The sequence below is a fragment of the Streptomyces sp. bgisy130 genome (assembly GCF_057708345.1).
This window is the reverse complement of record NZ_JBYISA010000003.1, coordinates 396,613-452,757: the sequence shown is the minus strand read 5'-3', so window position 1 is coordinate 452,757 and position 56,145 is coordinate 396,613. Positions and strand designations below refer to the sequence as shown.

53 protein-coding genes (2 of these 53 cut by a window edge) are annotated in these 56,145 nt (G+C 72.4%); 28 read left to right on the top strand and 25 right to left on the bottom strand.

All coding sequences use genetic code 11. From position 1 onward, the window contains the following. On the top strand, positions 1–846 hold the 3' portion of the coding sequence (locus AC3EUV_RS07230) for a sensor histidine kinase (protein ID WP_435602436.1). The gene continues 501 nt to the left of window position 1, outside the view; only the last 846 of its 1,347 coding nucleotides appear in the window; its start codon lies beyond the left edge, outside the window; it ends in the stop codon at positions 844–846. After that, positions 833–1,474 carry a response regulator gene (locus AC3EUV_RS07225; RefSeq protein WP_435602435.1) on the top strand — a complete coding sequence of 214 codons (642 nt, stop codon included), beginning with the start codon at positions 833–835 and terminating at the stop codon, positions 1,472–1,474. The genes AC3EUV_RS07230 and AC3EUV_RS07225 overlap by 14 nt, the downstream gene beginning before the upstream one ends. Positions 1,475–1,528: 54 nt before the next feature. Here AC3EUV_RS07225 and AC3EUV_RS07220 read toward each other — a convergent pair whose 3' ends face one another. Then, on the bottom strand, positions 1,529–2,101 hold the full coding sequence (locus AC3EUV_RS07220) for a class I SAM-dependent methyltransferase (protein ID WP_435602434.1): 573 nt from the start codon (positions 2,099–2,101) through the stop codon (positions 1,529–1,531). A 25-nt stretch (positions 2,102–2,126) separates the two neighbouring features. On the opposite strand from AC3EUV_RS07220, the gene AC3EUV_RS07215 reads away from it, so the two are divergent. Beyond that, positions 2,127–2,996, top strand: coding sequence for an AraC family transcriptional regulator (locus AC3EUV_RS07215; RefSeq protein WP_435602433.1), 870 nt, complete (start codon positions 2,127–2,129; stop codon positions 2,994–2,996). Between the two features lie 99 nt (positions 2,997–3,095). Here AC3EUV_RS07215 and AC3EUV_RS07210 read toward each other — a convergent pair whose 3' ends face one another. The 4 genes from AC3EUV_RS07210 to AC3EUV_RS07195 form a co-directional block, all read right to left on the bottom strand. Beyond that, positions 3,096–4,301 carry a DUF2786 domain-containing protein gene (locus AC3EUV_RS07210; protein ID WP_435602460.1) on the bottom strand — a complete coding sequence of 402 codons (1,206 nt, stop codon included), beginning with the start codon at positions 4,299–4,301 and terminating at the stop codon, positions 3,096–3,098. 158 nt (positions 4,302–4,459) lie between these two features. Next, positions 4,460–5,428, bottom strand: a complete 969-nt coding sequence (locus AC3EUV_RS07205; protein WP_435602432.1) for a GNAT family N-acetyltransferase — start codon at positions 5,426–5,428, stop codon at positions 4,460–4,462. A 132-nt stretch (positions 5,429–5,560) separates the two neighbouring features. Then, positions 5,561–6,826, bottom strand: a complete 1,266-nt coding sequence (locus AC3EUV_RS07200) for a L,D-transpeptidase (protein WP_435602431.1) — start codon at positions 6,824–6,826, stop codon at positions 5,561–5,563. A gap of 267 nt (positions 6,827–7,093) precedes the next feature. After that, on the bottom strand, positions 7,094–7,381 hold the full coding sequence (locus tag AC3EUV_RS07195) for a hypothetical protein (RefSeq protein WP_435602430.1): 288 nt from the start codon (positions 7,379–7,381) through the stop codon (positions 7,094–7,096). 160 nt (positions 7,382–7,541) lie between these two features. On the opposite strand from AC3EUV_RS07195, the gene AC3EUV_RS07190 reads away from it, so the two are divergent. Further along, the gene (locus tag AC3EUV_RS07190; RefSeq protein WP_435602429.1) at positions 7,542–7,931 is read left to right on the top strand and encodes a hypothetical protein; all 390 of its coding nucleotides are present in this window, start codon (positions 7,542–7,544) and stop codon (positions 7,929–7,931) included. Positions 7,932–7,972: 41 nt separating this feature from the next. On the opposite strand, the gene hutH is transcribed toward AC3EUV_RS07190, so the two are convergent. From hutH to AC3EUV_RS07165, 5 genes are all read right to left on the bottom strand, one after another. After that, positions 7,973–9,517, bottom strand: a complete 1,545-nt coding sequence (gene hutH, locus AC3EUV_RS07185) for a histidine ammonia-lyase (RefSeq protein WP_435602428.1) — start codon at positions 9,515–9,517, stop codon at positions 7,973–7,975. 106 nt (positions 9,518–9,623) lie between these two features. Then, positions 9,624–10,748, bottom strand: a complete 1,125-nt coding sequence (locus AC3EUV_RS07180) for a GGDEF domain-containing protein (protein WP_435602459.1) — start codon at positions 10,746–10,748, stop codon at positions 9,624–9,626. Between the two features lie 434 nt (positions 10,749–11,182). After that, entirely contained in the window at positions 11,183–11,989 is an 807-nt protein-coding gene (locus AC3EUV_RS07175; RefSeq protein WP_435602427.1) for an enoyl-CoA hydratase/isomerase family protein, read from the bottom strand. A 206-nt stretch (positions 11,990–12,195) separates the two neighbouring features. Beyond that, entirely contained in the window at positions 12,196–13,350 is a 1,155-nt protein-coding gene (locus tag AC3EUV_RS07170; RefSeq protein ID WP_435602426.1) for an adenylate/guanylate cyclase domain-containing protein, read from the bottom strand. Between the two features lie 204 nt (positions 13,351–13,554). Beyond that, on the bottom strand, positions 13,555–14,499 hold the full coding sequence (locus AC3EUV_RS07165; RefSeq protein WP_435602425.1) for a biotin--[acetyl-CoA-carboxylase] ligase: 945 nt from the start codon (positions 14,497–14,499) through the stop codon (positions 13,555–13,557). A 131-nt stretch (positions 14,500–14,630) separates the two neighbouring features. On the opposite strand from AC3EUV_RS07165, the gene AC3EUV_RS07160 reads away from it, so the two are divergent. From AC3EUV_RS07160 to AC3EUV_RS07130, 7 genes are all read left to right on the top strand, one after another. Continuing rightward, positions 14,631–16,220: an acyl-CoA carboxylase subunit beta gene (locus AC3EUV_RS07160; RefSeq protein ID WP_435602424.1), complete on the top strand. Its 1,590-nt coding sequence runs from the start codon at positions 14,631–14,633 to the stop codon at positions 16,218–16,220. 39 nt (positions 16,221–16,259) lie between these two features. After that, positions 16,260–16,472: an acyl-CoA carboxylase epsilon subunit gene (locus AC3EUV_RS07155; protein WP_387233127.1), complete on the top strand. Its 213-nt coding sequence runs from the start codon at positions 16,260–16,262 to the stop codon at positions 16,470–16,472. A gap of 127 nt (positions 16,473–16,599) precedes the next feature. Further along, complete coding sequence (gene mmpB / locus AC3EUV_RS07150; protein ID WP_435602422.1) at positions 16,600–16,728, top strand: morphogenic membrane protein MmpB; 129 nt, start codon at positions 16,600–16,602, stop codon at positions 16,726–16,728. Positions 16,729–16,908: 180 nt separating this feature from the next. Beyond that, complete coding sequence (locus AC3EUV_RS07145) at positions 16,909–18,393, top strand: peptidoglycan D,D-transpeptidase FtsI family protein (RefSeq protein WP_432141589.1); 1,485 nt, start codon at positions 16,909–16,911, stop codon at positions 18,391–18,393. A 44-nt stretch (positions 18,394–18,437) separates the two neighbouring features. Continuing rightward, positions 18,438–19,049 (top strand): Maf family protein, encoded by a 612-nt coding sequence (locus AC3EUV_RS07140; RefSeq protein WP_432141588.1) that lies wholly within the window; start codon positions 18,438–18,440, stop codon positions 19,047–19,049. A 90-nt stretch (positions 19,050–19,139) separates the two neighbouring features. Continuing rightward, positions 19,140–19,970: an MOSC domain-containing protein gene (locus AC3EUV_RS07135; protein ID WP_432141587.1), complete on the top strand. Its 831-nt coding sequence runs from the start codon at positions 19,140–19,142 to the stop codon at positions 19,968–19,970. 51 nt (positions 19,971–20,021) lie between these two features. After that, a complete protein-coding gene (locus AC3EUV_RS07130) occupies positions 20,022–20,585 on the top strand; it encodes a DJ-1/PfpI family protein (RefSeq protein ID WP_432141586.1) in 564 nt (187 codons plus the stop codon). Positions 20,586–20,618: 33 nt separating this feature from the next. On the opposite strand, the gene AC3EUV_RS07125 is transcribed toward AC3EUV_RS07130, so the two are convergent. The 4 genes from AC3EUV_RS07125 to AC3EUV_RS07110 form a co-directional block, all read right to left on the bottom strand. Continuing rightward, positions 20,619–22,736 carry a protein kinase domain-containing protein gene (locus AC3EUV_RS07125; RefSeq protein ID WP_435602421.1) on the bottom strand — a complete coding sequence of 706 codons (2,118 nt, stop codon included), beginning with the start codon at positions 22,734–22,736 and terminating at the stop codon, positions 20,619–20,621. 64 nt (positions 22,737–22,800) lie between these two features. Then, positions 22,801–25,050, bottom strand: a complete 2,250-nt coding sequence (locus AC3EUV_RS07120) for a protein kinase domain-containing protein (RefSeq protein WP_435602420.1) — start codon at positions 25,048–25,050, stop codon at positions 22,801–22,803. 6 nt (positions 25,051–25,056) lie between these two features. Beyond that, positions 25,057–26,121 carry a protein kinase family protein gene (locus tag AC3EUV_RS07115; RefSeq protein WP_435602419.1) on the bottom strand — a complete coding sequence of 355 codons (1,065 nt, stop codon included), beginning with the start codon at positions 26,119–26,121 and terminating at the stop codon, positions 25,057–25,059. 150 nt (positions 26,122–26,271) lie between these two features. Then, positions 26,272–26,736: a hypothetical protein gene (locus tag AC3EUV_RS07110; protein ID WP_432141582.1), complete on the bottom strand. Its 465-nt coding sequence runs from the start codon at positions 26,734–26,736 to the stop codon at positions 26,272–26,274. 511 nt (positions 26,737–27,247) lie between these two features. On the opposite strand from AC3EUV_RS07110, the gene AC3EUV_RS07105 reads away from it, so the two are divergent. Further along, entirely contained in the window at positions 27,248–29,017 is a 1,770-nt protein-coding gene (locus AC3EUV_RS07105; RefSeq protein WP_432141581.1) for an acetyl/propionyl/methylcrotonyl-CoA carboxylase subunit alpha, read from the top strand. A gap of 99 nt (positions 29,018–29,116) precedes the next feature. On the opposite strand, the gene AC3EUV_RS07100 is transcribed toward AC3EUV_RS07105, so the two are convergent. Continuing rightward, positions 29,117–30,301 carry an alpha/beta hydrolase gene (locus AC3EUV_RS07100; protein WP_435602418.1) on the bottom strand — a complete coding sequence of 395 codons (1,185 nt, stop codon included), beginning with the start codon at positions 30,299–30,301 and terminating at the stop codon, positions 29,117–29,119. A 350-nt stretch (positions 30,302–30,651) separates the two neighbouring features. Between AC3EUV_RS07100 and AC3EUV_RS07095 the strand changes: the two genes are divergently transcribed. Beyond that, positions 30,652–31,287, top strand: a complete 636-nt coding sequence (locus AC3EUV_RS07095) for a TetR/AcrR family transcriptional regulator (protein ID WP_432141579.1) — start codon at positions 30,652–30,654, stop codon at positions 31,285–31,287. A gap of 58 nt (positions 31,288–31,345) precedes the next feature. Here AC3EUV_RS07095 and AC3EUV_RS07090 read toward each other — a convergent pair whose 3' ends face one another. Further along, the gene (locus AC3EUV_RS07090; protein ID WP_432141578.1) at positions 31,346–32,332 is read right to left on the bottom strand and encodes a DeoR/GlpR family DNA-binding transcription regulator; all 987 of its coding nucleotides are present in this window, start codon (positions 32,330–32,332) and stop codon (positions 31,346–31,348) included. A gap of 288 nt (positions 32,333–32,620) precedes the next feature. Continuing rightward, on the bottom strand, positions 32,621–34,066 hold the full coding sequence (locus AC3EUV_RS07085; protein WP_432141577.1) for an NAD(P)H-quinone dehydrogenase: 1,446 nt from the start codon (positions 34,064–34,066) through the stop codon (positions 32,621–32,623). A gap of 139 nt (positions 34,067–34,205) precedes the next feature. Between AC3EUV_RS07085 and AC3EUV_RS07080 the strand changes: the two genes are divergently transcribed. From AC3EUV_RS07080 to AC3EUV_RS07070, 3 genes are all read left to right on the top strand, one after another. Further along, a complete protein-coding gene (locus AC3EUV_RS07080; protein WP_042147793.1) occupies positions 34,206–34,643 on the top strand; it encodes a gamma-glutamylcyclotransferase family protein in 438 nt (145 codons plus the stop codon). 156 nt (positions 34,644–34,799) lie between these two features. After that, a complete protein-coding gene (locus AC3EUV_RS07075) occupies positions 34,800–35,621 on the top strand; it encodes a purine-nucleoside phosphorylase (protein ID WP_042147790.1) in 822 nt (273 codons plus the stop codon). 284 nt (positions 35,622–35,905) lie between these two features. Next, positions 35,906–37,582, top strand: coding sequence for a phospho-sugar mutase (locus AC3EUV_RS07070; protein WP_432141576.1), 1,677 nt, complete (start codon positions 35,906–35,908; stop codon positions 37,580–37,582). 235 nt (positions 37,583–37,817) lie between these two features. On the opposite strand, the gene AC3EUV_RS07065 is transcribed toward AC3EUV_RS07070, so the two are convergent. Beyond that, complete coding sequence (locus AC3EUV_RS07065) at positions 37,818–38,441, bottom strand: PH domain-containing protein (RefSeq protein ID WP_432141575.1); 624 nt, start codon at positions 38,439–38,441, stop codon at positions 37,818–37,820. A 214-nt stretch (positions 38,442–38,655) separates the two neighbouring features. Between AC3EUV_RS07065 and deoC the strand changes: the two genes are divergently transcribed. The 4 genes from deoC to AC3EUV_RS07045 all read left to right on the top strand — a co-directional run bounded on the left by deoC (position 38,656) and on the right by AC3EUV_RS07045 (position 42,768). Then, the gene (gene deoC / locus AC3EUV_RS07060) at positions 38,656–39,651 is read left to right on the top strand and encodes a deoxyribose-phosphate aldolase (protein WP_340487612.1); all 996 of its coding nucleotides are present in this window, start codon (positions 38,656–38,658) and stop codon (positions 39,649–39,651) included. A 7-nt stretch (positions 39,652–39,658) separates the two neighbouring features. Further along, a complete protein-coding gene (locus AC3EUV_RS07055) occupies positions 39,659–41,089 on the top strand; it encodes an aldehyde dehydrogenase family protein (RefSeq protein ID WP_432141574.1) in 1,431 nt (476 codons plus the stop codon). Continuing rightward, positions 41,082–41,951, top strand: coding sequence for an aldehyde dehydrogenase family protein (locus tag AC3EUV_RS07050; RefSeq protein ID WP_435602417.1), 870 nt, complete (start codon positions 41,082–41,084; stop codon positions 41,949–41,951). Before AC3EUV_RS07055 ends, AC3EUV_RS07050 begins: the two co-directional genes overlap by 8 nt. Positions 41,952–42,078: 127 nt before the next feature. Then, positions 42,079–42,768, top strand: a complete 690-nt coding sequence (locus AC3EUV_RS07045) for a hypothetical protein (protein ID WP_435602416.1) — start codon at positions 42,079–42,081, stop codon at positions 42,766–42,768. A 119-nt stretch (positions 42,769–42,887) separates the two neighbouring features. Here the strand turns inward: AC3EUV_RS07045 and AC3EUV_RS07040 are convergent, their stop codons facing one another. Continuing rightward, entirely contained in the window at positions 42,888–43,289 is a 402-nt protein-coding gene (locus tag AC3EUV_RS07040; RefSeq protein ID WP_432141571.1) for a hypothetical protein, read from the bottom strand. 157 nt (positions 43,290–43,446) lie between these two features. Between AC3EUV_RS07040 and AC3EUV_RS07035 the strand changes: the two genes are divergently transcribed. After that, positions 43,447–44,106, top strand: coding sequence for an ATP-binding protein (locus AC3EUV_RS07035; RefSeq protein WP_432141570.1), 660 nt, complete (start codon positions 43,447–43,449; stop codon positions 44,104–44,106). Positions 44,107–44,345: 239 nt separating this feature from the next. On the opposite strand, the gene AC3EUV_RS07030 is transcribed toward AC3EUV_RS07035, so the two are convergent. Further along, the gene (locus tag AC3EUV_RS07030) at positions 44,346–45,143 is read right to left on the bottom strand and encodes a SigE family RNA polymerase sigma factor (RefSeq protein WP_432141569.1); all 798 of its coding nucleotides are present in this window, start codon (positions 45,141–45,143) and stop codon (positions 44,346–44,348) included. 226 nt (positions 45,144–45,369) lie between these two features. On the opposite strand from AC3EUV_RS07030, the gene afsQ1 reads away from it, so the two are divergent. The 5 genes from afsQ1 (at position 45,370) to AC3EUV_RS07005 (ending at position 49,348) form a co-directional block, all read left to right on the top strand. Further along, positions 45,370–46,047, top strand: a complete 678-nt coding sequence (gene afsQ1, locus AC3EUV_RS07025; protein WP_026169550.1) for a two-component system response regulator AfsQ1 — start codon at positions 45,370–45,372, stop codon at positions 46,045–46,047. 20 nt (positions 46,048–46,067) lie between these two features. After that, the gene (locus AC3EUV_RS07020; RefSeq protein ID WP_432141568.1) at positions 46,068–47,846 is read left to right on the top strand and encodes an ATP-binding protein; all 1,779 of its coding nucleotides are present in this window, start codon (positions 46,068–46,070) and stop codon (positions 47,844–47,846) included. After that, positions 47,843–48,469, top strand: coding sequence for a hypothetical protein (locus tag AC3EUV_RS07015; RefSeq protein ID WP_432141567.1), 627 nt, complete (start codon positions 47,843–47,845; stop codon positions 48,467–48,469). The genes AC3EUV_RS07020 and AC3EUV_RS07015 overlap by 4 nt, the downstream gene beginning before the upstream one ends. A 105-nt stretch (positions 48,470–48,574) precedes the next feature. Further along, on the top strand, positions 48,575–49,090 hold the full coding sequence (locus tag AC3EUV_RS07010) for a VanZ family protein (protein WP_432141600.1): 516 nt from the start codon (positions 48,575–48,577) through the stop codon (positions 49,088–49,090). Positions 49,091–49,135: 45 nt separating this feature from the next. Continuing rightward, positions 49,136–49,348 carry a PspC domain-containing protein gene (locus tag AC3EUV_RS07005; protein WP_432141566.1) on the top strand — a complete coding sequence of 71 codons (213 nt, stop codon included), beginning with the start codon at positions 49,136–49,138 and terminating at the stop codon, positions 49,346–49,348. 192 nt (positions 49,349–49,540) lie between these two features. On the opposite strand, the gene AC3EUV_RS07000 is transcribed toward AC3EUV_RS07005, so the two are convergent. Further along, positions 49,541–49,816, bottom strand: a complete 276-nt coding sequence (locus AC3EUV_RS07000) for a hypothetical protein (RefSeq protein WP_432141565.1) — start codon at positions 49,814–49,816, stop codon at positions 49,541–49,543. Positions 49,817–49,958: 142 nt separating this feature from the next. After that, positions 49,959–51,119: an adenosine deaminase gene (locus AC3EUV_RS06995; RefSeq protein WP_435602415.1), complete on the bottom strand. Its 1,161-nt coding sequence runs from the start codon at positions 51,117–51,119 to the stop codon at positions 49,959–49,961. A gap of 103 nt (positions 51,120–51,222) precedes the next feature. Between AC3EUV_RS06995 and AC3EUV_RS06990 the strand changes: the two genes are divergently transcribed. Then, on the top strand, positions 51,223–52,038 hold the full coding sequence (locus AC3EUV_RS06990) for an alpha/beta hydrolase (RefSeq protein WP_435602413.1): 816 nt from the start codon (positions 51,223–51,225) through the stop codon (positions 52,036–52,038). Between the two features lie 145 nt (positions 52,039–52,183). Here AC3EUV_RS06990 and AC3EUV_RS06985 read toward each other — a convergent pair whose 3' ends face one another. After that, positions 52,184–53,227, bottom strand: a complete 1,044-nt coding sequence (locus AC3EUV_RS06985; protein ID WP_435602412.1) for a LysR family transcriptional regulator — start codon at positions 53,225–53,227, stop codon at positions 52,184–52,186. A gap of 35 nt (positions 53,228–53,262) precedes the next feature. On the opposite strand from AC3EUV_RS06985, the gene AC3EUV_RS06980 reads away from it, so the two are divergent. Next, positions 53,263–54,579, top strand: coding sequence for an MFS transporter (locus AC3EUV_RS06980; protein WP_432141561.1), 1,317 nt, complete (start codon positions 53,263–53,265; stop codon positions 54,577–54,579). A gap of 71 nt (positions 54,580–54,650) precedes the next feature. Here AC3EUV_RS06980 and AC3EUV_RS06975 read toward each other — a convergent pair whose 3' ends face one another. Both AC3EUV_RS06975 and AC3EUV_RS06970 read right to left on the bottom strand, forming a co-directional pair. After that, entirely contained in the window at positions 54,651–55,241 is a 591-nt protein-coding gene (locus tag AC3EUV_RS06975; RefSeq protein WP_432141560.1) for a Uma2 family endonuclease, read from the bottom strand. 123 nt (positions 55,242–55,364) lie between these two features. After that, a protein-coding gene (locus AC3EUV_RS06970; RefSeq protein ID WP_435602411.1) for a thymidine phosphorylase crosses the window boundary here: on the bottom strand, positions 55,365–56,145 show its 3' portion. It continues 497 nt past the right edge of the window; the window shows 781 of its 1,278 coding nt (coding positions 498–1,278); its start codon lies off the right edge, out of view; it ends in the stop codon at positions 55,365–55,367.

Below are 56,145 nucleotides of genomic sequence, written 5' to 3'. Positions count from 1 at the left end.
AGGGTGGTACGGCAGAACCGCGAGCACGCCGAACTCATCGAGGAACTGCGGCGAAACCGCGAGCAGGTGGCCCGGCTGTCGCACCAGGCCGGGATCTCCGCCGAGCGCGAGCGGCTCGCCCGGGAGATCCACGACACCCTGGCGCAGAGCCTGACCAGCATCATCAGCCTCGTGCAGGCCGCCGACGCCGAGGTCGAAGGCGCCCCCGCCGTCGCCCGGAAACATCTCGCGCTGGTCGGGCGGATGGCCAAGGAGAGCCTGGCGGAGGCCCGTTCCTTCGTCGCCGACCGGACGCCCGCTTCGCTGCGGGAGAGTTCCCTGGCGCAGGCGCTGCGGCGGCAGGCGGACGGGCTGGCCGCGCAGACCGGGCTGCTGGCGCGGTTCGCCGTCGAGGGGGACGAGCGGCCGCTGCCGATGGCGGTCAATGTCGTCCTGCTGCGGGCCGCGCAGGAGGCCGGCACCAATGTGCGCAAGCACGCCGAGGCCCGTGCGGTGGACCTGGTGCTGCGGTACGGCGAGGGGCATGTCGGGCTCCACGTCACCGATGACGGCAAGGGGTTCGACGCGGCCAAGGCGGAGCGCGGTGCGGCGCAGGGCGGTCCGGACGGGCCCGGCGGCGGGGACGAGGTCGGTGGGGGCGAGGACGGCGGATTCGGGCTGCGGGGCATGGCGGCCCGGCTGGCGGAGATCGGTGGGGCGATGAGCGTGGTGAGCGAGCCGGGAGCGGGCACCGTCGTCGAGGTGAAGGTGCCGTTGGACGGGGCGGCGGGGCGGCCGGAGGGGCCGTCGGCACCGCGCCCCGAAGCGGCGGAACGGCGGACGGAGGCAGCACATGAAGGGCGTTGAGGACCCGGCCGTGGTGCGGGTGCTGCTCGCGGACGATCATCCCGTCGTCCGCGAGGGGCTGTGCGCCATGCTCGAATCCGACCCGGGCATCGAGGTCGTGGGGCAGGCGGGCTCCGGTGAGGAGGCCGTGACGCTGGCGGAGCGGCTGACCCCGGACCTGGTGCTGCTGGATCTGCGGATGGGCGCGATGGACGGGGTCGCCGCCACCGGCCACATCCTGCGGCGGTCACCGCGCACCAAGGTGGTCATCGTCACGACCTACGAGGACGACGGCGACATCCTGCGCGCCGTGGAGGCGGGCGCGGCCGGCTATCTCCTCAAGGGCAGTTCCCGGGCCGAGCTGATCGACGCGGTGCACGGTGCGGCGCGCGGGGCGACCGTGCTGACGCCGTCGCTGGCCCCCAAGCTGTTCCGGGCGCGGGCGGTGGAGGCGCCGCTGCTGTCCGGCCGGGAGTGCGAGGTGCTGCGGCTGGTCAGTCAGGGGCTGACCAATGCCGAGATCGGCCGGCAGCTGTTCATCGGTGAGGCGACGGTCAAGACGCATCTCCTGCGGGCGTTCAAGAAGCTGGAGGTGTCGGACCGGACCGCGGCCGTGATCACGGCGCTGGAGCGCGGGTTGCTGGCGTAGGGGGTGTCTCCCCCTGGGTCCGGCCCGGCTCGCCGCGCGCCGCCCGCCGTCCCCTCACGGACGGACCGCGCGGAAGCGGAAGTTGTCGGGCCGGAGGCTGACGTCGGGGGTGCGGAAGCCGGCCGCGCGCAGCCGGTCCGGGAGGGTCTGGGGCGGCACCGGGACGTAGGTGTCCCACAGGTGGATGAGGCGGAAGGCGCGGCCGGGCCGGCCGTCGCAGCCCGCGAAGACACCGCCCGGCCGCAGCACCCGGAACGCCTCCGCGAAGAGCTGGTCCTGCTGCCGAGGGGACGGCACATGATGCAGCATCGTGAAGCAGACGACGGCGTCGAAGCGGCCGTCCGGCAGCGGCATCGCGCAGCCGTCGCCGTGCACGACGTCGACCCGGTCGCCGTACTCCGCACGCAGTCGCTCCGCCGATCCCGCGTCGACTTCGAGGACGCTCAGCCGGCCACCGGCCCGCCGCGCCAGCACCCGCGTCGTGGCTCCGTAACCGGGCCCGATCTCCAGGGTGTCGGCGCCCAGTTGGACGTCTTCGAGCGCCCAGGGCAGCAGGTCCTTCTCCACCGCGCGGGCCCACATCCGGGAGTTGCACAACCACTGGTGATAGCGATTCATGGAGGTCATGCGGCGAGCGTAGGGAGCGGCCGCGGTGACCACCACGCGACAGGGGGACATGTTGTATCGCAGGACGGACAGCGCTGAACAGCCGGACGGGCACGAGGGGTTGGGCGGGGTGGCGCAGCCGGCCGGGCGCGAGGCGGCGGACGGCCAGGTGGCGCCGCCGGGGCCGCCCGCGGGGGCGGCGGTCGTCGTCGGGAGCTTCGCGATGGACCGGGGGCAGTGGTTCGCCCGCCATCGCCATGAGCACCATCAACTGGCCTGGTCACGGCGGGGAGTTCTGGCCGTACGGGCCACCGGCAACACCTGGGTGCTGCCGCCGTCCATGGCGCTGTGGATTCCGGCCGGAACCCCGCACGCCACCGGCGCCGCCGGACCGGCCCTCTTCCGGAGCCTGTACTTCCTGCCGGACCGCTGCCCGGTCGGCTGGTCCGCGCCCACCGTCGTCGGCGTCTCAGCGTTGTTGCGCGAGCTGATCTCGTACCTCTCGGACGGCACCCTGGCCCCGGAGCCGCGCGAACGGGCCGAGGCCGTGGTCCTCGATCAGCTGCGGCCGGTGTCGGTGGCCACGGTGCAGGCGCCGATGCCGCGCGACCCCCGCGCGCGCCGGGTCGCGGAGGCGCTGCGCGCCGATCCCTCGGACGGGCGGACGCTGGCGGAGTGGGGCCCCCGGGTGGGCGCGAGCGGCCGGACGCTGGCACGGGCGTTCGTGGCGGACACCGGTATGCCGTACGGGCAGTGGCGCACCCGGATCCGGCTCCAGGCGGCGATGCCGCTGCTGGCCGGCGGCGCGACGGTGGCGGCGGTGGCGGCGCGGGTGGGCTACGCCTCCCCGAGTGCCTTCGTCGCGGCCTTCCGACGGGCGGTCGGGGTGCCGCCGGGCGCGTACTTCACCCCGTGACGGCAGGCGGCTGACGGCTGACGGCTGACGGCTGACGGCGCTAAGCGTGCCCGCTGCCGTGCCCGTCGTCGTCGCCGCCGTCGTCGTGCGCCCGCGAGGTCACTCCCCCAGCCGGGCCCGGTCGGCCGCCGCTCTGCCCTGGTGCCAGCCGTCGGCGTCGCGGACGCCGCGGAGGCGGACCGGGGCGGTGTCGGGGAAGAGGGTGCCGGTGGTCTGCTCGACGGCGAGGGCGCGGGCGGCGAGGACCGGGAGGAGGTCGGGGGCCGTGGCGGCGGACTCGGCGGTGGCGGCGGCCGTGGCGTCGGCGGTGGCCCCCGCGAGCCGGTCCCGGATGCGGTCGGCGTAGGCCACCAGGAAGGTCTGGCGGAAGTCCCGGGTGCGGCGGGCGCGGCCGCGGGCGTGGACGGCGTCGCCCGCGCGGTTCATCGCGGCGGTGGCCTGGAGCAGCAGCGAGGTGTAGAGCAGCTCGGCCGCCTCCAGGTCGGGCGCGAAGCCGACGAGGGTGGAGAAGCCGACGTCGGCGGCCCAGACGGCCTGGCAGCGGTTGGCGGCCGCGACCGCGTCGAGCAGCAGCGCCTTGGCCTGTTCGTAGGGGCCCTCGATGCCGATACGGACCGCTGACGGGCCGTCGGCCCGGCCGCCCGGGGCGCCGTCCGCGCGGTCGAGGAGCGCCTCGTCGATGCTGTGCCGGGCCATCAGCTCCTGCGCCTTGGCGGACAGCGCCTCGGCCTCCTCGGCGTAGTCGGTCGCCTCGGCCTTGGCGAGCAGACCACGGATCCGCCCCAGGGCACGTGCCGCGGCGGCACCGGCGGGTCCGCTCCGGTCGCCGGGCTGCGGCGGTGCGGGCAGCGGGGTGACCCGGGGCAGCCGGGCCAGTATGCGCAGGGCCGCCAGAACGTCGTACGCGGTCTCGAAGCGGGAGGCGCGGCGGCGGGTGGCCAGGGCGTCGAGGTAGCCGCTGTCGGCGGGCCACCAGATCTCGGCGCCGAGGTCCCGTAGTTGCCCGGCCCAGCGCGGGTCCGGAAGCGGGCGCGCGGCCGGAGGGCGGGCCGCCTCGGCCGCGACGGCGTCAACGACCAGCGCCACGAGGGCGGCGTCGGACGCCTCGCGCCGTACGATCCGCACCAGGTCAGCGGGCTGCCAGCCGCCTGCCCAGCACTGCCGTACGCCCGCCACGGCGGCCTCGACCACCGCGGCGCTCACCACCGCCCAGCCCGCCTCGGCCGCGGCCAGCATCGAGGCACCCGCCTCCATGGCGTCCTCGGCCCGTTCACCGTCCGGCGCGTAACGGACGCTGCCGAGCACCTGGCCGACCAGTTCACCGGCCGAGGGCGAGGACGGCCCGCCGCGCCCATTGCCGCCGGGCCCGGCTTCTCCGCGCCCTGTTTTTCCGCGCTCGCTCACCCGTTCACTGTACGGAGAGGGTGCGGGCCGGGCCCCGGGCACCCGGTCCGGGCCCCGTTTCAGAGGCGCACCTGATAGAAACCGAGGGCCTGTTCCGCCCGGTAGCCGAGCGCCGCGTTGACCGCCCGCATCGGGGCGTTCTCGTCCGCGACCGTCGTCATGATCTCCCGCACGTCCGGCCACTGCGCGCGCAGGAACTCCAGCATCCGCAGCTTGACGGCCCGGCCGAGGCCACGGCCGCGGTGCGCGGGGACGACGACGGTGTCGTACTGGAGGGCCCGTACGGAGGCCGGGGTGGGCAGGACGAGTTCGGTGTAGCCGGCCACGGCGCCGTCGGGCTCCGCGAGGGCCGCCACGGTCAGCAGCACCCCGCCACGGTCCAGGACGACGCGGGCCGCGGCCCGTATCCGCTCGGGGTCCCAGGGGTCGTGCTGTTCGTCCAGGTCGCCGGCCGGGGCGTCCTGCATGGCGTCGTGGGCGCGGGCGTGCGCGGCGGCATGGGCGTCGGGGACGACACCGCTCCAGGCGGCGAAGCGATAACCGTCGGGCGGTGCGGGGACGGCCGGGGCGGAGGCGGCGGGGGCCGAGGCGGCCGCCACCTCCTGTACGTACTCCACCATCGGCAGCGCACACTCCGCGCCCCGCCCGACGGCGAACCTCTCGCCCGCGCCGCCCCGCTCCACCAGCGTGCTCACCGAGCTACGGCCCTCGGCGGCGAGCCTCGCGCGCGCGGCGTCCCACAGGGCCCGGCCCACCCCGCGCCCGCGATGGGCCGGGTGCACCGTCAGGGTGTCGAGGAAGGCGTTGGCAGCGTTCTCCTCGGTGTCGTGGAGGCGGAGCAGGGCGACGCCCGCGTAGCCGGTGGCGCCGCCGGGTGCCGGCAGCGTGACGGGGACGGCGCGGCTGTGCAGGGCGGGGATCCGCAGCCGGCCGGCCTCGGCGGCGCGTTCGAGGGGCGGGCCGCCCGGCCGGTCGTGGGCCCGGGCGGCGGCGAGCACGGCGAACCAGGCGTCGGTGTCGATGTCCATAGGGCGGACGGTACGCAGCGACGATGCCCGGCGCGCCGTATTTTCGGCGCCGCCGGGCATCGGTCACTTCGAGCGGTGACGGTCAGTCACCCGCGCGCCCAGGGCGCCGGGCTCGGCCGTCTCATCGGGCCGTCACTGCACCGCGCTGCCCGCCACCCACTGCGACCAGTCCATGTTCCAGCCGTTCAGGCCGTTGTCCGGCTTGACGCTCTGGTCGGGGGAGTTGACCACATCGACCACGTCACCGGTCTGCGAGTGGTCGAAGAACCAGGCGCCGTCCGTCTTGGAGTCCTTGGCGCCCTTGGCGTCCTCCAGGCCGATGCAGCCATGGCTGGTGTTGGTCTTGCCGAAGATGCCCTTGCCCCAGTAGTTGCCGTGGATGAAGGTGCCGGAGCTGGTCAGGCGCATGGCGTGCGGCACATCGGGGATGTCGTACTCGCCCTTCCCGTTGTGCTTCTTGAAGCCGACCGTCGAGCCGTTCATCCGGGTCTGCTTGAACCGCTCGGAGATGACCATCTTGCCGTTGTAGGTGGCGTTCTCGTCGCTGCCGGCCGAGATCGGAATGGTCTTGAGGGTCCGGCCGTCCCGCACCACGGTCATCTTGTGCGCCTTGGTGTCGACGGTGCTGATCTGCGAGTGGCCGACGTGGAAGCTGACGGTCTTGTTCTGGATGCCCTTGACGCCCGGCGACGCCTCGACGCCGTCCAGGCCGAGCTCCATGGTGACCTCGGAGTTCGCCTGCCAGTAGTTCTGGGGGCGGAAGTCCAGCCGCTTGTCGTTGAACCAGTGGCCGACGACCCGCTGGTTGCTGCTCGACGCGACCTTGATCGCGGACTGCACGTCCGCCTTGTTCTTGACCGGCTTGTCGAAGTTGATCGACACCGGCATGCCGACGCCGACGGTCGAGCCGTCCTCCGGCGTGAAGTTTCCGATGAAGCTGTTCGCCGGGGCGACGGTGGTGAAGCTGGAATTCTCCACCGCCTTGCGACCCTGGTAGTCCACCGCATGGGCGGTGACCTTGTACTTCGTCGAGCGGCTCAGCGGCTGATCCGGTCTCCAGGAGCTGCCGTCGGCGGACAGCGTCCCCTCGACCGGCTGCTTGGTCTCGACCGAGGTCATGGTGACATCGGTGAGTTTTCCGTCGCTGACCGTGACACTCGCGTCACTGTTGACACCCGTGCCGGTGGCGCCGTCCTCCGGGAGGATCGTGATCTGGGCGTCGGAGGCGTCCTTCGCCGCCGCCTCGTCCACCTGGCGGCTGTTCTCGTGCCAGGTGGCGTCAGCGCCGTCATGACCTCGGTCGGCCGCACTGCTGCCACCACACGCCGCAAGCGTGAGTACGCCCCCGAGCAGCGCGGCGCTGGCTATAAGGCCCTTCCGGCGCTTGCTGTCCGTCATCACACGTATCTCCATTGCTACCGATTTCGCACGTTCCCCGAGCGAGCAGCCAACTGAACGCCGGCTCATGTGGACGCCAGCATTCCGGCCGACGCCATTTGAACGCCTTTTCCTTTTCGCCCGTTCCATGCCTCCACAAAGTGTGGGGAAGGCCACTTATGGCCTGGACCGGTCAAATGGTGATCATCCGGCGCGGGCGCACCGCCACGTAGTCGGCCCCCGTACGGCGGGGAGCCGTACGGGGGCCGTGGCCATCGGGGGTGCCGGTCAGCCCTCCCCTTCCGCGTCGTCCGCCAGATCCCACTCCGCCGCGTCCCACTCGGCGTCCGGGTCGTAGTCGGTCAGCTCCTCGCTGCTCCAGGAGGCCTGTGCGAGTTCGGCGCCCGGCACCTTGGTGACGAGGTCGAACGGGTCGATCAGATGAGCCAGCGCCTCCGCCGGGTCCTCCCGGACCGTCTCCAGCGACTGTCTGCGCTCCTCGCCGGGCAGCGAGGGGTCCCCCTCGATGTGATCGACAGCGGCACCGGTCAGCCGGCCCGCGTCGGTGACCTCCATGATCAATTCCACATGAAGGCGCACAAACCGTGATGTCTCACCATTGCTCATAGCACGGAGGTTAGGCATGGACGGCTCCCGACTTCCCCGCGACCCGCGGCGGTCATTAACATCTGAGGTCAACGGCCAATTCGCCGCACCCACAAGGGGGATCGCTTCCGTGACCGCACGACGCCCACTGCTGACCGCCGCGGCCGCGGGATCGGTGCTGTTCGCCCTGGGGTTCGTGCCATCCGCCAATGCCACCGCGGGGCATGACGAGGCGTCGCATTCCGCGCTGCGGGTGGCGTCCGAACTGGACGGTCCCGGCCCGGCCGACCGCGCGGTCAGCGGGGCCCGGGAGGCCGACGGCGGGTCCACGGCAGCCACCTCGGACGTCAGCGGCGCGGGCAGTGGCGCCGGAGCACGCCCGGCCGTCCGCCCGCACTTCCTCGCCGACACCGGCAGCCCGGACACCACGCCGTATGTGATCGGCGGCGCCGCCTGTCTCGCACTCGGCGCCGGCCTGGTCAGCTACTCCGTCCGCCGCACCCGCGACGAGACCTGCTGAGAGACGGCGCCGGCCGGGACCCGCCCGGCGCCCGGCCGTCGTCAGGCCAGCGTGCCCGTGACCGGCTCCACGGCCGCCACCAGCTTCCCGTCCCGGACGAACGCATACGCGCTCTCCAGGTCCGGCGCCAGGAAGCGGTCCTCGCCCGGTCCCTGGATGCCCGCGCCGCGCACTGCGTCCAGTACGGCACGGGTGGCGGGGGCCGGCGTCAGCCCCTCCCGCATCTCGATGGCACGGGTCGCCGCATAGAGCTCGACGGCGACGATCCGGGTCAGGTTGTCGACCGCGGTGCGCAGCTTGCGCGCCGCCGACCAGCCCATCGAGACATGGTCCTCCTGCATCGCGGAGGACGGGATGGAGTCCACCGACGCGGGCGCGGCCAGCCGCTTCAGCTCGCTGACCAGCGCGGCCTGGGTGTACTGGGCGATCATCAGCCCGGAGTCGACACCCGGGTCACCGGCCAGGAAGGCGGGCAGCCCGTGCGAACGGTTCTTGTCCAGCAGCCGGTCCGTACGGCGCTCCGCGATCGACCCGAGGTCGGCCGCGGCGATGGCCAGGAAGTCCAGCACGTAGGCGACCGGCGCGCCGTGGAAGTTGCCGTTGGACTCCACCCGGCCGTCCGGCAGCACCACCGGGTTGTCGACCGCGGCGGCCAGCTCCCGGTCCGCGACCAGCCGGGCGTGGTCGAGGGTGTCCCGGCCGGCGCCGGCGACCTGCGGGGCGCAGCGGATGGAGTAGGCGTCCTGGACGCGCGGGGCGTCGTCCTGGTGGTGCCCGGTGAAGCCCGAACCGGCCAGCACCTTGGCCATGTTGGCGGCCGCGGCGGCCTGCCCGGGGTGCGGGCGGATGGCGTGCAGCTCGGGCGCGAGGACCTTGTCCGTGCCGAGCAGCGCCTCCAGGGAGAGGGCCGCGGTGATGTCCGCCGAGGTGAACAGCCGGGCGAGATCGGCGCAGGCCATCACGAGCATGCCGAGCATGCCGTCGGTGCCGTTCAGGAGGGCCAGGCCCTCCTTCTCGCGCAGCTCGACGGGCTCGATGCCGTGCGCGGCCAGCAACTCGGCGGCCGGCCGTACGACACCGTCGGGGCTTTCCGCGTCGCCCTCGCCCATCAGCGCCAGCGCACAGTGCGAGAGCGGCGCCAGGTCGCCGGAGCAGCCGAGCGAGCCGTATTCGTGGACGACAGGGGTGATGCCGGCGTTGAGGAGGGCGGCCATCGTCTCGACGACGAGCGGGCGGACGCCGGTGCGCCCGGAGGCGAGCGTCTTGAGCCGCAGGAACATCAGCGCGCGGACAACCTCCCGCTCGACCCGCGGGCCCATCCCGGCCGCGTGCGAGCGCACGATGTTGCGCTGGAGCTGGACCCGCAGCTCGGGGCTGATGTGGCGGACGGCGAGGGCGCCGAAGCCGGTGGAGACGCCGTAGACGGGGTCGGGCTTGGCGGCGAGTTCATCGATGAAGGCGCGGGAGGTGGCGACGGCCGCGAGGGCTTCCCCGGACAGCTCGATCCGGGCCGCGCCCCGAGCCACCGCGATGACGTCCTGTGCGGTCGTGCCGGACGTCCCCAGCACCACAGTGTGCATATCCATATTCAGGCACCCTAGAGACTGAATCGCCGGATGTCACCACCGGATTTCAGGATCACCCCTTACCGATCTCCGCAGCGGACCCGCGTCCCCGCACGGGCGGACCTCCTCATCTCCGGAAGCGCCGGCGCTCGGGCCCCGTCCGCCGGTCCGGGGCGTCCGCGAGCCGGACGACCGGGTCGTCCTTGCCGCCGTGCCGCCCGGCGATCACCGGCTCGCCGGACCGCGCCGCCTTGGCCTTGTACTGCGCGGCGTCCGCGAGCCGGAAGAGCCGGCGGGCGCTGCGCACCGGGCCGATCGGGTCCCCGGTCGAGGCGACCCCGACCGCGACCCCCTCGCCGAGGTCCAACTCCCCCGCCCGGTCGCACAGTTCACCGGCCACCTTGACCACCTCGTCGGCCGGCGGCCCCACCGCGAGCAGACAGAACTCGTCGCCGCCGAGCCGGGCGACGAGGGTGCCCGGCAGCATCGCGCCGCACAGCGACAGCACCGAGCCGAAGCGCTCCAGCAGACGGTCGCCGACCGCGTGGCCGCGGGAGTCGTTCACCCGCTTCAGCCCGTTGAGGTCGCACACCACCAGGCTGACCACCACCTCGTCCCGGCGGTGCAGCTCCAGCGCCTCGTCCAGCCGCATATCGACGGCGCGGCGGTTGGCGAGGCCGGTCAGCGCGTCGGTGAAGGCCAGCCGGCGGGCCTCCGCCAGCCGCTCGGTCTGCGCGATCCCGGCGGCCGTCACCGCGGCGAGCACACTCGCGAAGTCGGCGTCCGCCCGGCCGAAGACCGGCTCCCCCGTTCGCCGCGCGACATACAGCTCACCCCAGGCCCGGCCGTGCAGCACGATCGGCGCGACCACACAGCAGCCCCGGCCGCGGCGGCGCAGTGCGGCCACCCGCTGGCGGTTTCCGCCGCCGGCCCCGGCCGGCCCCTCCTCCGGCACCCGGGACGCCGGGCCGGGCGCCCCCTCGGCGGTCTCCACCCAGGCACTGGGCTCACCGCCGCCCGCCCACTGCTCGTGCAGAAAGCCGACGATCTCCGGGAATTCATGGACGGGGTAGCTCTCGTCGTCCGGGAACTCCTCCTCGCCCTCGGCGAGTTCGCCGGTATTGACCAGCACCCGGAGTTTCCCCAGCTCGCGCTCCCATTTCGAGATCGCCGCGAAGGAGCCGCCCAGGGCCTGGCGCACCCCCAGCGCCGCGGCGTGCGCCGATTCGCGCGGCGTGTGCGCGGCCGCCATCGCCTGCGCCAGCTCCACCACTGCCCGCAGCCTCGCATCGCCCTCGCCCGTCACCGGATCCTCGCATTCCGTCACCGTGAGCACGCTCTGTACTACAGCGTAGGAATGTTTAACCCCTTTCGCCCCTTTCTGCGTGCGATCGACACCCGGGCGTTATACGCGTCATTCCTGGTCGGGGGTCAGGGAAGGGGTTGAGGGGGTTTGGGAGGGGGTGCGGGCGGGATACGAGAGGGTTCTTACGGTGAGTAATCGCACGGGGACCGGAGGTACGCGGGGAGGGGCGGGCGGCGGGCGCTACGGCGACGGCGCGGGCGCTACGGCCTCGGCGCGGCCGCCACGGGTCACACCCCGGCCCGCGGGCAGCGGTTTCCCTCTCTCCCCCCCCCCGGGCCCCGGGCCCAACCCACCCACCGCCACCGCCTCCCCGCCCACCGTCACTCCCCGGGCCACTCCGGATCCCGCTTCTCGTTGAAGGCCGCCACGCCCTCCGCCCGGTCCCCGGAGAAGGCCACACTGCGCCAGGCGCCGTCCTCCAGGTCCAGGCCGGCCCGCAGGTCCAGCCCGTGCCCCAGCCGCATGGCGCGCTTGGCGGCCCGCAGGCCGACCGGCGAATTGCGGGCGATCCGGGCCGCCAGCTCCAGCGCCTCGGCCCGGTCCTGCCCGTCCGCCGCCAGCTGGTCGACCAGGCCCAGCGAAACGGCCTCCGGCGCCGGCACCCGCCGCGCGGTGAACACCAGCTCGGCCGCCCGCGCCGCGCCCACCCGGCGCGGCAGCAGCTGGGTCCCCCCGCCGCCCGGGATGACCCCCACCGACACCTCGGGCAGCCCGACCACGGCCGTACCGTCGGCGACGATCAGATCGCAGGCCAGCGCCAGCTCGAAGCCGCCGCCGAGCGCGAAGCCGTGCACCGCGGCGATGGTCGGCACGGGCAGTTCCAGTACGCCCGTATAGGCGGCGCGGGTGTGCGGGCGCTGGCGCATCAGGTCGGCGTCCGTGAAGGAGTTGCGCTCCTTGAGGTCGGCGCCCACGCAGAACGCCCGCTCATGGGTGGAGCTGAGGACCACCGCCCGTACGGAGCGGTCCGCGGCCAGCTCGGCGCACGCCTGCGCCAGGGCGTCGGCCATCGCCGTCGAGACCGCGTTCATGGCCTTGGGGCGGTCCATGACCAGCTCCGCCACGAAGCCGTGCCGCTCGACGGCGACCCAGCCGTCCGCACCGAACAGCTGCCGTTCCCGTTGCATACAGCCCTCCCTGTTAACGGTCGTTGACCTGACAGGGGGATCATGTCAGCCGGCGGCCCGGAGCAACAGGACGGGCTTCGGGCTGTGGACAACCGGCTGTGGACAAGCGGGCGCGGCACCGTACCGGCCAGGGACCGGCCGCGTCCGCCGGTGCCCACAGCCGTCCGTCGCGGCGCCTCAGCCGCGCCGCCGCAAGCCCCGGCGCCTCAGTCCCGCCGGTTCAGCAGCCAGGGCTCGACGACGCCCAGGCCGCGCACCGGGCGCTGCCACATCGGCTGGAGGGCGAAGCGGTAGGTCGGGGGCGGGGCGCCGGTGCCCTCCTCGGCCGCTTTCTCCGCCGCCGCGGCATCGGCCTCGGAGACCGGGGCGTCACCGATCCGGCCCAGCTCCTCGGCGAACGCCTGGTCCACCAGCACGGTGTCCTTCGGCGCTATCGACGTCAGACGGCTGGCGAGGTTGACGGTCGTCCCGAACACATCGCCCATCCGGGTGGTGACCGTGCCGAACGCGATGCCGACCCGCAGCTCCGGCATCGTCTCGTCATGAGCCATCGTCTCGATCAGCCGCAGCCCGATCTCGGCGGCGATACCCGCGTCATCGGCGGCGAAGAGGACCTCGTCGCCGAGGGTCTTGATGAGCCGGCCGCCGTGCGCGGCCACCAGGTCGGAGCAGGTGGTCTCGAACGCCTCCACCAGCTCGCCCAGTTCCTCGTCCTCCAGGCGGCGGGTCAGCCGGGTGAAACCCACCAGGTCGGCGAAGCCGACGGCCAGCCGGCGGTCGACCATCTCGACGTCGTCCTGGGCGCGCACGACCCGGCCGGTGGCGGCGGCGAGCTGGCGCCGCCAGACGTAGACGAGGAACTCCTCCAGCTCGGGGAGGAGCAGCTCGACCAGCGGATAGGTGATCTCCGTACGGGTCAGGCCGGAGTCCTGGGGCTCGGTGAGGCCCTCCAGGAAGGAGTCGATCTGCCAGTCGGCCAGTCGGGCGGTGGTCTGGCCCGTGGAGCGGGCGACCTGGATGGCCATGGCCTCGCTGAGCAGCCCGGCCTCGACGAGACCGGCGAGCCGGCGCAGGGCCAGCACATCGGCCTCGGTCAGGGCCTTGACCTGGCCGATGTCGGCGAAGCCCATGGCGCGCCAGAAGCGGGCCGCGAGATCCATCGAGACGCCGGCGCCGCGGGCCGCCTGGAACGGCGTGTAGCGGCGGTCGGCGCCGAGGATGAGTTGTTCGAGGCGGACGGCGATGTTGTTCTCGTCGCCCTCGTCGCCGGCCCCTGGGGGGTCGTTGACGGGGATGTTGCTCACTGCCTCGTCCTCGGTGTCCGTGTCGCGCGAGGCGGCGCCCGAGTCGTCGGCGGTCACCGGCCGCTCCCTGTCCGATCCCTGCGCACTGCCCTTCCGATCACTGCTCGCCGGTGGCCCGCTCCCTGGCGGACCGCCTCAACGATACGGCAGGTGTGCTCTGGCTCACTCTCACATGTCGGCTCTGACCAAGGAAGAGGCGGGCCTGCGTCGGCGCGGCGGGCGCCGTGATAGAGGGGGCCGGGGCGCGGGGCGCGGCCGGGCTCACGGTTCCGGGGAGTCCTCGCCTCCGGACCGCCGGGACGCCGTGGCGCGCAGATGGATGATGTCGCCGGCGCCCACCGGGTGCCGTACGCCGTTCGCGGTGGCCAGGACCAGCCGGCCGTCCCCGTCGATGGCCACGGCCTCGCCGGTGAGGGCGGTGTCACCGGGGAGTTCGGCGCGTACGGAGCGGCCCAGGGTGGCGCAGCCCGCCGCGTAGGTCTCCTGGAGGCGGCTGGCGCCGGGGTCGCCGACGGCGGACTGCCAGGTGGCGTACCACTCCTCCAGTGAGCGGAGCACGGCGCGCAGCAGCGGGTCGCGGTCGGTGGTGCGGGCGCCCGCCAGGGCCAGGGAGCCGGCGGTGGGCACCGGGAGTTCGCCGGCGGTGAGGGACACGTTCAGGCCGATGCCGATGACGACGCCGGAGCCGGCCCGCTCGGCGAGGATGCCGCCCACCTTGCGCTCGCCGGTGCCGGGGGTCCCGTCCGGGCCCGCGGCGGCGGGGTCCCCGGGGCAGCTGACCAGGATGTCGTTGGGCCACTTGAGGGACGTGTCGATACCGGCCGTACGGGACAGGGCGGTGGCGGTGGCGACTCCGGTGAGCAGCGGGAGCCAGCCCCAGCGCTGCACGGGGACCCGGGGCGTGAGGTAGACGGAGAAGAAGAGGCCGGAGCGCGGGGGCGCCGACCAGCTGCGGTTGAGCCGGCCGCGGCCGGCGGACTGCTCCTCGGCCACCAGGACGGCGCCCTCCTCGGCCGTCCCCTCGGCCGCGCGGGCCGCCAGGTCGGTGTTGGTGGAGCCGGTGGCCGGGACGACGTCCAGGGACGTCCAGAGCGCACCGGGGCGCACCAGGGCGCGGCGCAACGCCGTGGCGTTCAGCGGCGGGCGGCTCAGGTCACTCCAGCGGCCGGCATCTTTGTCCCGGTTTTCCGGTGGTTGAGGGGTCATGGGGCCAGCCTAGGTGTGGTCAACGACGCAGTGCCGCTGAGCAGTCCCGCGGATACGCTACGAATCGGTAGCCAAACCCGTACCACCCTCAGTACGAGCACCAGTCCAGGACGAGCAGGAGCCGCATCCCGATGTCCGAGCCGGAAGCAAACATCCACACCACCGCGGGCAAGTTGGCGGATCTGCAACGGCGGGTCGAAGAAGCCACCCATGCCGGTTCCGCCCGTGCCGTGGAAAAGCAGCACGCAAAGGGGAAGTTGACGGCGCGTGAGCGCATCGATCTGCTGCTGGACGAGGGCTCGTTCGTCGAGCTGGACGAGTTCGCGCGGCACCGGTCGACCAATTTCGGGCTGGACCAGACCCGCCCCTATGGCGACGGTGTGGTGTCCGGTTACGGCACGGTCGACGGCCGTCCGGTGGCGGTCTTCTCCCAGGACTTCACGGTCTTCGGCGGGGCGCTGGGCGAGGTCTTCGGCGAGAAGATCGTCAAGGTGATGGACTTCGCGCTCAAGACCGGCTGCCCGGTCATCGGCATCAACGACTCCGGCGGCGCGCGCATCCAGGAGGGTGTGGCCTCGCTGGGCATGTACGGCGAGATCTTCCGCCGCAACACCCATGCCTCCGGCGTGATCCCGCAGATCAGCCTGATCGTCGGCCCGTGTGCGGGCGGCGCGGTCTACTCCCCCGCCATCACCGACTTCACGGTCATGGTGGACCAGACCTCGCACATGTTCATCACCGGTCCGGACGTCATCAAGACGGTGACCGGTGAGGATGTCGGCTTCGAGGAGCTGGGCGGCGCCCGTACGCACAACACCACCTCGGGCGTGGCGCACCACATGGCGGGTGACGAGAAGGACGCCATCGAGTACGTCAAGGGCCTGCTGTCCTACCTGCCGTCCAACAACCTCTCCGAGGCGCCCGCCTTCCCGGAGGAGGCGGATCTGGAGACCTCGGACACGGACCGCGAGCTGGACACCCTGATCCCGGATTCGGCCAATCAGCCGTACGACATGCATGTCGCGATCGAGCATGTCCTGGACGACCACGAATTCCTGGAGACCCAGTCGCTGTTCGCGCCGAACATCCTGACCGGCTTCGGGCGGGTCGAGGGCCATGCGGTCGGTGTGGTCGCCAACCAGCCGATGCAGTTCGCGGGCATCCTGGACATCAAGGCGTCGGAGAAGGCCGCGCGGTTCGTGCGGACCTGCGACGCGTTCAACGTCCCGGTGATCACCTTCGTGGACGTGCCCGGCTTCCTGCCCGGCACCGACCAGGAGTACGACGGCATCATCCGGCGCGGCGCCAAGCTGATCTACGCGTACGCGGAGGCCACCGTCCCGCTGATCACGGTCATCACCCGCAAGGCGTTCGGCGGCGCGTACGACGTCATGGGCTCCAAGCACCTGGGCGCGGACCTCAACCTGGCCTGGCCGACCGCGCAGATCGCCGTCATGGGCGCACAGGGCGCGGTCAACATCCTGCACCGCCGCACGCTGGCCGCGATCGAGGACCCGGCCGCGCAGGACGAGCGGCGCCAGGAGCTGATCCAGGAGTACGAGGACACCCTGCTCAACCCGTATGTCGCGGCCGAGCGCGGGTACGTCGACGCGGTGATCATGCCGTCCGAGACGCGCCGGCACATCGTCCGCGGGCTGCGCACGCTGCGCAACAAGCGCGAGGCGCTGCCGCCGAAGAAGCACGGCAACATCCCGCTCTGACCGGCAGAACCAGCGGAACAGCGAAGGGAGCCGTTCTCGATGATCAAGGTCGTACGGGGCAATCCGACCCCTGAGGAGCTGGCCGCCGCACTGGCGGTGGTACAGGCCCGCGCGGCGGCCGCCGCGGCCGTCGCGCCCGGAAAGCCGGACCGCGGCACCGAGTGGTCGGACCCGGCGTCCACGGTTCCGGCGCGGGCCCGTATGCCGCATCCGGGGCCGCGGGCCTGGCGGACGAGTTACTGGCCGCATTGACCGGTTCACGCCGGGTGGCCACCGGGCCGCCAGGTCGGTGCATAGTGCATTGACTAGTCCCTTTACGCCGTAGCGCCTGAGTACGCGTACTCAGGCGCCACGCGCGTCATGGGCACAGGATCGATACATGCTGTGGTCAGATCCGCCCGATGAGCCTCCTGAGGAGCTGCGCGACGTGCAGGCCAAGCTCCGCCGGATGAGCATCGTGCTGGCCGTGGCCGTGGTGGTGCTGATGATCCTGCTCGCGGGGAAATAGCCGCTCCCGTGGGGCACGAAGATCATCTAGGGCGCGAAGATCATCGTTCCCGCATACGGGGAGGCAACGCTCACAGTTTCCGATCGCAACCACCTCCGCCGAAATTGCTTCTTTCTCTCCCGAGAGCGCAATTCGGGCGTCCGGCCGCCCGGACGGCAGCCGGACGGAAGTGGGAGAGCGATGAACAGGCCACTGAGACATATAGCCGTGTTCTGCGGGGCGCTGGTGCTGGCCCTGCTGGTCCGCGTGACATGGGTCCAGTTCGTCCAGGCCGACGAGCTCGCCAACGACCCCCACAACCGACGCGTCAAGATCGAGGCGTTCTCCTACCCGCGCGGCAACATCATCGTCGGCGGCAAGCCGGTCACCGGCTCGGTGGCGACCTCCGGTGACTTCAAGTACAAGCGGACGTACAAGGACGGCCCCATGTACGCGCCGGTCACCGGGTTCGCCTCCCAGGCCCAGGGGACGACGTTCCTGGAGGGCATCTACAACAAGGTGCTCAGCGGCAAGGACGACCGGCTCGCCCTCAAGAACGCCAAGGACATCCTGACCGGCGAGAAGCCGCGCGGCGGCGATGTGATCACCACCATCGACCCCAAGGCACAGAAGGCCGCGTACAAGGGCCTGACCGACCTCAACGCCAAGGGTGCGGTGGTCGCGCTGGACCCGCGCGACGGCAGGGTCCTCGCGCTCGCCTCCACCCCCTCCTACGACCCGTCGGCCTTCACCGGCATCTCGAACAACGAGGGCAAGAAGTTCAAGGCGCTGGACGCCGACAAGTCCAAGCCGCTGAACAACCGGGCGCTGCGCGAGACCTACCCCCCGGGCTCCACCTTCAAGATCCTCACCGCGGCGGCGGCCCTGGAGCACGGCGTGGTCTCCGACATCAACGCGTCGTCGGGGGCGCCCGCGCCCTACCAGCTGCCGCAGAGCACCACGAAGGTCGGCAACGACGTCGTGGGCGCGCCCTGCGACAAGGCGTCGCTGAAGACCGGCATGCAGTGGTCGTGCAACAACGTCTTCCTCGACGCCGCGCTCAAGGTCGGCAAGGACAAGATGCGCGAGACCGCCCAGAAGTTCGGCTTCAACGAGAATGTCTACGACGAGGACCTCGGCGACCTGCTGGCCACCAAGAGCCTCTACCCGGCGAAGCTCGACAAACCGCAGACCGCGCTGACCGGTATGGGCCAGGGCAGCCTCACCAGCACGCCGATGCAGATGGCGATGGTGGCCGCCGGCCTCGCCAATGACGGCAAGGTGATGATGCCGCACCTCGTCGACGAGGTGCGCGGCTCCGACCTGTCGACCATCGAGAAGGCCGAGCCGAAGATGATGTCCCAGGCAGTCTCCGCCGACACCGCGAAGAAGGTGCAGGAGATGATGGAGTACACCGTCAACGAGGGCACCGCCGAGAAGGCCGCGATCGACGGGGTGACCGTCGGCGGCAAGACCGGCACCGCCCAGCACGGCGCGAACGTCAACGACGAGCGCCCCTACGCCTGGTTCGTCTCCTACGCCAAGCAGAGCGACGGCAGCTCCCCGGTCGCGGTCGCCGTCTTCGTCGACCCCTCGGACATGGACATCGCCCGGTCGGAGATCGCCGGCGGCAAGCTGGGCGGGCCGATCGCGAAGTCGGTCATGGAGGCGGTGCTCAAGAAGTAGTCCGGGCTCCGCCCCGGCGGCGGGGGCTCCGTACGATGGCGGGCATGACCGAAGAGTCCCGCCCCCGCCGTCTCGTCCTCGCCTCCCAGTCCCCCGCCCGGCTGGCCCTGCTGCGCCAGGCCGGGCTGGCCCCCGAGGTCATCGTCAGCGGCGTCGATGAGGACGCGCTCACCGCGCCCACACCCGGTGAGCTGGCCCGCGTGCTGGCCGAGGCCAAGGCCGAGGCGGTGGCCGGCCGCCCGGAGGCCGCCGGCGCCCTGGTCGTCGGCTGTGACTCGGTCCTGGAGCTGGACGGCCGGGCGCTCGGCAAGCCCGCCGACGCCGAGGACGCCACCGCCCGCTGGAAGTCCATGCGCGGCCGCTCCGGCGTCCTCCAGACCGGCCACTGCGTGATCGACACCGCGACCGGCCGCCGGGTGTCCGCCACCGCCTCGACCACGGTCCGTTTCGGCGAGCCGTCCGACGAGGAGATCGCCGCCTACGTGGAAAGCGGCGAACCGCTCTTCGTCGCCGGCGCCTTCACCCTCGACGGCCGCTCCGCCCCCTTCATCGACGGCATCGACGGCGACCCCGGCAATGTCATCGGCCTCTCCCTGCCGCTGCTGCGCCGACTGCTCGCCGACCTGGACGTGGCGATCACCGAGCTGTGGACCTGAGCGGCGCACCCCACGCCGGGCGGCCCGCGCCGGGGTGCGGCCGACGATAACGGCCGGAATTCGCAGCCGTCCGGCGCCTACGCTGCCCTCATGGCAACAGTTGTCGAGCTGATCAGCTACCCCGTCAAGGGCTGCGCGGGCGTCCCGGCGACCGAGGCGGAACTCACCCCGGCCGGTCTCGCCCACGACCGCAGCTTCCTGATCGTCGGCCCCGGAGGCGTCTTCCGGAGCCAGCGCAAGGACCCCCGGCTGGCGGTGATCCGGCCGGAGGTCAGCGCCGACGGGGCGCACCTCACCCTGCACGCGCCGGGCAGCGCCCCCCTCCGCCTGGACATCGACCACGGCACCGGCTCGGCGGCCCGGTCCGAGGTCGAGATGTTCGGTGCGCCGTACCGCGCGGTCGACCAGGGGGACGGGGCGGCCGGCTGGCTGTCCGACGTCCTGGGCGCGGAGAGCCGGCTGGTGCGGGTGCCGCCCGAGCACGACCGGGTGACCGACGGACTCACCCCCGGCACCTCCGGCTTCGCCGACAGCAGCGCCCTGCACATCCTCTCCCTGGCCTCCTTCGACGACCTCAACCGCCGGATCGCCGCCGCCGGGCGCCCACCGGTCCCGATGGACCGTTTCCGGCCGAACCTCGTGGTGGACGGCTGGGACACCCCGCAGACCGAGGACCGGGTACGACGGGTCACGGTCGGCGGCTGCGAGCTGGGGTTCACCAAACTCGCCATCCGCTGCGCGGTCACCCTCGTCGACCAGACGACGGGCGGCAAGGCCGGTCCCGAACCGCTGCGCACGCTCGCCGCGTACCGGCGGGTGCCCGAGGGCGGGGTGGCGTTCGGCTCGAAGTTCTCGGTGGTGGCGACCGGAAAGCTGGCGGTGGGCGACGCATTCGAGGTCACCGAGTGGGGAACCGATTGATCCGAAACGACCTGATCGCCCCGTTCGGGTCCGTCATGAGGAGTCCGCACCATGCCGAAGATCCTGCTCATCGCCGGTGACGCCACCGAGGACCTGGAGTTCTTCTACCCCTACCAGCGGCTGCTGGAGGAGGGGTACGAGCCCCGGATCGCGGCCCTTGCCCGCAAGAAGCTCCAGTTCGTCGTCCATGACTTCGTCGACAACTTCGACACCTACGTCGAACGCGAGGGCCACTCCTGGCCCTCCGACCTCGCGCTGTCCGAGGTCGATCCGGCCGACTACGCGGCGCTGGTGCTCCCCGGCGGCCGGGCACCCGAATACCTCCGCAACGACGCCGACTACCGCCGCGTCGTCACCCACTTCTTCGACGCCGACAAGCCCGTCGCCCACATCTGCCACGCGGCCCTCTCCCTGGCCCCGCTCGGCGTCCTCAAGGGCCGCCGCACCTCCGCCTACCCGGCCTGCGCACCGGACGTGGAACTGGGCGGCGGCACCTTCGTCGACGGCGCCGCGGTGGTCGACGGCAAGGTCGTCTCGGCCCGCGCCTGGCCCGACCACCCCGAGTGGATGCGCGCGTTCCTGGAGGTGCTGCGGGAGCATGCGCCGGTGAAGTAGCGGGCGGGGCGGGCGGCGGCGCCGGACGGGGCGTCAGAACACCGGCAGGACGTAGAGCGATGCGTCACTCAGGGCGAAGACGCGGTTGCCGTCGGCCGCCAGGGTCTGGCGGTCACCCCCCACGGTGTGCGTCACGACCTGCCGGCCATTCTCCTGGTTCACCGCGGTGACCTCGCCCTCGTCATTCGCGATCATCCACAGGCCGTTCCCCTGGCGGATCACCGGGGTGTAGATGTTGGACCTGCCGCTGAGCCCGGACACGTAATGGCCGTCGCTGGGGCGCCACTTGGAGGAGAACGCGGGTTCGCCGGGATAGCCCTCGTGCGTGGTGTAGAGGGCATCCGCCGTGGCGGTCACCGGGCCCCACTTGGCGTACGCCGGCTTGCCCTTCAAGTGGATCGGCAGGGTGCGCCTGCGGACCGTCCACAGCTCCTTGCCATCGGTGATCCTCCGGGCCGTCATCGACTTGCCGTGGAGGTAGACGGTGCTGCCGTGACAGGACGGACGGATGATGGTGTCGGACTGACCGCGCAGGTCCCACGCCCGGCGACCGTCCGCGGTGCGCACGGCAAGGACATTGCCGTCGTAGGTCCCCAGAACGAGGCGGCCATGGGCGATGAGACCCGGCAGGTTCGCCTTGCGGAAGGGCTTGTCGAGGGGCACGGTCCAGCGCACCTTGGCGTCGGAACGGCCGACGGCGCGCAGCCGGTCGTCCTTCGTCAGCACGTAGACGGCCGTGTCGTCGGCGGCCAGCACGGCCTCGGCGCCGACCGCGGCGGTCCACCGCGGCTCCCCCGTGGAGGGGACGAACGTGCGCAGGGTCCCCTTGGCGTCGACGGCCACGAGCAAACGGTCCGAGAGGGAGACATAGCGGCCGTTGGCCTTGATGTCAGCGGCAACCCAACGGCGTTTGCCGTTCACGACGTTGTGGGCGGCGATCCCGCCGCCGCGGACTCCGAAGACGACGACATCCCCGACGGGCAGGGGGGCCGGGGTGTTGTCGGCGAGGTTGTGCACGGCCCACAGCACGTTCAACGTCCCGCCGACGATGAAGTCGCCGTCATCCGCGTTCAGCAGGTGCGCCTCGGGCGTCCTGACAGCCGGCGGGTAGGCGAAGAGATCGACCTTCTTCTTCCGTGGCTTCGGTGGCGGCGGCCACCAGGCGGCGGCCGCCCCGCCGCCCGCGGTGAGCACCACCCCGCCCGCCGCCAGGCCGGTGAGCAGCCGGCGGCGGGAGACCTGCCCGGGGGCCGCGCCGCCGTCGAGGGCGGTGGTCAGCTCATGGATGCCGCTCTCCCGTTCCTTGATCGCCTTGCTCACCGGGCCGCGCCGCCAGGCCCGTTCGGCGCCGCGCGGTGGTGCGAAATTCGCGACGATCTGCGCGGGCGTGGGGCGGTCGGCCGGGTCCTTGGCCAGGAGGGGGAGGAGGAGCGGGCGCAGCGCCTCCGGGACGCCGGTCAGATCGGGCTCGTCGTGCACCACCTTGTACTGGAGGGCGGCGATATGGCTGCCGTCGAACGCCCGCCGTCCACTGGCCGCGTGGACGAGGACGGCGCCCAGTGAGAAGACATCGGCGGGGGCGGCGACCCGGCGGCCCAGGACCTGTTCGGGCGCGCCGTAGCCGGGGGTGACCGGGACCTGTCCGGTGGTGGTCAGGGTCAGGCCGTGTTCGGGGCGGGCGATGCCGAAGTCGATGACGCGCGGACCGTCCGAGGTCAGCACGATGTTCGGCGGCTTGAGGTCGCGGTGGATCAGGCCGGTGGCGTGGATGTCCGCGAGGGTGTGCGCGAGCGATGCGGCCAGGGCGCGGACGGCGGGCTCGTCGAAGGGACCGTACGCCTCGACGGCCTCGTCGAGGGTCGGGCCGGCCAGGAACTCGGTGGCGATCCACGGGCGTCCGCCCTCGGTGTCCGTGCCCAGCACCCGGGCCACGCCCTTGCCGGTCACGGCGGTCGCCGCCTGCGCCTCGCGGACGAAGCGGCGGGCGAGGTTCTCCTCGCCGGTGAGCTCGGGCCGCAGGACCTTGACCGCGGCGACGGTGCCTTCGGCGTCCTGGCCGACGTAGACCTTGCCCATGCCGCCCTCGCCGAGCACACCGAGCAGGCGGTACGGACCGAGGCGGAGCGGGTCGCCGGTGCCGAGCGGTTTCATGGGGGGTGTCCTTCGGGCGAGTTCGCGGGTGAGGGCTTCGGGGGCGGGGGCAGGGGCGGCGGCTTCAGCGGAGCGGGAAGCCGGCGAGGAAGTCGGGGCCGGAGGCGATGACCATCCGGCTCTTCTCATGGGCGATGAACTTCGTCCCGCTGGTCTTGTACAGCTCCTCGGTGGTGTGCGAGGTGAGGCCGACGGCCCGGAGGAACTTGCCGGTGATGCTGTACGAGTAGGCGTACTCGGAGCCGATCACGGGGCGGACGAGGTGGTCCGCCGACTTGCCCTCCCAGCTCTTCTCCGTCCACCGCGGCTTCCCGCTGCCGGCGTCGAACGCGACCAGGCCGAGGTCCTCCTCCACCGCGTACAGCACACCGTCTTTGAGGACCGGCGGTCCGTACGTCTTCCCGGGGCGGGTGCGGGAGGTGTCCCACACCTGGCCGCCGTCGCTCAGCCGCAGCGCCTGCAACGGGCCGTGGCCCAGGTAGAGATGCTTGTCATCGGCCGTCAGCGGGTCCCGTACGAACCGCCGGTCGGCGCCCTTCCAGGGCTTGTCCCAGACCACCTTCCCGGTGCGGAGGTCGCGGGCGACGATCCGGACCTTGGCGTCGTTCATCTGCTGGAGGATCACCAAGAGGTTGCCGACGACCTTGGCGGACAGGACGTGGTGCTCATTGCTCTTGGCGGAACGGAACGGCAGGGGGTCCAGCCACTTCCGGCGCCCGTTGGTGAGGTCGAGTGCCATCACGAACCAGGGGAGCTGTCGTTCGTACTTCTTGACCTTGCCACGGGAGACCGCCAGATAGGCCGTGTCGTCGGCGACGGCCAGCAGCCGGCTGATGAGGCCGTAGTAGTCCTGGTCGTCCGACACCGGGGCGAGGTGTCTGCCATCCTTGCCCGTGGTCAGGTCGACGCGGGCGAGGAACCACGAGACGGACTGCGGGAAGGCGCTGCCCGCTGCCCGTTTTTCGGCCCGCGCGATCCGGTAGACGTGGGTGCCGTCCGAGGCGACCTCCCAGCTCTCGTCGTAGGACAGCGAGAACGTCCACCGGGTCTCACCGGACTTCGCGTCCACCCCGCGCGCCTCGGCATCGGACACCATGACGACCTGGTCACCGGCCACCAGGGGCACGTCAGGATTCTGGTCGTCATCGGGACCGCTGATCTGCTTCTGCCACACCGAGTCCAGCTTTTTCCTCTTCAGCGCGCCGACGCTCGGCCCCGGCTTCGGCTTGGTGTACCCGGGCCCGGTGGCGGGACCCGGCGCCGCCTCGCCCCGTCCCAGCCAGGCCCACACCCCCGCCCCGGCACCCGCGACGCCGAGTACCGAGCCCGCGCCCGTCAGCAGCAGCCCCCGGCGGGACAGCCCGCGGGCGGCGGGGGCGTCGGCGGTCGGCACGGTCGCCGGCTGGTCGGACGGTGCGGGCAGCCGCTGCGGCACCAGCTGCCAGACCTCGCTCGCCCGCCGGCCGATCCCGGCGAGTACCGCATCCGGCAGATGGTCGGCGAACTCCCCCTCGCCGTCGTGTAGTTGAACCGCCAGCTCGGCGGTGGACGGGCGCTCGGCGGGGTCCTTGGCCAGCGCGCGGGACAGGACCGGGAGGAGGGCGGCCGGGAGGCCGGTGAGGTCGGGCTCGCGGTAGCGCACGCGGTAGAGGAGGTCGGCGGGCTGGCCGTCGCCGAACGGGCCGCGGCCGGTGGCGGCGAAGACCAGGACCCCGGCGAGCGCGAAGACATCGCCGGCCGGGGTGTGCTCCTGCCCGGTGGCCTGCTCCGGTGACATGAACGCCGGGGTGCCGACCGGGGCGCCCGTACGGGTCAGCCGTTCGTCGCCGAGGGCGCGGGCGATACCGAAGTCGATGACCTTCGGGCCGTGTGCCGTGACCATGATGTTCGACGGCTTGAGGTCACGGTGCACGACGTCGGAGTGGTGGAGCTGGCCGAGTGCCGCGCACAGCGCCGCCCCCAGGGCACGCACCGACGCCTCGGGCAGCGGACCGGCGAGCTCCACCGCCTCGTCGAGCGGCGGGCCGAGCACGTACTCGGTGGCCATCCAGGGGGTTTCGGCGAGCGGATCGGCCTCGACGACCTGGGCGCCGTATTGGCCGCCGAGGACCCGGGCGGCATCGGCCTCCAGCCGGAACCGGGTGCGGAATTCGGTGGTGGTGGCGATCCGGGCGTGCATCGTCTTGAGCGCGACGGTCCGGCCGCCCGGGGAACGGGCCAGATAGACGGTGCCCATACCGCCGCTGCCCAGCCGGGCGAGCAGGCGGTAGCCGCCCAGGCCGGGCGGGTCGTCATGGGCGAGGGGAAACGGCATGGCGGGTCAGTCCTGTGGGGCGGGCGGAACCGGGAGGGTGGCGGCGAGCAGCCCGGCCGACTGACGGGCGAGCGCGGCGATGATCCGGCCGGGCAGCCGGCCGGGCCCGAGCAGCGCGGCGGCACGGCCGGCCGGCTCTGCGGAACGGAGGAGCACGGTGTCGGGGGACATCGGCCCGGAAGCCGGGGCGGGCGGCGCAGGCGCCGGCTCTGCGGAACGGAGAAGCACGGTGTCGGAGGACATCGGTCCGGAAGCCGGGGCGGGCGGCGCGGAGGCCGGTGCGGGCGACGCCGGTGCCGGGCCGCCCGCCTCGAGGAGATCGAGCAGTTCGGCGGGCCGCGGGCGGGCCGCCGGGTCCCGGGAGAGACAGGCCGTGACGACGGTCCGCAGGCCGGCCGGGAGCTCCTCCCGCTCCGGCACGGTGTGCCCGGTCGCGGCATAGGCGAGCGTCGCGCCGAGCGCGTAGACGTCGCCCGCCGGCTGCGGCCGCCCGCCCGTCGCCTCTTCCGGCGGCAGGCTGCCCGACTCCAGGCCGGGCAGCCCGGAGCGGGCCGCGCCGTCCCCGGCGGCGGCCCGTACCGCCCCGAAGCAGGTCAGCCGGGGCCCGTCGGCCGCCAGCAGCACAGCCGCGGGCGACACGCCGGCATGGGCCAGGCCCTGCCCGTGCCCGACGATCAGGGTCTCCACGAGGGCGGCGCCGAGGGCCCGTACGGTGCCCTCGGGCAGCGGGCCGCCGTGCACGGTGAGCGCGGCGGGCAGCGGGAGCGCGGGCACATACGGGCGGGCGTGCCAGGGCGCGTCACCGGGGGCGGCTACCTCGGTGGCCGGTGAGGACCAGGGGCCGAGCAGATAGCGCGAGGTCTCGGCCTCGGCCAGGAACCGGCCGGGGTCGGCGCCCGGCAGCGGCGCGCCGATCAGGACCGTACGGTCGCCGTCCGCGCTCCGTCCGATGAACCGCCGTTCCGGTACGGGTATGCCGGACGCTTCATCATCCAGCCCCCGTAACACCGTGTAGGGCCCGATGGCGCTCCCGCGCGCCCGGCCCCCCGCACCCGCGACAGATGCAGGCATGCACACCATCCCCCGTGTGTCTACGACATCGCCCGCAGAGCCTACCCGGGCGTGTCGCACGGCCCCGAGGGGAGTCGATCCGCCCCGGAACAAGGGGAGTTCGGGCCGGCCGGGGCCGCTCGGCCCGGTCGCCGTACGGGAGCGAGGGGGTCAGGCGGACGTGGGCGCCACCGGCGGTGCGCCGTTCGGGGTGTTTTCCGCGTTTCCGTGCGCATCCCCCGAAAAGCCCTCGCCGTACGCCATCAGCGTCAGCACCAGCAGCCCCAGCACGACCATCATCGCGAGGAACGCGACCCAGCCGACCAGGCCGACGGCGAAGGCGCCCAGCATGCCGTGCACCACCGCGCAGCTGATGAGGGCGATACGGGTGAAACCGCCGGGGGCGCGGTCGCGCAGGGCGCAGCGGACCAGGACGATTGCGCAGAACAGCAGGTAGAGGCCGAAGAGAATGCCCCCTACCCAGGAGCCGGTGGACATCGCGCGGGGCTGGAGTCCGGCCAGCGACATCTGCTGGCGGTCCACGACGATGCTCAGAATCCAGTTCAGCAGCACGATCCCGAACGCCTCCAGGATCAGTACCACCGCCGCGGCCAAGGCCACCGGCCGTCGCGCCACCCGCACCCCGTCCACCCACTTCCGCCGTTCGCCCAGCCCGATGCGCCATGTGGGCGCCTGTTGCCGCCGTGACCCCTGTTACCCATGGGTACCGGAAGACATCGGGCACGCTACTGGGGGTCCCCCCTGCTCGTGAAGAGTTCGGGGGAGGGTAATAACTGGGCAAGGGTTCTGCGCGGGCCGGTGTGGACGACTGCGGCGGGAGGCGACGGCGCGCCGACGGACGGAGTCGACCGCAAAGTTTCCTTCGCCCATTCGTAGGGACTCCACAAAGAATTGACGATCCGCTGGACGCCCGAAGTTCGAGACCTAAGCCACACCAGGACCCGAGCCGGAGCCCAGGAATCCGGGCCTACCCTGGGATACCAGGGGACTTAGGTTCCTCACTGGCGCCCCGAGCACACTCCGTGTGGGCAAGCTCACCCCAGGGAACGGGTCGGCACGCGGTGTCGCCAGTCCCTAAAATCGCGGCATCCAATAGATGCGGCGAAGCGCCAAGGAAGGACCCATCGTGCGCAAGGTGCTCATCGCCAACCGTGGCGAAATCGCTGTTCGCGTTGCCCGTGCTTGCCGGGACGCGGGGATCGGCAGCGTAGCCGTCTACGCCGACCCCGACCGGGACGCAGTGCACGTACGCGCGGCAGACGAGGCGTACGCCTTGGGCGGTGACACTCCTGCCACCAGTTACCTGGACATCGCCAAGGTCCTGGCGGCCGCCGCCGATTCGGGCGCGGACGCCATCCACCCCGGGTACGGCTTCCTGTCGGAGAACGCCGAGTTCGCGCAGGCCGTCCTGGACGCCGGGCTGACGTGGATCGGCCCGCCCCCGCAGGCCATCCGTGACCTCGGCGACAAGGTCGCCGCGCGGCACATCGCCCAGCGGGCCGGTGCGCCGCTGGTCGCCGGCACGCCCGACCCGGTCTCCGGCTCGGAGGAGGTCGTGGCCTTCGCCAAGGAGCACGGCCTGCCCATCGCGATCAAGGCGGCCTTCGGTGGCGGCGGCCGCGGCCTGAAGGTGGCCCGGACGCTCGAAGAGGTTCCGGAGCTGTACGACTCCGCGGTGCGCGAGGCGGTGGCCGCGTTCGGCCGCGGCGAGTGCTTCGTCGAGCGTTACCTGGACCGTCCGCGGCATGTCGAGACCCAGTGCCTGGCCGACAAGCACGGCAATGTGGTCGTGGTCTCGACCCGTGACTGCTCGCTCCAGCGCCGCCACCAGAAGCTGGTGGAGGAGGCCCCGGCCCCGTTCCTGACGCAGGAGCAGAACGCCGAGCTGTACCGCGCGTCCAAGGCCATCCTCAAGGAGGCCGGCTACGAGGGCGCCGGCACCTGCGAATTCCTGGTCGGCCAGGACGGCACGATCTCCTTCCTGGAGGTCAACACCCGCCTCCAGGTCGAGCACCCGGTCACCGAAGAGGTCACCGGCCTCGACCTGGTCCGGGAGATGTTCCGGATCGCCGACGGCGAGAAGCTCGGCTACGACGACCCGGCGGTCCGCGGCCACTCCTTCGAGTTCCGGATCAACGGCGAGGACCCGGGCCGCAACTTCCTCCCGGCCCCCGGCACGGTCACGCGGTTCGACGGGCCGTCCGGCCCCGGCGTCCGCCTGGACGCGGGTGTGGAGTCCGGCAGCGTCATCGGCCCGGCCTGGGACTCCCTGCTGGCCAAGCTGATCGTCACCGGCGCCACCCGTCAGCAGGCCCTCCAGCGTGCCGCGCGGGCGCTGGCGGAGTTCACCGTCGAGGGCATGGCCACCGCCATCCCCTTCCACCGCACGGTCGTCCAGGACCCGGCGTTCGCCCCCGAACTCACCGGTTCCGCCGACCCGTTCACGGTCCACACCCGCTGGATCGAGACCGAGTTCGTCAACGAGATCCCCCCGTTCGTCGCCCCCGGCGCGGACGAGGGCGAGGCCGACAGCCGCGAGACGGTGGTCGTCGAGGTCGGCGGCAAGCGCCTGGAGGTCTCGCTGCCGTCCTCGCTGGGCATGCCGCTGGCCCGGGCCGCGGTCGCCGGCGGTGCCAAGCCGAAGCGGAAGGCCGCCAAGAAGTCCGGCAGCGCCGCCTCCGGCGATGCGCTCGCCTCCCCGATGCAGGGCACCATCGTCAAGGTCGCCGTCGAGGAGGGCCAGCAGGTCACCGAGGGTGAGCTGGTCGTCGTCCTGGAGGCGATGAAGATGGAGCAGCCGCTCAACGCGCACCGCTCCGGCACCATCAAGGGCCTGACCGCCGAGGTCGGCGCGGCGCTCACGTCCGGCGCGGTGATCTGCGAGATCAAGGACTGACCGACGCCCGGCGGCATTCCGCCGGACGCATACGAGGGGCCCCCGCACACCGCCGGGGGCCCCTCGCGTCCGTACTGGGCACGCGTCCGTTCAGGGCCCCTACGAGTTCCCCACCACATCGTCCGGAAAGCTCAGCGACCTGCCCATCCATGCGAGCGCGGCGGGCAGTTCGCGTCGCCAGGTGGCGAAGTTGTGGCTGCCGTGTGGGAGGACGACGGATTCCGCCCGCATGGGCGGTTTGACGGCGGCGAGGAACTCCTTGGCCGCCGGATAGTTCTTCTCGCCGGTGCGGCTGGTGCCCACCAGGACGCTCACCCGGGGTGCGGGCAGATGCCGCAGACGCCACATCAGATCGTGCTCCTGGCGGCGGCGCACCCGGTCCCGTCCCTCCCCGAAGAGGTTGCCGGTCGTGGCGTCGTTGCTGACCCGGTAGTCGGGCGACAGGGCGGCCGCCGCGGTGTACGTGCGGTCGTGCCGCATGGCGAGCTGGAGGGCGCAGCTGCCACCCGAGGAGTACCCCAGCAGGCCCCAGGCGCCGGGGTCGTGGCCGACGCGGTAGTGCGACCGGAGCGCGTCCGGCACATCGCGGGCGAAGAACGTCTCGGCCTGCGGGCCGCCCGGCACATCGACGCACTGGGTGTCGCGGGGCGGGGCGATGGTGGGCCGCAGCATCACGATGACCGTCGGCTGCATCTTGCCGGCCCGGATCAGCCGCCCGGCGGTCTGCGGCAGCCGCAGATGCTGGCCCAGCAGGAAGGTGCCGCCGGGGTAGCCGCTGAGCGCCACGACGACGGGGAACCGCTGGCGGGCGTACCCCTGCTGGAAGTACTGCGGCGGCAGATAGACGTACGCCGGGTTCACCGCCCGGGTCCGCTTCCCGACGATCCGTACGGTCTCGACCTTCCCGGCCTGCTCCGGCGCCCCCTTCGGCAGCCCGTGCACCTTGTCCAGCCCCTCCGGCCCCGAGGGCTGCACCAGGCCCTTCGAGGGGTCGCCGACGGGCCCGGCCGCCCCCTGGTCGCCCCATTTGCCGACGGCGGCCGGGGCATCGTCGTACAGGCCGAGCAGCTCGTGCCACGACCCGTAGAACTGGAAGTTGGCGTTCACCACGAGGCCGAGCGCCGCCACGATGGCCAGCTGCGTCGCGACGATCGAGCCGAGCCGCCCCAGCAGCGCCCGCGGCCCGCGCCCGGCGAACCGCGGCCACAGCCAGAGCGTGAGGCCCACACAGACCACGGCGACCGCGATCATGGCGTACAACAGCGATCGGCTGGTCAGCCCCATGACGTTTTCCCCAGATGTCCCGCGCCGCGCCCGCCTCCCCGGCGGTTCGTCACGGCGTCCTCCCCGGGCCTCCGGAACACCCCGGAAGACCTCATTGCGCCTGGTTTGATGGCGCTTGCCGGCCCGGCGTTGCGGGGATGGCGAGGTGTTCGGCCGGGTGCCCACCGGGGGACGCCGGGACTTCATCCCAGGTCTGCCGGACGGCCACCGGGCGGGCGCGGCGGGACCGTCCCGGCCATACGGAGGGGCGGTCCGGAAAGCCTTGCCCGCCGCACCGGGACGACCGCCGAGGACGCAATGGCATCCTGGAGCCACCGGGCCGCAACCGGCCGGGTCGAGGGAGGACGGCGATGGCGACCGAGACGGCAGGGCAGCCGCAGACGAGGGGCCCCGCGGCGACCGCACCGGCGCGGACGCCTGACGTACGCCCCATGCGGGCCGATGCCCGCCGCAACTACGAGCGGCTGCTGACCGAGGCCCGTACGGCCTTCACCGAACACGGCACGGACACCTCACTGGAGGACATCGCCCGCCGCGCCGGCGTCGGTATCGGCACCCTCTACCGCCACTTCCCCAACCGGACCGCCCTGATGGGCGCGGTCTTCCAGGGAGAGGTGGACGCCCTGCTGGCGCACGCCAGGGAGCTGGCCGACGCGCCGCAGCCGTGCGCCGCGCTGGTCGAGTGGCTGCGCGCGATCATCACCCACGCCACCACCTACCGCGGGCTGTCCCGTGCGCTGATGACGGCATCGGCGGACGACAGCTCGGGCATGGCCCGGTGCAGCGTGCCGATGCGGGAGGCCGGCGGTGCACTGCTGACCCGGGCCCAGCAGGCCGGGGCCGTACGCCCGGATGTGAGCATCAGCGATCTGATGCAGCTGACCAACGGCATCGCGCTGGCCGCCGAGGAATCCCCGGACGACCCCCAGCTCGCCGACCGGCTGCTGACACTCACGCTGCGCGGGCTGAAAGCGGACCTCCACTGAACAGCGGTCCTCGGCGCCGGGCCGGCGCGCCACGGTGACGCGCCCCCGACATCCGCGCTCAGCGCCGCCGTGGTGCCAGATCGGCGACCCGGCCGCCGGCCGCCTCACTCAGGGACGGGGCCGAGCGGAGCTGTGGACCACCGGCCCCGCCGCCCGGCGGATGGCTGCGCCGCTGGCCCGGGAGCGGGACGTCCCGCCGGGGCCCTCTGCGGTCCCCCGGGCCGGCGTCCCGCCCCGGCTGCCCCGGCCCGTGGGCCACGCCCGAGCCGTTGGCGACGGCGATCTGGACGCCCTGATCGGCCAGCGCCTGGAGTTCCGTGGCGGCGCGGTCGTCATGGCCCGGCGGCTCGTCCGTGACCAGCCGCGTGATCACATCCGTGGGCACGGTCTGGAACATGGTGTCGGAGCCGAGCTTGGTGTGGTCGGCGAGCACCACCACCTCCCCCGCCGCCTGCACCAGCGCCCGGTCGACGCTGGCGGAGAGCATGTTGGACGTGGACAGGCCGCGCTCGGCGGTCAGCCCGCTGCCCGACAGGAAGGCGCGGGAGACCCGCAGACCCTGGAGGGACTGTTCGGCACCGCTGCCGACCAGCGCGTAGTTGGAGCCGCGCAGGGTGCCGCCGGTCATCACGACCTCGACGCGGTTGGCATGGGCCAACGCCTGGGCGACCAGCAGCGAGTTGGTGACGACGGTCAGGCCGGGGACCCGCGCGAGCCGGCGGGCCAGCTCCTGCGTGGTCGTTCCCGCGCCGACGACGATGGCCTCGCCCTCTTCGACGAAGCCGGCCGCGAGATCGGCGATGGCCGTCTTCTCCGCGGTCGCTAGATGGGATTTCTGTGGGAATCCTGATTCGCGGGTAAAGCCTCCCGGCAGGACCGCACCGCCGTGCCGGCGGTCGAGCAGTCCTTCTGCCTCCAGCGCCCGCACATCCCGCCGTACGGTTACTTCGGAGGTCTGGACGACGCGGGCGAGCTCCCGGAGCGATACGGCTCCATTGGCGCGCACCATTTCAAGGATCAATTGGCGACGTTCTGCAGCGAACACGAAACTGACAGTAACGCCAACGACCGTCTGTTTTCAGCAGGTTGCACCAATTAACGGAAGTTGTACGCACCGCGGAGCGTGACGTGGTATGCGGTGTGCATATGTCGTGCGGATGTCGAACTACCGGGCGGGACGAGCCGCTTGACCCCTGGTCAGTCGCCCTGCCGGGGCCCGCGGCGGCCGGGACCGGAGCAACCCGGTCCCGGTCCGATGCAGGGACGTTTCATCCCCAGAGCGCACGGCGGGCACAAACATTTGAATCGGCCGCCGCCCGCCCGGCACCCCCGGTTACTCGCTGGCGGCCTTGCGCGTGTGCAGCTGGCGGGCGACCTCGGCGATCGAACCGGACAGCGACGGATAGACCGTAAAGGCGTTGGCGATCTGCTCGACGGTCAGATTGTTGTCGACCGCGATCGAGATGGGATGGATCAGCTCACTGGCGCGCGGGGAGACGACCACACCGCCGACGACGATGCCCGTGCCGGGGCGGCACAAGAGCTTCACGAAGCCGTCGCGGATGCCCTGCATCTTGGCCCGCGGGTTGCGCAGCAGCGGAAGCTTGACGACCCGGGCGTCGATCCGGCCGCTGTCGACGTCGGCCTGGGAGTAACCGACGGTGGCGATCTCCGGGTCGGTGAAGACGTTGGCGGAGACCGTCTTGAGGTTCAGCGGGGTGACCGCGTCACCGAGGAAGTGGTACATCGCGATCCGGCCCTGCATCGCGGCGACGGACGCCAGCGCGAAGACGCCGGTGCAGTCGCCGGCCGCGTACACGCCCTGAGCGCTGGTGCGGGAGACCTTGTCGGTCCAGATGTGGCCGGAGTCCGTGAGCTTGACGCCGGCCGCTTCCAGGCCGATCCCCTCGGTGTTGGGGATGGAGCCGACCGCCATCAGGCAGTGCGTACCGGAGATCATGCGGCCGTCGGCCAGGGTGACCTCGACGCGGTCGCCGACCCGTTTGGCGGACTGGGCCCGGGAGCGCGACATGACGTTCATGCCACGGCGGCGGAAGACGTCCTCCAGGACGGCGGCGGCGTCCGGGTCCTCGCCCGGCAGCACGCGGTCGCGGGAGGAGACAAGGGTGACGCGGGAGCCGAGCGCCTGGTAGGCACCGGCGAACTCGGCGCCGGTGACACCGGAACCGACCACGATCAGCTCTTCGGGCAGCTCGTCGAGGTCGTAGACCTGCGTCCAGTTCAGGATCCGCTCGCCGTCGGGGAGCGCGTCCGGGATCTCGCGGGGGTGCGCGCCGGTGGCGATCAGCACCGCGTCCGCGATCAGCCCCTCCGAGGTGCCGTCGGCGGCGGTGACCGTCACCTTGCGGGAGCCGTCCGGCGCCTGGCCCGGCTCCAGCCGCCCGCGGCCGCGCATGACCCGGCCGCCGGCGCGGGTCACGGACGCGGTGATGTCATGCGACTGGGCGAGTGCGAGGCGCTTGACCCGTCGGTTGACCTTGCCGAGGTCGACGCCGACGACCCGGGCGGGCCGGTCCACGTACGGAGTGTCGTCCTCGACGATGATGCCGAGCTCCTCGTAGGAGGAGTCGAAGGTGGTCATCACCTCGGCCGTGGCGATCAGAGTCTTCGACGGCACGCAGTCGGTCAGCACCGACGCCCCGCCCAGACCGTCGCAGTCGACGACGGTCACCTCCGCGCCGAGAGAAGCCGCCACCAGGGCCGCTTCATATCCGCCGGGTCCGCCACCGATGATCACGATCCGAGTCACGTACTCCATTGTCCCGCACGCCCGTACGTCACTCTCGCCCGGGGGCGCCCTCCGCCCCTGACGGGCACCGGAGCGCGCTCCACCTGGGCTACCGTCCGAACCTCCGGTACCACGAGCCCGAAGGGCAACCTCCCGTACCCTCGGAACCATGTCGCTCTACGCCGCGTACGCCGGCAACCTCGACGCGCGGCTGATGTCCCGCCGCGCACCGCACTCGCCGCTGCGCGGCACCGGCTGGCTCAGCGGCTGGCGGCTCACCTTCGGCGGGGAGCAGATGGGCTGGGAGGGCGCGCTGGCGACGGTCGTCGAAGCGCCCGGCGCCCAGCTCTTCGTCGCGCTCTACGACATCGCGCCCATGGACGAGGAGTCCATGGACCGCTGGGAGGGCGTCGGCATGGACATCTACCGCCGGATGCGGGTGCGGGTGCACACCCTCGAAGGCGACGAGGCGGCGTGGATCTATGTCCTCAACGGCTATGAGGGCGGTCTGCCGTCGGCCCGCTATCTGGGCGAGATCGCGGATGCCGCGGAGTCGGCGGGTGCGCCGCACGACTATGTGATGGAGCTGCGCAAGCGGCCCTGCTGACGGGCGGCAACGCGCCGGCCGGGGCGGGCACGCCGCCGTACGGGTGCCGCGACGCGCCCGGGGACCCGCTTTTGGCAGATGCCACAACGATGCGATCCCAGCACCGTGAGCAGCGACATCTACGCGCGTAGGGGATTACCGGCTACCCTCGTCCGCGTGAACGCATCTGTTACTCCGGACATCGCGCGCGACCCCCAGGGTGCCGCCGCCGACGCCGCCGCCCGTCTGCGTGAGCTGACCGGCGCCGAGACCCATGACGTCGCCCTGGTGATGGGCTCCGGCTGGGCGCCGGCCGCCGAGGCCCTGGGCGCGCCCGAGCACGAATTCCCCGTCACCGAGCTGCCCGGCTTCCCGGCGCCGGCCGTCGCCGGACACGGCGGCAAGATCCGCTCGTACCAGGTCGGCGCGAAGCGGGCGCTGGTCTTCCTGGGCCGTACCCACTACTACGAAGGGCGCGGGGTCGCCGCGGTCGCGCACGGCGTCCGCACCGCCGCCGCGGCCGGCTGCAAGACCATCGTGCTCACCAACGGGTGCGGCGGTCTGCGCGAGGGCATGCGCCCCGGCCAGCCGGTCCTCATCAGCGACCACCTCAACCTGACCGCCACCTCCCCGATCGTCGGCGCGAACTTCGTCGACCTGACGGATCTGTACTCGCCGCGGCTGCGCGCGCTGTGCAAGGAGGTCGACCCGAGCCTGGAGGAGGGCGTCTACGCCCAGTTCCCCGGCCCGCACTACGAGACCCCGGCCGAGATCAAGATGATCCGGACCCTGGGCGCCGACCTGGTCGGAATGTCCACCGTCCTGGAGGCCATCGCCGCGCGCGAGGCCGGCGCCGAGGTGCTCGGGCTGTCGCTGGTGACGAACCTCGCCGCCGGCATGACGGGCGAGCCGCTCAACCACGAAGAGGTGCTTCAGGCCGGCCGCGACTCCGCGACCCGGATGGGCAGCCTGCTCGCCCAGGTGCTCGGCAAGCTCTGAGCCACCGCGGCGCCACGGCGCCGCGCCGGACGACGACGGCTGACGGCCACGGCGGGTGCCCCACCCGCCGGGCCGCCCCGTCCGCCGCACCGGTCCCGCCGGCTGCCCGCCGGTCCACCCCACCGCGCGGCGCGGCCCTCCCCCGCGCGCTGCCATCCAGTGGCATTGGCCGGTTTCGCGGCTCCCCGTACCCGCGTACCGGGTATGCGTGACGAGCCGAGAGGGCCTGCCTGCTCAGCTGTCCTCAGCGCGCCCCCACCCGCATCCACCGTCAGGAGCATCACGTGGCTACCGATCCCGCGGAGCTGACCCACCGGGCCCAGGCATGGCTGGCCGAGGACCCCGACCCGGAGACCCGGGACGAGCTCGCCAAGATCATCGCGGCCGAGGACACCGACGAGCTGGCCGCCCGCTTCGCCGGCACCCTCCAGTTCGGCACCGCCGGGCTGCGCGGTGAACTGGGCGCGGGCCCGATGCGGATGAACCGCTCGGTGGTCATCCGGGCCGCGGCCGGCCTCGCCGCGTACCTCAAGGCACAGGGCAACGGCTCCGGCCTGGTGGTCATCGGCTACGACGCCCGCCACAAGAGCGCCGACTTCGCCCGTGACACGGCGGCCGTGATGGTCGGCGCGGGCCTGCGTGCCGCGGTGCTGCCGCGCCCGCTGCCCACTCCGGTCCTGGCCTTCGCGATAAGGCACCTCGGCGCGGTGGCCGGGGTCGAGGTCACCGCCAGCCACAACCCGCCGCGCGACAACGGCTACAAGGTCTACCTGGGCGACGGCTCCCAGATCGTGCCGCCCGCGGACGGCGAGATCGCCGCCGAGATCGACGCGGTCCGCTCGCTGGCCGACGTCCCGCGCCCGGAGGCCGGCTGGGAAACCCTCGACGAGACGGTCCTGGACGCCTATCTGGCGCGTACGGACGCGGTGCTGACACCCGGCTCCCCCCGGGACACAAAGGTCGTTTACACGCCCATGCACGGCGTCGGCCGGGACACCCTCGTCGCCGCCTTCGCCCGGGCCGGATTCCCGGCGCCGACGGTCGTCGCGGAACAGGCCGAGCCGGACCCGGACTTCCCGACGGTCGCCTTCCCCAACCCGGAGGAGCCGGGCGCGATGGACCTCGCGTTCGCCACCGCCCGTGGCGCTTCCGGCGTCGACATCGTGATCGCCAACGACCCCGACGCGGACCGCTGCGCCGTCGCCGTCCCCGCCCCCGGCACGCCGGACGGCTGGCGGATGCTGCGCGGCGACGAGGTCGGCGCGCTGCTCGCCGCCCACCTGGTGCGCAAGCGGGCGGCCGGCACGTTCGCGACGACCATCGTCTCCTCCCAGCTGCTGTCCCGTATCGCGGCCGCCGCCTCGCTCCCGTACGAGGAGACGCTGACCGGCTTCAAGTGGCTGGCCCGGGTGGACGGTCTGCGGTACGCGTTCGAGGAGGCGCTCGGCTACTGCGTCGATCCGGCGGGCGTCCGCGACAAGGACGGCATCACCGCGGCCCTGCTGATCACCGAGCTGGCCGCGGAACTCAAGCAGTCCGGGCGCACCCTCGGCGACCTCCTCGACGACCTCGCGCTGGAACACGGACTGCACGCCACCGACCAGCTCTCGGTCCGCGTCGAGGACCTGTCGCTGATCGCCGACGCCATGCGCAGGCTGCGCGAGCAGCCGCCGACCGCGCTGGCCGGCCTGACCGTGACCCGCGCCGACGATCTGAACCGGGGCACGGAGACGCTGCCGCCGACCGACGGGCTGCGCTACTACCTGTCCGGTTCGCCGGCGGCCGGGATCGAGGCCGCCCGCGTGGTGGTCCGCCCGAGCGGCACCGAGCCCAAGCTCAAGTGCTACCTGGAGGTCGTGGTCCCGGTTCCCTCCCCCCAGGCCCTGCCCGAGGCCCGCACGAAGGCCACGACGGCGCTGGCGTCCATCAAGCGGGATCTGGGGGAGGCGGCGGGGATCTGACCCCTCCCGTACCCGCCCACCCCCCGAAGGGGGGTGGGCGGCGGGGAAACAACAACACCGGGGTGGGCGGCGGGGAAACAACCCTGGGGCGCGCCGCCAGATCGCGCTCAGATACGCCCGGGACCGCCCTGAGGTGCGCGCCCGGACCGTCCTGGGCACGCCCCCAGATCGCCGGAGCGCCCCCAAACCCCGCCCCCTTGAGCCCAGGGCGGCTACAGCTGGGGCCCGATGGCGCCTACAGCGCCACCATCACCGCCAGCCCCACCGCCCCCACCACCAACGGCACCAGCACTGCGTACGACCACCGCACCACCGGCTCGCCCTGGGCGCTCTCGCGGTGGGCGGCGCGCTCCTTGATCTCGCGCAGTTCGTCGAGGGTCTGGTCGGCCATGGCGCGCGGCACCGGGCCGGCGTCCGCGTCGAGCCCGAACCGGGGCCGGGGCGCGGCGCCCCGCGCCGCCTGGCGGCTGACCTTCTTGCGCTGCCGCAGCGAGACCGGGACGGCCCACAGCTGGTACTTGCCGCCGCTGGTGAACACCTCGGCGGAGAACGCCGCCCGCAGGTCCTCCACCGCGCTCCACGGCAGCGTGATCGTACGGAACGGGTTACGCACCGTCAGCCGGTCGTCGCCCGCCCTGACCAGCGGCCGCAGGGTGAAGGCGACCACCAGCGGCACCCCGAGGAGCAGCGCGAACAGCGCGGTCAGCTTGGTGTGCAGATCGCCCCGCAGCAGTGCGTCGCCGCCGAGCCAGAGTCCGAGCAGGAGGAGCAGCGCGCCGCCGGCGAGGGCCGCGGGCGAGCGGTAGCTGCGCTCCGCGTACTGCTGCTGGGGCGGGGAGGTCCGGTCCTGGCTCGTCATGGGGCCGATTCTGCCTGACCGTCCGGATGCCGGACATTGCGTTACGGCATCATTCGGGCGCGCACCGTGGGCAGGTCCGGGCCCCGGTTGCGGGCCTCATCCGGCGCCCCCACCGGGCACGTTGCCCGAATTCGGCCCCGCCCGCCCGGCCGGATTCGGACGGCTGAAGGGGATGACATGGTGCTACGCGCGTAGATATGCTCCCCTCGTGACCATGCCCATCACTGTTCCCGCATACGGCAAGGAAGCCGCGGGGCGTCTGGCGTCAATGGCGGACGTGACCGCCGACGACGGTGCGCTGCGCCGCTTCCTCCACGGCCTCCCGGGCGTCGACGCGGTCGGCCTCGAGGCCCGCGCCGCCACCCTCGGCACCCGCTCGATCAAGACGACGGCGAAGGCGTACGCCATCGATCTCGCCATCTCGATGATCGACCTGACGACCCTCGAAGGCGCGGACACCCCGGGCAAGGTCCGGGCGCTGTGCGCCAAGGGCGTCCACCCCGACCCCACCGACCGCACCAGCCCCAAGGTCGCGGCGATCTGTGTCTACCCGGACATGGTCGCGACGGCAAAGGAGGCGCTCGGCGACTCCGGCATCCATGTCGCGTCCGTCGCCACCGCCTTCCCCGCGGGCCGCGCCGCGCTGCCGGTCAAGCTCGCCGACACCCGGGACGCGGTCGCGGCCGGCGCCGACGAGATCGACATGGTGATCGACCGGGGCGCCTTCCTCTCCGGCCGTTACATGGACGTCTTCGAGGAGATCAAGGCCGTCAAGGAGGCGTGCGCGCGGCCCGACGGCAGCGCGGCGCACCTCAAGGTCATCTTCGAGACCGGTGAGCTCCAGACGTACGACAACGTGCGCCGGGTCTCCTGGCTGGCGATGCTCGCGGGCGCCGACTTCATCAAGACCTCGACCGGCAAGGTCGCCGTCAACGCCACCCCGCCGGTCACCCTCCTCATGCTGGAGGCGGTCCGGGACTTCCACGCCGCGACCGGTGTCCAGGTGGGCGTGAAGCCGGCCGGCGGCATCCGGACGACCAAGGACGCGATCAAGTACCTGGTCATGGTCAACGAGACGCTCGGCGAGCCCTGGCTGACCGCCGACTGGTTCCGCTTCGGCGCCTCCAGCCTCCTGAACGACCTGCTGATGCAGCGCCAGAAGCTCAGCACCGGCCGCTACTCCGGCCCCGACTACGTCACGGTGGACTGAGGCTCCCATGACCTTCGATTACGCACCCGCACCCGAGTCCCGGGCGGTCGTCGACATCGCGCCGTCCTACGGACTGTTCATCGACGGCGAGTTCGCCCCGGCCTCCGACGGCAAGGTCTTCAAGACCGTCTCCCCGTCGACCGAGGAGGTCCTCTCCGAGGTCGCCCAGGCCACCGGCGACGACGTCGACCGCGCCGTGACGGCCGCCCGCAAGGCCTTCGAGAAGTGGTCCGCGCTGCCCGGCGCCGAGCGCGCCAAGTACCTCTTCCGGATCGCCCGGCTCCTCCAGGAGCGCTCGCGCGAGCTGGCCGTGCTGGAGTCGCTGGACAACGGCAAGCCGATCCGCGAGTCCCGGGACGCCGATCTGCCGCTGGTCGCCGCGCACTTCTTCTACTACGCGGGCTGGGCCGACAAACTCGACCACGCGGGCTACGGCGCGAACCCCCGCCCCCTGGGCGTCGCCGGCCAGGTCATCCCCTGGAACTTCCCCCTCCTCATGCTCGCGTGGAAGATCGCCCCGGCGCTGGCGACCGGCAACACGGTCGTCCTCAAGCCCGCCGAGACGACCCCGCTGTCCGCGCTGTTCTTCGCGGACATCTGCCGCCAGGCGGGCCTGCCGAAGGGTGTCGTCAACATCCTGACGGGAGACGGGTCCACGGGCGCCGCGCTGGTCGCGCACCCGGACGTCAACAAGGTCGCCTTCACGGGCTCCACCGAGGTCGGCAAGGCCATCGCCCGTACGGTGGCCGGCACGGACAAGAAGGTGACCCTGGAGCTGGGCGGCAAGGCGGCGAACATCGTCTTCGACGACGCCCCGCTCGACCAGGCCGTCGAGGGCATCGTCAACGGCATCTTCTTCAACCAGGGGCATGTGTGCTGCGCCGGCTCCCGCCTCCTGGTCCAGGAATCCGTCCAGGACGAGCTGCTGGACGCTCTCAAGCGGCGCATGCAGACCCTGCGGGTGGGTGACCCGCTCGACAAGAACACCGACATCGGCGCCATCAACTCCGCCGAGCAGCTGGCCCGGATCACCGCGCTGGCCGACGCGGGCGAGGCGGAGGGCGCCGAGCGCTGGTCGCCGTCCTGTGAACTCCCCTCCGCCGGCTACTGGTTCGCCCCGACGCTGTTCACCGGCGTCACCCAGGCGCACCGCATCGCCCGCGAGGAGATCTTCGGCCCGGTGCTGTCCGTGCTGACCTTCCGCACCCCGGCCGAGGCCGTGGAGAAGGCCAACAACACCCCCTACGGTCTCTCCGCCGGCATCTGGACGGAGAAGGGCTCGCGGATGCTGTGGATGGCGAACAAGCTCCGCGCGGGCGTCATCTGGTCCAACACGTTCAACAAGTTCGACCCGGCCTCGCCCTTCGGCGGCTACCAGGAGTCGGGCTACGGCCGCGAGGGCGGCCGGCACGGTCTGGAGGCGTACCTCAATGTCTGAGCTGACTGGCCGACTCTCCGTCTTCAAGACCTACAAGCTGTACGTCGGGGGCAAGTTCCCCCGGTCCGAGAGCGGGCGGGTGTACGAGGTGACCGACTCCAAGGGCACATGGCTCGCCAACGCCCCGCTGGCCTCCCGTAAGGACGCCCGGGACGCGGTGGTCGCCGCCCGTAAGGCCGTCGGCGGCTGGTCCGGCGCCACGGCCTACAACCGCGGCCAGATCCTCTACCGCATCGCCGAGATGCTGGAGGGCCGGCGCGACCAGTTCACCGCCGAGGTCGCCGCGGCCGAGGGGCTGTCGAAGGCGAAGGCCGCGGCCCAGGTGGACGCCGCGATCGACCGCTGGGTCTGGTACGCGGGCTGGTCCGACAAGGTCGCCCAGATCGCCGGCGGCACCAACCCGGTGGCCGGCCCGTTCTTCAACGTCTCGGCCCCCGAGCCGACCGGTGTGGTCGCGGTCCTGGCCCCGCAGGAGTCGTCGTTCCTCGGCCTGGTCTCGGTGATCGCCCCGGCGATCGTCACCGGCAACACGGTGGTCGTGGCGGCCGCCGAGAACGCCCCGCTGCCCGCCCTTTCCCTGGCCGAGGTGCTCGCCACCTCCGACCTCCCGGGCGGCGTGGTCAACATCCTCTCCGGCCGCACCGCGGAACTGTCCGCCCCGCTCGCCGCCCACCAGGACGTCAACGCCCTCGATCTCGCGGGCGCGGACGACGAGCTGGCAACGGCCCTGGAAAAGGCCGCGGCCGACAACCTCAAGCGCGTCCTGCGCCCGGCACCGGTCAACTGGACCGCCGACCCCGGCACCGCCCGTCTGCTGACCTTCCTGGAGACGAAGACGGTCTGGCATCCCATGGGGGTCTAGGACTGCTGCGACGCCGTTCAGGGCTGCTGCGGCGTCCGGACGGCGTCCGCGGAACGACGGTGCGGGGTCTCGCCCATGGGACGGGGCCCCGCACTGTTGTGGTGTACCGGACAGGGAAGATGAGGGCGTGAAACCTGATCACGTCACCCCCTGCCGCCAGTTCCTGCACCCCGGTGAGGTGTTGTGGGAGGCCAGGCAATACACCGAGTACCCCGATCTGCCGCTGGTGCCCGCCGAGCTGCGGGCACCCCGGCAACGGTCGGCGCGCAAGAAGGGGATCTTGGGGGCGCTGAGCGAGGTGCTCGACAAGGCGTCGCGGCCGCCCAGCGGTACGGCCGGCCGCCGGCCCGGCGGCCGGCTGCTGGACAACCGGCTGGTCAACAACCCGGTGACGCGCGCGGTCGGCACGGTCGCGGAAAACCTCGACGAGGCCCGGGAGAACATCGAGGACGCCGTCGACGACGCCGTGAACCGTGCCCTGTTCGGCAGGACCATGGAGGGCGACTGGGCGAGCATGGCCGGCCGGTTCCTCGTTCAGGTCACCAACGCGGGCGGCTCACCGCGGCACCAGGCGCTCACCGACCGCCGGCTGTTCGTGCTGACGGACCATGCCTCGGGGTGGCGGGAGCGCCCGCCGGAGCTGGAGGTCGCCGCCCAGATACAGCTGTCGAACATCGCGGAACTGCGGCCCAGGCCGCGCACGGTGTTCCCCCGCGGCCGCTTCGACCTGGTCTTCGTCGACGGCTCGTGGCTGGCGTTGTGCTGTTCGTTCCAGGAGGACATGGAAGCGATGGTCGGGGCCTTCCGGAGGCGCTGATCCCGGGCCTGCCCAGGCTCCTTCGACCACCGCGGCTCCTGCGGCGGGCGCGCGGTCCGGGCCGTGGAAGCCGCCGGGGCAGCGCCCACCGCACCGGACCGCGGCCCGGCCGCGACCGCTCACCCCGGCAGCACCCTCGTCACCGTTCCCACCAGCGGCAGGTCCTTGAGCGCGGCGCCGTTCGACAGTGCGCCGGTCAGCAACGAGGTGCCCACCGGCTTGAAGTCGGCGATCTGGGTGCTCACCGCGTTGGCGAGCGGGTCGACGGAAGTGTTGGCCAGCGGGTCCAACTGGAGGTTCTTGACCGGGCCGAGGCCGCCGGCCGCGGAGTGCAGCAGTGCGCCGGTCAGTCCGGAGGCCGCGGCACCGGTGTCGGTGGCGAGGTCCGAGGCGGCCGGCGCCGCGCTCGCCGTGGCCGCACCGCCCGCCGCGAGCGCCGCACCGGCGGCGGAGATCACCAGTCCCGCCCGCAGCAAGGCGCGCGGAACGCGGCTGGGCTTGGGACGCGCATGGGAGGGCATGTGCCACCTGCCTGTGGATCGAAGGGGTTCGAAGTGCTGTGCGAGCCAGAGCATTCGGGTAATCAATTGACTGCGTAGCGTAGTTGAGGGGCGGGAGTCGATCCACCTCGCGCGCCAGGGGTACCCCACACGGCGCAATACGCGACAATGGGTGCCCGTGAGCTCCCACACCACCACCCGGCCGCCCGCCGCCCGGCCCCCCGCTGCCCGGGTCGTTCTGCTGACCGGCCCCTCGGGTTCCGGCAAGACGTCCCTGGCCGCCCGCAGCGGCCTCCCCGTCCTCAACCTCGACGACTTCTACAAGGAGGGGACGGACCCGACACTGCCGCAACTGCCCGACGGCGGCGGCGCCGACTGGGACGCGCCGCTGTCCTGGGACGCCGGCGCCGCCCTCGCGGCCATCGACGCGCTGTGCCGTACGGGGCGGGCCGACGTTCCGGTGTACGACATCGCGAGCAGCGCCCGGGTCGGCGCGTCGGGGCTCGACCTCGGCGGCGCCCCGCTGTTCATCGCGGAGGGCATCTTCGCGGCCGAGGTCATCGCGGACTGCCGGGCCGCGGGGCTGCTGGCCGACGCGCTGTGTCTGCGCGGCCGCCCCACCACCACCTTCCGCCGGCGGCTGGCGCGGGATCTGCGCGAGGGCCGCAAGTCCGCCCCGTATCTCGTCCGCCGCGGCCTGCGGCTGCTGCGCGCCGAGCGGTCGGTCGTCGCCCGGCACACCGCTCTGGGCGCGCACGCCTGCGCCAAGCCGGAGGCGCTGGCCCGTATATCGGCCGCGGGGACGCCGGACGCGGTGGGTGCGGCCGTCCGTTCCTGATGGGCGGGGCCGGGGCCGCGACGGCAGCTGCGCGCACACCCGGAGCAGACACGAAGATGCGGGCTCGGACAGACCCCCCGGCCGTCCGAACCCGCTCTTCTCCCCTGCTCCCCCGTACTTCCCCCGTATCCCCCGATACGCCCGGCCTCCGCGGATCACTCCGCTTCGGCCGGTTCCCCCATATCCCCGTTCCCCCCTCGGGCGTTCCCCCTGCCCCCCCCGGGCTCCCCCCTCGGTCCTCAGGCCACCAGCTCGCCGAAGGACTCCTCCTCGTCACGGCCGAAGCTGAGGACCTCGTCCTCACGCAGCCGGCGCAGGGCGCGCCAGATGCTCGACTTCACCGTGCCGACACTGATGTTGAGAATGTCCGCGATCTCCGGGTCCGTACGGCCCTCGTAGTAGCGCAGCACCAGCATCGTGCGCTGCGTCTCGGGCAGCCGGACCAGCGCCTGCCACAGCACGGCGCGCAGCTCGGTGCCGCGCATCGCGTCCACGTCACCGGCCGTCTCCGGCAGCTCCTCGGTCGGGTACTCGTTGAGCTTGCGCCGGCGCCAGGCGCTGATGTGCAGATTGGTCATGGTGCGGCGCAGATAGCCGCCGAGCGCCGCCTTGTCACTGATCCGGTCCCACGCCCGGTAGGTCGAGAACAGCGCGCTCTGGAGCAGGTCCTCGGCCTCGTAGCGGTCGCCGGTCAGGTGGTAGGCGGTGGCGTACAGGGAGGCGCGGCGCTCCTGGACGTAGGCGGTGAAGGCCGCTTCGGCCTCGGCCGCCTCCGACGCGGAACGCCGTTCCCCCGTGGCCTCCCCGTACTCCGCTCCCCCGGTGTTTCCCCCGTTTTCTCCCCCGTGGGCGGCCTTGCCCCCGTGCCCCGGGTTGATTTCCACCGTCATGGCGTCGATGGCCACCATGAAGGGCGGCCGCTGACGCCCGGTGCTGCGCGTGCAGCCCCGTACGGCACCGGACTTCTCGCCGGTCCGGACGACATCGTGGAGTCGCGTGATAACTGCGCTGGAAGTGCTGCCGTGCAGTGTGTTCATCTCGCGCCCCCCGTCGTAGAGCCAGCTCGTTCGGTGTGTACCGGGTTGTTGATCTCTCCCGGTGCCCAAAAGACTGCCAAGCCAGTTTCATCGCGTTGTCCGCCGACTGTCACAGGCCTGTCACAGGGCTCTGGGCGGCGCGTCGCGGGGGCCCACGCGCGTGGGCCTTGTGTACGAGAGCGCCACTGGTCGATGTCCCGGCGTCCCATGGGCCAGAATGGCTGACGTGCCTTTCCTGTTGCTGATCGAGGACGACGACGCCATCCGCACGGCCCTCGAACTCTCGCTGTCCCGCCAGGGTCACCGTGTGGTGACCGCGGCGACGGGCGAGGACGGCCTGAAGCTGCTGCGTGAGCAGCGCCCGGACCTGATCGTGCTGGATGTGATGCTGCCGGGCATCGACGGTTTCGAGGTGTGCCGGCGGATCAGGCGTACGGACCAGCTGCCCATCATCCTGCTCACCGCGCGTAACGACGACATCGACGTCGTGGTGGGGCTGGAGTCCGGCGCCGACGACTATGTCGTCAAACCGGTCCAGGGGCGGGTGCTGGACGCCCGGATCCGGGCCGTGCTGCGCCGCGGCGAGCGGGAGTCCAGTGATTCGGCGACGTTCGGCTCGCTGGTGATCGACCGGTCGGCGATGACGGTCACCAAGAACGGCGAGGATCTGCAACTGACACCGACCGAGCTGCGGTTGCTGCTGGAGCTGAGCCGCCGGCCCGGTCAGGCGCTGTCCCGCCAGCAATTGTTGCGACTGGTGTGGGAGCACGACTACCTGGGCGACTCGCGCCTGGTGGACGCGTGTGTGCAGCGGCTGCGGGCGAAGGTGGAGGACGTGCCGTCCTCGCCGACCCTGATCCGTACGGTCCGTGGCGTCGGCTACCGGCTGGATTCGCCGCAGTGAGGGAACGTTCCGCGGGCGCTATGACGGACGACAGCACGGACGGCGGCGCGGGCGCCGGGGCCGGGAACGCGTCCGGGCCCGCGGCGCCCCGGCGGACGCAGCGGGTGCTGCGGGGGCTGCGCCGGGCATCGGGGCTGCTGCGCTGGACCAGTCTGCGGCTGCGGCTGGTCGTGGTCTTCGGGCTGGTGGCGCTGACGGCGGCGGTCTCGGCGTCGGGCATCGCGTACTGGCTCAACCGCAACACCGTTCTGGAGCGCACCCAGAACGCCGTCCTCAACGACTTCCGCAAGTCGCTGGAGGACAGTACGCGGTCGCTGCCGCTGCGGCCGCGGTGTGCCGAACTCCAGGACGCGGCGCGGCAGATGGCGGCCGGGCCGCAGGACTACACGGTGCTGCTGATCGGCGTCGACCGCGAGGGCAAGGCGTGCGCGGCCACCACCAACAAGAATCTGCTGACGCTCGACAGCGTGCCCCTGTCGCTGCGTACCGCGGTCGACGAGGTGCGCACGGTCGACGAGTCCAATCGCTACGCGCACCACCTGTACTGGCAGCGCAAGGAGGTCGGGGACGCCCCCTATCTCGTCGCCGGGGCGAAGGTGATCGGCGGCGGGCCCACCGGCTACATGATGAAGTCGCTGGCCGCCGAGCGGCAGGACCTCAACTCGCTGGCCTGGTCGCTGGGGATCGCGACGGCGCTCGCGCTGGTCGGCTCGGCGCTGCTGGCGCAGGCCGCGGCGACCACCGTGCTGCGGCCCGTACAGCGGCTGGGTCATGCCGCGCGGCAGCTGGGCGAGGGGCGGCTGGACACCCGGCTGCGGGTGACCGGCACGGACGAACTGGCCGATCTGTCCCGGACGTTCAACCGGACGGCGGAGCGTCTGGAGCACCGGGTCGAGGAGCTGAGCGGGCGGGAGGCGGCGTCCCGGCGGTTCGTCGCCGATATGTCGCACGAGCTGCGGACGCCGCTGACCGCGATCACCGCGGTCTCCGAGGTGCTGGAGGAGGAGGCGGACTCCCTCGATCCGATGATCGCGCCGGCGGTGCAGCTGGTGGTCAGCGAGACCCGGCGGCTGAACGATCTCGTGGAGAACCTGATGGAGGTCACCCGCTTCGACGCGGGGACGGCCCGGCTGGTGCTGGACGATGTCGATGTCGCGGACCAGGTGACCGCCTGTGTCGACGCCCGGGCCTGGCTGGACGCGGTCGAGCTGGACGCGGACCGCGGCATCGTGGCCCGTCTGGACCCACGGCGGCTCGATGTGATCCTGGCGAATCTGATCGGCAACGCCCTCAAGCACGGCGGCTCGCCGGTGCGGGTCTCGGTGCACACCGAGGAGGTGCCGGGTGACGGCGCGGGCGGCAGGACGGGCAGCACGGCGGTGACCGGCGGTCCCGCCGCGCCCCATGCGCCCGGCGGCCCGGAAGCCGGTACGGAGCACGAGGGTCCGGAGCGGTCCGGGCCGGAGCCGGACGAGGGGCGGCCCGGGGGCGGCGAGCTGGTGATCCGCGTACGGGATCACGGCCCCGGCATCCCGGAAGAAGTCCTTCCGCATGTCTTCGACCGCTTCTACAAGGCGAGCGCGTCCCGGCCGCGGTCGGAGGGCAGCGGTTTGGGCCTGTCGATCGCGCTGGAGAACGCACATATCCACGGCGGGGAGATCACCGCGGCCAACCTCCCCGAGGGCGGCGCGGTCTTCACGCTGCGGCTGCCGATGGACGCCACACCGCTGACGGACGGCGAGCGCAGGGACCGCGGCACGTCCCGCGGGGCCGACGAGGGCACGGAGGACGGGCGATGACGCCGATCAGGCGGACGGGGCGGCGCGCCGCCGCCGTGGCGGCGCTCACGCTCGCCGCCGCGGGCTGCGGCATCCGGGGCACGTCGGTACCGGTCGACGCGGGGGGCGCGCCCTCGCGGGTGAGCTGCAAGGCCCCGGCGAGCGAGCCGGCGCCGAACCCGCCCGGCCGGTCCCAGGCCACCGTCTATCTGGTGTGCGGTTCGGCGCTGGCCCAGGTGGAGCGGGCGGTTTCGCTGCCCAAGGGCCAGGCGGACACCGATCCCCGGCTGCCGACCGCCCGTGCGCTGCTGAAGGAGCTCCAGCGGCAGCCGTCGTCCGACGAGGACCGGGCCGGCTTCAGCACCGCGCTCCCCCAGGACCTGAAGGTCACGGCGCCGCGCGCGGGCGATCCCGCGGACACCCTGCGGCTGAGCATCCGGCCGGAGGATCTGCCGTCGTTCGCCCTGGCGCAGCTGGTGTGCACCTACGGCGCGAGCCCGGCGCTGGGCAAGCAGCACGCGGCCGTGCTCGGCGGACCGGGCGACACCACCGCGCACCGCTACGACTGCTCGGCGGATGTGCTGGCCAATCCGGATATAGCGGAGAACGCCGGGTGGGGCGACCCGTTGGCGGAAGAGGACTGACCCGGCGGAGCAAGCCGGGCCCAATTGGGCGGAACCGCAGCCACCGCCGGTCGCGTCCTGGCCTGTGTGCAGCGTCATGGCCCCGGCACCACCGCCGTTCCCCGTATGCGCGTCACCGGACTTCTCCTCCTTGTGGCGCATCTGCTGATCGTCGCCTCGCTGACGTTGCGTCCCCGCGCGGTGACCTGGGTGTCCGCGGCGAATCTCGAACCGCTGGCGACGATCCGTGCCGAGCTGACGCACGGCCCGTCGTGGGACGCCGTCCAGCATCTGGGCGGCTCGGTGCTGCTGCTGGCGCCGCTGGGCGTGCTGCTGCCGCTCTCGGCTGGCCGGCTGAACGTTTCTCCGCTGGTGTCGCTGACCCGCACGGTGTTCGCCGGCGCGATGATCTCGCTGGCCATCGAGCTGCTCCAGTCAGGGGTACCCGGCCGGGTCCCGGACATCGATGCGGTGCTGCTCGGCTCCCTGGGTGTGGCCCTGGCGCACCTGGCGGTCGTCCCCGCGGCCCGGCGCCGGCTGCGTCGCCGGTACGGGGATCTCGGGGAGGTAACCCCGAGGATTCCCAGGGTTGAGCTGGCCCCGCAGGCTGATGTTCTCTCCGGCAGCCGGACCTACCTTTGAGACATCGGGGCAAACGTCCCACCGAGTCGCAAAGGAGCCGCCGTCATGGCCGCCGCACTGGTCCGCCCCAGCAACGACCGAATGATCGCCGGAGTGTGCGCGGGCCTGGCCCGTCGCTTCGGAACGACGCCGAAGACGATGCGGGTGCTGTTCGTGGTGTCGTGTCTGCTGCCCGGCCCGCAGTTCCTGGTCTACCTGGCACTGTGGATACTCCTCCCCTCCGAGGGGAAGCCCGCCACCGGCGCCGCCGCCTGGTGACCCGGCCGGCAGGCACCGCCGCCTGGTGACCTCGCCGGCTGCCCGTCCACCCGGCCCAGGGCCCGGTCCGGCGCGCCGCCGCCCGGTTCCGTTCCCTGACCGCACATGACGATGCCCCGGCCGTACGCACAAGGGCGTTCGGCCGGGGCACGGCGCAGAAGGTGTCCCTAGGGGACGAGCCGCGTGGTGGGATCAGCCACCCAGGGGGAGGGTCTTGGTGACGGCGCCGGTCGGCAGGCCGCCCAGCAGCTTGTTGCCCTGGGAGTTGAGCTTGGTCTTGACGTCGTTACCGGCCGGCTTGGACTTGGTGAGCCCGGAGACGGTCTTGGTGGCGTCCTTCACCGGCAGGCTCTTCAGCACCCCGGCGGTGTCCACCGACGGGGCCGCGCTGGCGACGCCCGCGGCGGTGACGACAAAGGCGGCACCGAGCGCGACGGTACCGAGAGTCTTGATGGTTCCCTGCTTCATCGAAATTACGTCCTCGTGATGGGGGCTTGACCGGCAAATCAACCTACTGAGGCGGCAACCGGCGCCGCAAACAGCCACGACGAAAGAAAAAACGGCCGGTGGACATTCCACCGGCCGTTGCGCTATAGGCTCGCGCCAGCCCTCACGAAGAGTCAGAATCACTGTTCACAGCGGGCGTTGTGGACGCCGGACGGAACAGCCATTCGGCCCGGAGTTCCGCGTAACCGGGCTTGATGACGTCATTGATCATGGCCAGACGTTCATCGAAAGGAATGAACGCTGATTTCATCGCATTGACTGTAAACCACTGCATGTCATCGAGCGTGTATCGAAATGTCTTGACCAGGTGCTCGAATTCCTGCGTCATGGTCGTGTGGCTCATCAGCCGGTTGTCGGTGTTGACCGTGAGCCGGAACTGGAGCCGGCGCAGCAGGCCGATGGGGTGCTCGGCGTAGGAGGGGGCGGCGCCGGTCTGGAGGTTGGAGGTCGGGCACATCTCCAGCGGGATGCGCTTGTCCCGTACGTACGAGGCGAGGCGGCCGAGCTTGACCGAGCCGTCGTCGGCGACCTCGATGTCGTCGATGATCCGGACGCCGTGGCCGAGGCGGTCGGCGCCGCACCACTGGAGGGCCTGCCAGATCGACGGCAGACCGAAGGCCTCACCGGCGTGGATGGTGAAGTGGTTGTTCTCCCGCTTGAGGTACTCGAACGCGTCGAGGTGGCGGGTGGGCGGGTAGCCGGCCTCGGCGCCCGCGATGTCGAAGCCGACGACGCCGGTGTCCCGGTAGCGGTTGGCGAGTTCGGCGATCTCCAGGGCGCGGGCGGCGTGCCGCATGGCGGTCAGCAGCGCACCGACGCGGATGCGGTGGCCGTTCTCGCGGGCCCGCCGCTCGCCCTCGCGGAAGCCCTCGTTGACCGCCTCGACGACCTCTTCGAGGGTCAGCCCCTGCTCCAGGTGCTGCTCGGGCGCGTACCTGACCTCGGCGTAGACCACACCGTCGGCGGCCAGGTCCTCGGCGCATTCGGCGGCCACCCGGGCCAGGGCGTCGCGGGTCTGCATGACGGCGCAGGTGTGGGCGAAGGTCTCCAGGTAGCGCTCCAGCGAGCCGGAGTCACAGGCCTCCCGGAACCAGACCCCGAGCTTTTCCGGGTCGGTCTCGGGCAGTCCCTCATAGCCGTTCTCACGGGCCAGCTCGACGATGGTGGCGGGGCGCAGGCCGCCGTCGAGGTGATCGTGGAGCAGCACCTTGGGGGCGCGGCGGATCTGTTCACTGGTCGGCAGGGTGGTGGTCTCGCTCGTCATCTCGGCACTCTAGCCCCTACGCGCGTAGATCTCATCGAACGATACCTAAAGGTGACCCGTCCGCGGGGTGGCCGGGGGGCCTCCTTCTGCCATCGTTCTGCACATGGCGCAGCAAGCACTGCCGGTGCGTGAGGCCCGGCTGGGAAAACCGCTGGGAACGGCCGGGAAGGAAGGGGCGCGCGAAGCGCTCCGGTGGAGGGGCGGCGGGCGGGGCGCCGGCCGGGAGGTGAGCGGGGTCGCGCTTTTACTGCCGGGCGGCGGACCGACCGGGGTACGGCGCCCGTCGCCGGTGGCGGCACTGGCGGTGCGCCCGCTGGCGGTCCGGCTGGCGAAGGCCGGGCGCCCTGAGGGCCTGACGGCCCATGTCGTGCGCTACCGCTGCCACGGCTGGAACGGGGCCGCGGCCCATCCGGTGCGGGACGCGGACTGGGCCCTGGAGGAGGTGGTCCGCCGCTACGGCGATGTCCCGGTCTGCCTCGTCGGCACGGGCATGGGCGCCCGCGCCGCCCTGCACGCCGCGGGACATCCGGCCGTCAACTCCGTACTGGCGATCGCCCCTTGGCTGCCCGACCCGCACCCGGACGGCGAGCAGCCCGAACCGGTGAAACAGCTCATCGGCCGCCAGGTCCTCCTCGTCCACGGCACCAACGACGAGCGCACCGACCCCGATCTCTCCTACCGCTACGCCGAGCGCGCCAAGAAGGTCAACCGCGACATCTGCCGCTTCGAGGTGCACTCCGACGGCCACTCGCTGCATCAGCACCGTGCCGAAGTCCTGGCCCTGGCGGCCGACTTCCTGCTTGGCTCGCTGTTCGCCCGGGGCTATGCCAGGCCGGTGAAGGACGCACTGGCCGCGCCGCCGCCGCTGGGCCTGCGGATGCCGCTGGCGGCGGGGTTCGGGGCGTCGTTGCGGCAGTGAGGAGGCCCGGGGGCCGGCGATGGGGCCCGTCAGCTTGCGGGCGGGCACCGTCGCCTCGCGGCGGGCGGGCCCGTCAGCTCGCGGTGGGCGGGCGCCGGGCCCTCGCAGCGGGCGGACACCGTCACCTCACGTCCGGCGGACACCGTCACCTGGGCAACAACCGCCCCCGCCGGCTCAGCAGGAACTTCTTGAACGCGGCTACCGGTGGGGTGTCCGGGTTGCCGTCGAGCCAGGCGACGCCGATCTCGCGGACCGCGCGCGGTGCCGTCACGGTGAGCTCGGCGACGCCGGGGCGGGGCACGGCCGGCGGGGGGAGCAGGGCCACGCCCAGCCCGGCCGCGACCAGGCCGCGCAGCGTCTCGGCCTCCTCCCCCTCGAACGCGACCCGCGGGGTGAAGCCCGCCTCGGCGCAGAGCGCGTCGGTGATCCGGCGCAGCCCGTAGCCCGGTTCGAGGGTCACGAACAGCTCGCCGGCGGCCTCCGCGAGCCGGATCCGCTTCCGGGCGGCCAGCGGATGGTCGTCCGGCACGACCAGGCGCAGCTTCTGCTCGTCGAGCCGGCGGGCGACCAGGTCCGGGTAGTCGGGCACCGGCGAGGTCAGACACAGGTCGAGGTCGCCGGCGCGGAGCCGTTCGATCATCGCCTCGCCGTAGTTCTGGACGAGCTGGAAGCGGACGCGCGGGTGGTCGGCGCGGAAGGTGCGGATCAGGCCGGGCACGGTCTCCGACCCGAGGGTGTGCAGAAAGCCGAACGCCACCTTCCCGGCCGCGGGATCGACATCGGCCCGTACGGACTCCGTCGCCCGCTCCAGGTCCGTCAACGCCCGCTCGGTGGCGGCGAGAAAGGCGCGGCCGGCGGGGGTGAGGGAGAGCGTGCGGCCGTGCCGGGCGAAGAGGGCGACGCCGAGGTCCTCCTCCAGACGGACGAGGGCCCGGCTGAGCGTCGGCTGCGGCATGCCGAGCTCCTGCGCGGCGCGGGTGACGTGTTCGTGCCGGGCGACGGCGGTGAACTGGGCGAGCCGCGGAGCGAGCGTCACCGCCCACGAGTCGGCCCCAAGCTCGGCCACCTCGCCGGTGTCAACCCCTGCCCGGCCCGAACCAGCGATGTCTTTTCTGTTGCGACCTTGCAACAGAGGCCCTTGCGACCTGGGATCATGTGTCACAGCATCGATTATGCCGTTTCCATGCATTGGACGCATGAAACGCAGAGCTCTACTTTCGAAACATGCCTCCCGCTGATACCGGGGCGTCCGTCACCGAACGTGCGGCCGCCTCTCCCCAGTCGTCCCCCGACTCCTCCACCACCGCCGCGCCCGACCCCGAAGCGGGCAAGCTGCGGCCGGGCGGCCCCGGCTACCGCCGGATGAGCTTCGCGCTCTTCGCCGCCGGAGTGGCCACCTTCGCCCTCCTCTACTCCACGCAGGCGCTGCTGCCCGCGATCTCCGCCGACCTCGGGGTGAGCCCGGACCAGGCGAGCTGGACCGTGTCGGCGGCGACCTTCGGCCTGGCGCTCGGCGTGATCCCGCTGAGCGCGGTCTCCGAGCGCTTCGGCCGGCGCACGCTGATGATGTGGTCCCTCGCGGTGGCCGCGCTGATCGGGCTGCTGGTGCCGTTCGCCCCGTCGCTCGGTGCGCTGATCGCGCTGCGCGGCATCCAGGGTGTCGCGCTGGCCGGGCTGCCGGCCTCGGCGATGGCCTTCCTGGCCGAGGAGGTACGTGCCAAGGCGCTGGTGGCGGCCATCGGACTGTTCGTGGCGGGCAACAGCATCGGCGGGATGTCCGGCCGGATCGTGACCGGCTGGGTCGCCCAGGCCTGGGGCTGGCGGGCGGCGCTCGCCGCGGTGGGTGTGCTGGCCGTGCTGTGCGCGGTGACCTTCCGGCTGCTGGTGCCCAAGGCCCGGCACTTCGTGTCCTGTTCAGTGGGCCCGCGGGCGCTGGCCCGTACGCTCGGCAGCCACCTCGCCGACCCACTGCTGCGCCGCCTCTACGCCATCGGCGGGCTGTTCATGACGGTCTTCGGCGCGGTCTACACGGTCATCGGCTACCGCCTGGTCTCCGAACCGTTCAACCTTCCGCAGGGCATCGTCGGTTCGATCTTCGTGGTCTACCTGGTCGGCACGGTCTCCTCGGCCGCGGCCGGACAGCTGGTCGCCCGGGTGGGCCGCCGCGGCGCCCTGTACCTGGCCGTCGGTACGACCTCCACGGGTCTGCTGCTGACGCTCTCCGCTTCGATGGGCGCGGTGCTGGCGGGCCTGATCCTGATCACCGCCGGCTTCTTCGCGGGCCATGCGGTGGCCTCGTCCTCGGTCAGCCGCACCGCCAAGACGGCGCGCGCCCAGGCGTCGGCGCTGTACCAGTGCGCGTACTACGTCGGCAGCAGCCTGGGCGGCGCGCTCGGCGCCGCCGCCTTCCACGCCGTCGGCTGGGAGGGCACCGTCCTCCTCGGCCTCGCCGCGCTGCTCGGCGCCGCCTCGATCACCCTCTACGCCACCCGCAAGGCCGTGGCCGAACGCCGCCTCCTCCACCTGGAAAAGGCCGCGTAGCCACCCACAGTCCGAAGGGCCCGTCCTGCCACCTGTCCTGGTGGGGCGGGCTTTTCGCCGTCGGCGTCGGGTCAGTCCGCGGGGAAGAGTGCGGTGTCGAGGGTGACGTCGAAGGGGGCGGGGAGGTGGACCGGCTCGCCGAACCTCACGGCGCTCAGCGTCCGATACGTATCGCCCTCGGGCTCGCCGTAGAGGGTGACCGCCGGGCCGCGCAGGGCCCATCTGTCCACGAGCAGATGGAACGGGACGCCCGCGCAGGCATATCCGGCGGGCTTCTGCGTCCGCTCGTGGACCGCGTTCGTCACCGAGGCGACCTCGACGACGAGTTCGGCGGCTGCGGCGGGAATGAAGTGGCCGGGCACGCGCAGCGCGGCCTTGGGCGCCACGACGAGGTGCGGGACGTAGATTCCGTGCCGGGCGGGAACGGCAAGGCCTAGCTTCTGATAGGCACCCCAGTCGTCCGGCATGACGGAGTAGAGAGCGCGCTGCACCTTGCAGACGATCACGTTCTGCGGGATGTCACGTGGCGGCGCCACGGTGACGATGCCGTCGATGATCTCCACCATGCAGCCCTCAGGAGCCTCGGTGTCCTCCCAGATCCGGACGAGGGCCTCCCATACGCGGCCCTCCCGCGGGAAATGCTCGGGGGTGAGTGCGATCACGGCGGGCTCCTCCTCTTCGGCACACCCCCGACTGCACCACGCCGAACGGGACCGGCGCCGGTCCACCGATCCCGTTCACCCATCCGAGCCACGTCATCAGCGGCCTCCGGCCGCGGGCCCAGGTCAGCCGATACGCCCCAGCACCACCGGAGTGGTGGCGAAGGCCGCGTCCTCGGGGCCGACGAGGACGCCGCCGTCGAGGGCCTCCAGGGCGTAGGGGAACTTCTCCGGGGTGTCGGTGTGCAGGGTCAGCAGGGGCTGGCCGGCGGTGACCGTGTCGCCCGGCTTGGCGTGGAGTTCGACGCCCGCGCCGGCCTGGACCGGGTCCTCCCGGCGGGCGCGGCCGGCGCCCAGGCGCCAGGCGGCGAGGCCCACGGCGTAGGCGTCGAGGGTGGTGAGAGTGCCGGAGGAGGCGGCGGTGACGGCATGCTGTTCGCGGGCCACGGGGAGGGCCGCGTCGGGGTCGCCGCCCTGGGCCGCGATCATGCGGCGCCAGTGGTCCATGGCGGAGCCGTCGGCCAGCGCCTTGGCCGGGTCGGCATCCTTGAGACCGGCCGCGTCCAGCATTTCGCGAGCGAGGGCGAGGGTCAGCTCGACGACGTCCTGGGGGCCGCCGCCGGCCAGCACCTCGACGGACTCGCGGACTTCGAGGGCGTTGCCGGCGGTCAGGCCGAGCGGAGTGGCCATGTCCGTGAGCAGGGCGACCGTCCGTACCCCGTGGTCGGTGCCCAACTCGACCATGGTGGAGGCCAGTTCGCGGGCGTTGTCGAGGTCCTTCATGAAGGCGCCGGAACCGACCTTGACGTCCAGAACGAGGGAGCCGGTGCCCTCGGCGATCTTCTTGGACATGATCGAGGAGGCGATCAGCGGGATGGACTCGACGGTGCCGGTGACATCGCGCAGC

Coding starts and splice junctions, on each gene's coding strand:
- AC3EUV_RS07000 (WP_432141565.1), bottom strand. CDS start 49,816: ATGAAGCAGGGAACCATCAAGACTCTCGGTACCGTCGCGCTCGGTGCC.
- AC3EUV_RS07085 (WP_432141577.1), bottom strand. CDS start 34,066: ATGGAGTACGTGACTCGGATCGTGATCATCGGTGGCGGACCCGGCGGA.
- hutH (WP_435602428.1), bottom strand. CDS start 9,517: ATGGATATGCACACTGTGGTGCTGGGGACGTCCGGCACGACCGCACAG.
- AC3EUV_RS07160 (WP_435602424.1), top strand. CDS start 14,631: ATGTCCGAGCCGGAAGCAAACATCCACACCACCGCGGGCAAGTTGGCG.
- AC3EUV_RS06990 (WP_435602413.1), top strand. CDS start 51,223: ATGGCGCAGCAAGCACTGCCGGTGCGTGAGGCCCGGCTGGGAAAACCG.
- AC3EUV_RS07125 (WP_435602421.1), bottom strand. CDS start 22,736: ATGAAACCGCTCGGCACCGGCGACCCGCTCCGCCTCGGTCCGTACCGC.
- AC3EUV_RS07130 (WP_432141586.1), top strand. CDS start 20,022: ATGCCGAAGATCCTGCTCATCGCCGGTGACGCCACCGAGGACCTGGAG.
- AC3EUV_RS07055 (WP_432141574.1), top strand. CDS start 39,659: ATGACCTTCGATTACGCACCCGCACCCGAGTCCCGGGCGGTCGTCGAC.
- AC3EUV_RS07065 (WP_432141575.1), bottom strand. CDS start 38,441: ATGACGAGCCAGGACCGGACCTCCCCGCCCCAGCAGCAGTACGCGGAG.
- AC3EUV_RS07205 (WP_435602432.1), bottom strand. CDS start 5,428: ATGGACATCGACACCGACGCCTGGTTCGCCGTGCTCGCCGCCGCCCGG.
- AC3EUV_RS07195 (WP_435602430.1), bottom strand. CDS start 7,381: ATGGAGGTCACCGACGCGGGCCGGCTGACCGGTGCCGCTGTCGATCAC.
- AC3EUV_RS07005 (WP_432141566.1), top strand. CDS start 49,136: ATGGCCGCCGCACTGGTCCGCCCCAGCAACGACCGAATGATCGCCGGA.
- AC3EUV_RS07165 (WP_435602425.1), bottom strand. CDS start 14,499: ATGACCCCTCAACCACCGGAAAACCGGGACAAAGATGCCGGCCGCTGG.
- mmpB (WP_435602422.1), top strand. CDS start 16,600: ATGCTGTGGTCAGATCCGCCCGATGAGCCTCCTGAGGAGCTGCGCGAC.
- AC3EUV_RS07120 (WP_435602420.1), bottom strand. CDS start 25,050: ATGCCGTTTCCCCTCGCCCATGACGACCCGCCCGGCCTGGGCGGCTAC.
- AC3EUV_RS07115 (WP_435602419.1), bottom strand. CDS start 26,121: ATGCCTGCATCTGTCGCGGGTGCGGGGGGCCGGGCGCGCGGGAGCGCC.
- AC3EUV_RS07100 (WP_435602418.1), bottom strand. CDS start 30,301: ATGGGGCTGACCAGCCGATCGCTGTTGTACGCCATGATCGCGGTCGCC.
- AC3EUV_RS06980 (WP_432141561.1), top strand. CDS start 53,263: ATGCCTCCCGCTGATACCGGGGCGTCCGTCACCGAACGTGCGGCCGCC.
- AC3EUV_RS06985 (WP_435602412.1), bottom strand. CDS start 53,227: ATGCATGGAAACGGCATAATCGATGCTGTGACACATGATCCCAGGTCG.
- AC3EUV_RS06995 (WP_435602415.1), bottom strand. CDS start 51,119: ATGACGAGCGAGACCACCACCCTGCCGACCAGTGAACAGATCCGCCGC.
- AC3EUV_RS07050 (WP_435602417.1), top strand. CDS start 41,082: ATGTCTGAGCTGACTGGCCGACTCTCCGTCTTCAAGACCTACAAGCTG.
- AC3EUV_RS07140 (WP_432141588.1), top strand. CDS start 18,438: ATGACCGAAGAGTCCCGCCCCCGCCGTCTCGTCCTCGCCTCCCAGTCC.
- AC3EUV_RS07145 (WP_432141589.1), top strand. CDS start 16,909: ATGAACAGGCCACTGAGACATATAGCCGTGTTCTGCGGGGCGCTGGTG.
- AC3EUV_RS07220 (WP_435602434.1), bottom strand. CDS start 2,101: ATGACCTCCATGAATCGCTATCACCAGTGGTTGTGCAACTCCCGGATG.
- AC3EUV_RS07030 (WP_432141569.1), bottom strand. CDS start 45,143: ATGAACACACTGCACGGCAGCACTTCCAGCGCAGTTATCACGCGACTC.
- AC3EUV_RS07135 (WP_432141587.1), top strand. CDS start 19,140: ATGGCAACAGTTGTCGAGCTGATCAGCTACCCCGTCAAGGGCTGCGCG.
- AC3EUV_RS07225 (WP_435602435.1), top strand. CDS start 833: ATGAAGGGCGTTGAGGACCCGGCCGTGGTGCGGGTGCTGCTCGCGGAC.
- AC3EUV_RS07015 (WP_432141567.1), top strand. CDS start 47,843: ATGACGCCGATCAGGCGGACGGGGCGGCGCGCCGCCGCCGTGGCGGCG.
- AC3EUV_RS07010 (WP_432141600.1), top strand. CDS start 48,575: ATGCGCGTCACCGGACTTCTCCTCCTTGTGGCGCATCTGCTGATCGTC.
- AC3EUV_RS07095 (WP_432141579.1), top strand. CDS start 30,652: ATGGCGACCGAGACGGCAGGGCAGCCGCAGACGAGGGGCCCCGCGGCG.
- deoC (WP_340487612.1), top strand. CDS start 38,656: ATGCCCATCACTGTTCCCGCATACGGCAAGGAAGCCGCGGGGCGTCTG.
- AC3EUV_RS07180 (WP_435602459.1), bottom strand. CDS start 10,748: ATGGCGGCCGCGCACACGCCGCGCGAATCGGCGCACGCCGCGGCGCTG.
- AC3EUV_RS07020 (WP_432141568.1), top strand. CDS start 46,068: ATGACGGACGACAGCACGGACGGCGGCGCGGGCGCCGGGGCCGGGAAC.
- AC3EUV_RS07080 (WP_042147793.1), top strand. CDS start 34,206: ATGTCGCTCTACGCCGCGTACGCCGGCAACCTCGACGCGCGGCTGATG.
- AC3EUV_RS07175 (WP_435602427.1), bottom strand. CDS start 11,989: ATGCAACGGGAACGGCAGCTGTTCGGTGCGGACGGCTGGGTCGCCGTC.
- AC3EUV_RS07155 (WP_387233127.1), top strand. CDS start 16,260: ATGATCAAGGTCGTACGGGGCAATCCGACCCCTGAGGAGCTGGCCGCC.
- AC3EUV_RS07200 (WP_435602431.1), bottom strand. CDS start 6,826: ATGACGGACAGCAAGCGCCGGAAGGGCCTTATAGCCAGCGCCGCGCTG.
- AC3EUV_RS07040 (WP_432141571.1), bottom strand. CDS start 43,289: ATGCCCTCCCATGCGCGTCCCAAGCCCAGCCGCGTTCCGCGCGCCTTG.